Raw genomic sequence first — 57,671 nt, 5'->3', positions numbered from 1 at the left:
CGCCGGCGATCGCGGTCGCGACCTCGGCGATGTTGCGGACCTGCGCGGTCAGGTTCGACGCCATGAAGTTGACGTTGTCGGTTAGATCTTTCCAGGTGCCGGCGACGCCGGACACCTCGGCCTGGCCGCCAAGCTTGCCCTCGGTGCCGACCTCGCGCGCCACGCGCGTCACCTCGCCGGCGAAGGCGTTGAGCTGGTCGACCATCGTGTTGATGGTGTTCTTCAGCTCGAGGATTTCACCCTTCACGTCGACCGTGATCTTGCGCGACAGGTCGCCGCGCGCAACCGCCGTGGTCACTTCCGCGATGTTGCGGACCTGCGCCGTGAGGTTGCCGGCCATCGAGTTGACGCTGTCGGTCAGATCCTTCCAAGTGCCGGCCACGCCGGGCACGTTGGCCTGGCCGCCCAGGCTGCCTTCGGTGCCGACCTCGCGTGCCACGCGTGTCACCTCACCGGCGAAGCGGTTGAGCTGGTCGACCATGGTGTTCAGCGTTTCCTTCAGCTGAAGGATCTCGCCGCGCACGTCGACCGTGATCTTGCGTGACAGGTCGCCGCCGGCAATCGCGGTCGCCACCTCCGCGATATTGCGGACCTGCGCGGTGAGATTGCCCGCCATCGAGTTGACGCTGTCGGTCAGATCCTTCCAGGTGCCGGCGACGCCGGGCACCTCGGCCTGGCCGCCGAGCTTGCCGTCAGTGCCGACCTCGCGCGCCACGCGCGTCACCTCGCCCGCGAAGGCGTTGAGCTGGTCGACCATCGTGTTGAGCGTTTCCTTCAGCTGGAGGATTTCGCCCGATACGTTCACCGTGATCTTCTTCGACAGGTCGCCCTTCGCCACCGCGGTCGCGACCTCCGCGATGTTGCGAACCTGGGCGGTCAGGTTCGACGCCATCGAGTTGACGCCGTCGGTCAGATCCTTCCAGGTGCCGGCGACGCCTCGCACCTCGGCCTGGCCGCCGAGCTTGCCTTCGGTGCCGACTTCGCGCGCCACACGCGTCACCTCGCCTGCGAAGGCGTTGAGCTGGTCCACCATCGTGTTGATGGTGTCCTTCAGCTCGAGGATTTCGCCGCGTACGTCGACCGTGATCTTCTTCGACAGATCGCCGCCGGCGACCGCAGTCGTCACCGCGGCGATGTTGCGGACCTGGGCGGTCAAGTTCGACGCCATCGAGTTGACGCTCTCGGTCAGGTCCTTCCAGGTGCCGGCCACGCCCAGCACGTTGGCCTGACCGCCGAGCTTGCCTTCGGTGCCGACCTCGCGCGCCACGCGCGTCACCTCGGAGGCGAAGGCATTGAGCTGGTCCACCATCGTGTTGAGCGTTTCCTTCAGCTGAAGGATTTCGCCCGACACGTTCACCGTGATTTTCTTCGAGAGGTCGCCGCCTGCGATCGCGGTCGCGACGTCGGCGATGTTGCGAACCTGCGCGGTCAGGTTCGACGCCATGAAGTTGACGTTGTCGGTGAGGTCCTTCCACGTGCCGGCGACGCCGGGCACCTGGGCCTGACCGCCGAGCTTGCCTTCGGTGCCGACCTCGCGTGCCACGCGCGTCACTTCGGAGGCGAACGAGTTGAGCTGGTCCACCATCGTGTTGATGGTGTCCTTCAGTTCCAGAATTTCGCCGCTGACGTCGACCGTGATCTTGCGCGACAGGTCGCCGCGCGCCACCGCCGTGGTCACGTTGGCGATGTTGCGCACCTGGGCGGTCAAGTTGCCGCACATCGCGTTCACGGAGTCGGTCAAGTCCTTCCAGGTTCCGGCGACGCCGGGCACGATCGCCTGGCCGCCGAGCTTGCCGTCGGTGCCGACCTCGCGCGCCACGCGCGTCACTTCGGAAGCGAAGGAGCGGAGCTGATCGACCATCGTGTTGATGGCCTCCTTCAATTGCAGGATCTCACCGCGAACGTCGACCGTGATCTTCTTGGACAGGTCGCCATTGGCGACCGCGATCGTCACTTCGGCGATGTTACGGACCTGGCCGGTCAGGTTGTTGGCCATCGAGTTGACGCTCTCGGTCAGGTCCTTCCAGACGCCGGTCACCTCAGGGACCTGGGCCTGGCCGCCGAGCTTGCCCTCGGTGCCGACCTCACGGGCCACGCGAGTGACCTCGGAGGTAAACACCGAGAGCTGCTTGATCATCGTATTGACGATGTTCGCCGATTGCAGGAATTCGCCGCGCAGCGGCCTGCCCTCGACGTCGAGCTGCACGGTCTGCAGCAGGTCGCCCTGCGCCACTGCGGCGACCGCGCGCGTGACCTCGCGGGTTGGCCACAGGAGATCGTCAATCAGGGTGTTGACCGAGCTCTCCATGTCGGCCCAGGAGCCGCTGGGAAGCCCGAAATTGACGCGCTGGCGGGTCTGTCCCTCACGACCGACGACCTGACCGACGCGCGCCAGCTGCTGCGCCATCCGCTCGTTCGCTGCAGCGATTTCGTTGAACGCGTCGGCGATCTTGCCTTCGATACCGAGATAGTCGCCGCGCATCCGAACCGAGAAATCGCCGGCACGCATCGCCTGCAGCGACTGGAGCAGATCCTGCGAGGAGGCGATCTCGTTTGTTGATTTGGTGCGGCGACCTTCGGTACGGGGACGTGATGCGGAACCGAGATCGGTCATGGAATTTCCCCTGAGCGCTGGATGCAAATCCGAAGACTCGCACGAGCCAGCGAAACCATAAGAATGACTGCCTGTGGTCTAATCAAGCGAGAAGACTGTGATGACCGATCTTGCTAAAGAAATTGAACCAAGCCCTGTTAATCGCAATCGAAAAATAAAGTTCCTCCGACGGGGAACTTTTCCTGCTTGCGGTGACGGTTAGCAGCGGGCTGGCCACGTGCGCCGGATCAATCGAACCCGCTCGATCCTGCCGCATCTGCTGCAGCGATATTGGAGGATGTCCTTGCCCCGACTGTCGGGATAGCTAGTCTCAAGCCGCATTGTCTTGCTGCAGCTGATGCAGGAGATCAGTGTCAGGAGCGGACTCCGATCGTCATTCATCGATGCCCGCGGTGGCGCGGTCGGATCGGCGATCATTGCGCTGGACAATGCAATGGCATTTCTCGTCACCACGAGAAAATGCCTATCCCGCGCGTCGGTTCCCGGCCCGAAACCTCTTTCGGGCCGGCAGGGCCGATGCAGCCCTCTCGGTATAGTCGCGCGGATCAGGCCCGGACGTTGAGATGGCCGGGTCTGGGTTTACCCTTGTCGAGCTTCGTCCTCACCGCAGGGCGATCCCCGTGGCTCCGGCTCAAACGCTCGCGAACCGTCGGCAGATGATCGCCGCCGCCGGCGGCCTTCCAACGGACGATCAACTCAGCCACCTCGGCCCGCATCGCCATCAGCCGATATGACGCCTCGCTGCAGTCGAGGTCACGATTGACCTGCTCCCGGATCGCGGCTTCGACCAGAGTCATTTCGGTCCGCAACGCGCTGATCTTGCGACGAATTTCATTAATCTTGTTGTCCATGGCCTCTTGGAACAAAAATAGAACATATTGTCAAGTCACGAGACGGCCAGCGAGGTGAAATATGGGCATGGCAGCACTGAGATTTGGTGGGGTTGCGGAGCGCGCCGGCGGACAGATGACCCGCGCCCAGGCGGTCCGGCTGAGGAGCCTCGCGGAGGAGGCCTACCAGCCGAAGCAGTACGCACGTGACCTGACTTTCGAGGAAGCCGAGCGGCGCATCAATGCCCTGAAGGCGGAAATCGCACTGGCGGACTCCTTCTGAGCCGCCTGCCCTTGGCGGCACCGGGCGGCGCAGCTAGAGCTGTTCCCGTCGTTATCGTCTGCCTGGAGAGCCTCGCGTGCTGGAACTTGAGAAGCGATCGCCGCTCGCGTTCCCAATCGCGTTGAAAGATGGCCGGATTCTCGAGACCGTCGGTGACGCTGCGGACTACCTGTCCAAGCTGAATTTGGATCAACGTGAACGCCCGCATTGGAAAATGGTGATCATGATGTTCAACAACGCGATGCGCGAACCGCGCTACCTGCGGACCGCAACCGTGAATCTCCGGTCGGCTCTGGCGTATGACCGCCTTGTCGAGGACACTGGTCACTGACTGTGGTGTTGCTGCTACAGCCGAATCAACTGCGGTTTCGTAATGGCATTTCCGTTATGGCCGCAAACAAGGTAACGGCGGTACACACCACGGCTTGACGCTGATCGCGCTTCAGCCGCCATCTGGAGCCGCCTCGGAGGGCGGCTCATTCTTTTGGGCACCCGCAGGACTGTCAGAGCATTTTGGCGCGGACAAACAGCGCGCGCAGCGCGTTGGTTGCCTGCACCGTGAGCATCGCATTGCCGGCCGCCTTCTCCAGCGCAACGACGGCATCATCGTGCAGCGAGCGGAATTCCATCCATTCGACGGAGTTGAGATTGGTGATGAAGCGATAGGCTTGGCCGACCGTCGCAAGCGTCACCGTCTCGCCGTTCAGCCTCACCTTGAATGTTGCCTTGAGCGGCGTATCGGATTTGGACGGATCACCCATGGCGCGGTTGTGCAATCTGCCGCGCCAATGTCAATCTAATTTCTTCGCTCCAGACTGCCACATTGGCCCCAATCGTCGCGATGTCTGTTAGCGTCGGGCGGGGGGTGATTCGTGCCTGATCTTGCCAACACAACCTATCTGGATGCGCTCAATCCCGAGCAGCGCCGCGCCGTCGAGCACGGCGTCGGGACTGATGGAACCATCGGGCCGCCGCTGCTGGTGATCGCTGGCGCCGGTTCGGGCAAGACCAACACCCTCGCCCACCGCGTGGCGCATCTGATCGTTGCCGGCGCCGACCCGCGCCGAATCCTGCTGATGACGTTCTCGCGGCGCGCCGCCGCCGAGATGGCCGTCCGCGTCGAGCGCATCGCGCGCCGCGTTCTCGGCGACCGGGCCTCGGTAATGACGGATGCGCTGAGCTGGGCCGGCACATTTCACGGCATCGGCGCACGCCTCCTGCGCGAGTTCTCCGAGCGCATCTGGCTCGATCCCGCATTCACGATCCACGACCGCGAGGATTCCGCCGACCTGATGAACCTGGTCCGCCACGACCTCGGCTTTTCCAGGACAGAGAGCCGGTTTCCCACCAAGGGCACCTGCCTCGCCATCTATTCGCGCTGCGTGAACGCGGAGATGCCGATCGAGGCGGTGCTCGGCCAGTTCTTCCCCTGGTGCTCAGGCTGGGCCGACGAACTGAAGCAACTGTTCGCGGCCTATGTCGAGACCAAGCAGCAGCAGAACGTGCTCGATTACGACGACCTCCTGCTCTACTGGGCGCAGATGGTCACGGAGCCAACCCTGGCGGACGAGATCGGCAACCGCTTCGACCACGTGATGGTCGACGAATATCAGGACACCAACCGCCTGCAGTCCTCGATCCTGCTGGCGCTCAAGCCGGCCGGCCGCGGGTTGACCGTCGTTGGTGACGACGCGCAGTCGATCTATTCCTTCCGCGCCGCGACCGTGCGCAACATCCTCGATTTTCCGGGCCAGTTCAGCCCGGCAGCCGAGATCGTCACGCTCGACCGCAACTATCGCTCGACCCAGCCGATCCTCTCGGCGGCCAATGGCGTGATCTCGCTTGCGAAGGAGCGCTTCACGAAGAACCTGTGGACCGAACGGACCTCGACGCGCAAGCCGCTGCTCGTCACGATCCGCGACGAGGCCGACCAGGCCCGCTACATCGTCGAGCAGGTGCTGGCCACCCGCGAGGAAGGCGCGCTCTTGAAACAACAAGCCGTGCTGTTTCGGACCTCCTCGCATAGTGGGCCGCTCGAGGTCGAACTCACTCGCCGCAACATTCCGTTCGTGAAATTCGGCGGCCTCAAATTCCTCGACGCCGCTCATGTCAAGGACATGCTGGCGCTATTGCGCTTCGTCGCGAACCCGCGCGACCGTGTTGCGGGCTTTCGCATCCTGCACCTGTTGCCCGGCGTCGGGCCAGCCTCGGCGCAGCGTGTGCTCGACCGCATGGCGGAGGCCGCGGATCCGATTGCCGCGCTTGCCACACTGCCCTCGCCGCCACGGGCAGGCGCGGACTGGCGGCTGTTCGTCGAGGCGGTCGAGAACCTGCGCTACTCGGAATGGCCGGTCGACATCGAGCGTGCGCGCCTGTGGTACGAGCCGCATCTCGACCGCCTTCACGAAGACAGCGAGGTCCGCCGCGCCGACCTGATCCAGCTCGAGCAGATTGCGGCGGGCTATCCATCCCGCGAACGATTCCTCACCGAGCTGACGCTCGACCCGCCGGATGCGACCAGCGACCAGGCCGGTGTGCCGCTGCTGGACGAGGATTACCTGATCCTGTCGACGATCCATTCGGCCAAGGGCCAGGAGTGGAAGTCCGTTTACGTGCTCAACGTCGTCGACGGCTGCATGCCGTCCGACCTCGGCGCCGGTACATCGGCGGAACTCGAGGAAGAACGCCGGCTGCTCTACGTCGCGATGACCCGCGCCAAGGATGATCTCCACCTCCTGGTGCCACAGCGCTTCTTCGTGCACAGCCAGGCCGCCAAGGGCGATCGCCACATGTACGCCTCGCGCACCCGGTTCATCCCGGAGAAGCTGCTGCCGATGTTCGAACGGACCACCTGGCCTCGCGCAGCCGCCGCGGAACCTTCCTCGGTAAACCGTGCCCCGGCGATCGATATCCGCGCCAGGATGCGCGGAATGTGGCGCTGACGCCCCAAGAGAGTTTCAGGAGGGACGGAACGAACGCGGCAGCCATCGCATTGATGCGCTGTTCGTAATCGGCACACGACCATTCCCGATGGCTTCGACGCGTAGTCCTGAGGACGCGCCGAGGCCGTCGTTTTGTTGCTTCACGCCGGAAACAACGTCACCGGTTGATCAAAGCCCTTGAGGAGATGGTCCGAACCGTCGGCCGTGACCATCCCGCGGGTGCGGTCATGCACGGCCTTGGTGACCAGAATCTCGCCAGATCGTGCCACCGCCTGCGCACGCGCCGCGCGATTGACGACGGTACCAACGGCCGTCAGGTCGCGGTGACTCTGGCCGAACTCCCCGAAGTTGGTCTCGCCGCTGTCGATCCCGATCCCTATTCCGATCTCGACATCACCCGCACCGATGGAGCGAGCCAGTTCGGCGCGCCGGCGGCCAAAGCTTTGCTGGATCTCACGGGCGGCCTGTAGCGCCTGCACAGCGTGGTCTTCCCGCCGAACCGGAAAATTGAAGATCGCAAACACGGCGTCGCCAATGGTCTTGTTGAGGATGCCGTCATAGCGCCAGATCGCGGCGGCACAATCGTCGTAGAACGCGTCCAGCAACTGCGTCAGCCCGTTCTGCGCGATGGTTTGCGTGAGCGCAGTGTAGCCGCGCAGATCGGCGAACATGATCGTGGCGTCGATGGTGACCGCGCGTGCCTTCATGATCTTCGAGAACGCCATCTCGCAGATCGTGCAGGTGTTCGGGTTCATGCGGCTCGGCTTGATGCCGAACAGCCGGAACGGTGCCGATAACGGTCCGCGCAGCGGGATCGGCATGTGCAGGTTCTGCCAGCAGCCGAGACAGACTGATGCAGGCTCCGGAGTCATTGACGCACCTGCTCTTCCCGCCATAAGACCGGATCAGCTTAGCACCTTTATCGGCGTCCTGGCAGCCATTTGCCGATCGCCGTTCAGGCGATCGCCACGAAACTCACGCCGATCCGCGTTTTCTTGCTCCAGATCACCTGGCACTCGTAGACCACCGAGGCATCGTTGGCCAACACCAGCCGAAAGCGATGCGGGACGTAGGCCGGGTTCTCGACTTCGATGGCCGCTCCCTCAGGCGAGATGTTCACGATCACGCAATGCATGACCGAACCGCCCGACGAAACATAGGCGGGCTCGTTGACTTCCGTTCGCGGATGTTTGCGCTTTTCGTCCATCCGGCTTGGCCTCGACCATCCACTCAGAGCCTTGGCGATCGGCACAGAATTAGTCAACGGCCCGACGCCATCACATCGAGTTTCCGCACCGCCATTTGTGCGCAGCAACACGCGGAATGCGTATCGCCTGAGCGCAGACGAGCCCCGCGCCAACGCTGGCTTGTCGTTCGCGACAGCGGAAGGATAGCCTCACCGCATCGGCGGTGCGACGGCGCGACGCCCGCCCTGAACGAGAACTGGCGCCAAGGGGAGACGCCATGTTCGAGATTCTCGATCGCCGGACGACTCTGACCGGCAACCAGATCAAGATCCTTGCCGCCGCTATCATCGGCGATGCCCTGGAATTCTTCGACTACTTTCTGATCGGCTTCGTGCTCGCCTTCCTGATCGGTCCGTGGAAACTCACCTTCGGCCAGTCCGCCACGGTGCTGATGAGTTCAGGCATCGGCGCCATTATCGGCGCCTTTCTCTGGGGCTGGCTCGCCGACCGGGTCGGCCGCCGCGTCGTGTTCATCGGCACGGTGCTGAACTTCTCGATCGCGACCGGGCTGCTCTATTTCACACCAGACAATGGCTGGATCTATCTGACGATCCTGCGCTTCTTCGTCGGCACCGGCGTCGGCGGCCTCTATTGTGTCGACCTGCCGCTGGTGCAGGAGTTCATGCCCTCGCACAAGCGCGGCTGGGTCGGCGGCCTCGTCACCTGCGTGATCCCGCTCGGCGTCGGAATTGGTGCTGTGCTGGGGGCGTTCGTGGGCACCGACCAGTGGCGGCTGTTGTTCGCGATCGGTGTGCTGCCGTCGCTCCTGGTGCTGCTCGTGCGGCTCTGGGTTCCGGAATCGCCGCGCTGGCTGTGCCGGCAAGGACGCTATGACGAAGCCCGCAAGTCGCTTGCCTGGGCGTTGCAGGTACAACCATCGGAACTGCCATTGCCGACCGCGGCCGACGCCGGTCCGATCATCAAGACGGGTTGGCTCGACCTGTTCAAATATCCGCGCAGCCTGATCGTCTCCTGGCTCGGCAATGCCGGCGCGCAGACCGGCGTCTACGGTATTACGCTTTGGGCGCCCGCGCTGTTCGTGCTGCTCCTGAAGGTCACGCCGCAGGAAGCCGCCAAGATGATGGTCCTGCTCAGCATCTCCGGTTTCATCGGCCGCGTCGCGTTCTCCTATTTCTCTGAACTGTTGGGACGACGCATCGCGGGCGGCCTGCTCGGGTTCGGCGCCGGCGCGCTGACGATCATTGCCGGCTATCACTATGATGCGGCGCTGTTCGGCATGTCGGCCTTCTGGCTGCTGCTGGCCGCCGCGTTCTTCTTCGCCGACGGCGGCTTTGCGATCGTCGGACCCTACGCAGCGGAGGTCTGGCCGTCGCACCTGCGCACCACGGGCATGGGCTCGGCCTACGGCTTCGGCGGCATCGGCAAGATCATCGGGCCAGTCGGCCTCGCCCTGATCGTCGGCTCGAACAACTACCTCAAGCCGGACGTGCCGCTGACCCAGATCCCGACCGCCTTCGTCTATCTCGGCTGCTGGTTCCTGATGGCGGGCGCCGTCTATTACGTCTTCGGCCTGGAGACCAGGGGCAAGTCGATCGAGCAGATTGACAAGGAGCTGAACGCAACGGCCGACGTCGCGGCCTCGGCGACGATCCGGCAAGCCAGATGAGGGAGGCGGACATGAGCGTGATATCGGCCGATCTTGTTGGCGATCGCGACGTGATCGCCTGTGCCGAGGCAATCCGGGCGGACGTAGCGGCTGCCTCCGATAACATCGAGATGACACGCCGGCTGCCGCCCGATTTGCTCGACCGGCTGCATGAGGCACGGCTGTTCCGCCTGCTGCTGCCGCGCTCGTCGGACGGGATCGAGACCGATCCCGTCACCTTCTTTCACGTCATCGAGACCATCGCCAAGGCCGATGCCTCGACGGCATGGTGCCTGAGCCAGGCCGGCGGCTGCGCGATGTCGGCGGCCTATCTCGACCTGCCGGTCGCACAGGAGATCTTTGCCGATCCGCGCGCGGTGCTCGCCTGGGGCCCGGGGCCAAAGGTCAGAGCCGTGGAATGCGAGGGCGGCTACCGCGTCACGGGCGTCTGGTCGTTCGCCTCCGGCGGCCGGCACGCCACCTGGCTCGGCGCCCACTGCCCGATCTACGCGGCCGACGGCTCGCCCAAAAGGGACGCCAATGGCGAGCAGGTCGAGCGCACCATGCTGGTGCGGACTGAAGACGTCGAGTGGACCGACATTTGGAACACCGTCGGCCTGCGCGGCACCGCGAGCGACCAGTTCGCGCTGAATGATTTCTTCGTCCGCTCGGACCATTCGATCACCCGCGAGTTCGACCGCGAATGCCGTGAGACCGGTCCGCTCTACCGGATGAGCGCGCACACCTGCTATCAAGTCGGCTTCGCCGGCGTCGCCTGCGGCATTGCCCGCAGCGCGCTCGACAATTTCGTCGACGTCGCCCGCAACAAGGTGCCGCGCGGCATGAAGAGCCCGATCCGCGACAATGCCGTGGTGCAGTCGGGCCTGGCGCAAGCCGAGGTCAGCCTGCGCGCCGCCCGCGCGTTCCTGCTGCAATCGATGGCCGATATCTGGAAGGATCTGGTGGCCGGCCACACCATCACGGTGGCGCAACGCATGACCATCCGGATGGCGGCTACGCATGCGATCCACAAGGCGCGGGAGGCGGTCGACTTCGCCTACAACGCCGCCGGCGCCACCGCGATCTTCGAGGGCCATCCACTCGAACGGCGCTTCCGCGACATCCATACCGTGACCCAGCAATTGCAGGGGCGGCTCAGCCATTTCGAGACCGTGGGCGCTTGGATGCTGGGCGCCGATGCGGACCTCGCCTTCGTCTAACCCGATTTCTCAAGGAGGAGAACCATGCCATTGGGCGGACTGCAGCATTACACCATCGAGCCGCAGGATCTCGAGAAGACCAAGGAGTTCTATTGCGACGTGCTGGGCCTGGAAAATGGTGATCGCCCGCCACTCGATTTCCCCGGCTACTGGCTCTATTCGGGCGGCCAGGCGACCGTGCACCTAATGGGCACCCGCAAGCCGCGCGAAGGCATCGTGGTGCGCGGCACCGAGAAGAAATACGAGGACACCGGCCGCCTCGATCACATCGCCTTCGCCGCCACCGACGTCGACGGCGTCAGGAAGCGCCTGCAGGCCAGGCATGTCAAATTCCGCGAGCAGATCGTGCCGCGGACCGGCGACACCCAGATCTTCCTCTACGACCCCGACGGCATCGGCGTGGAGTTGAACTTCCCGAAGACCTGAACAGACATCGTCGGACTACCTGCGCCTGATCGGCCAGCCCCGTTGTTTGCCGGTTTCGCGTGCACCGGGAGGCCCCAGGTTCCCGACAAGACCCCAACTCGGCCACCAGTCGGGCGTGATCCGGTCCGCTTTTCTTCAAGATTGAATGACCAGGTGGCGGGGCCGCACCGCTGCGGCAGGATAGCCGGGAGTCGCGCCTTTAACCTACCCCAGGGCCTGGCGGCCCGGCTATTCGTCGCGGCCTGACCTGTTCGGCGTCAGTCGAGCCCGCGCTCGTGGCTGAGGCGCACCATTTCATTGATGAAGATTTGTTTCTGCTTCTCATCCAGGCTGGCGTAGAGCGGCTCGGCCGCATCGGCGACGTTGCGCTGATCGACGGCGCGATCGTTAAGGAACTGGGCCTCGTTGCGCATCTGCTCGATGATGTCGTCGGGCGGATCGCGTTGCGCCCGCGCGATGCGGAGATTGACGCGGTCGGCACCGTTGTGACCGAGATAGTGCATCGCGCTGCTGAATCCCGGCCAGTGCTTCTCCTGTTCCGGCGTGAGGTTCAGCTCCGTCTTGATCCGTTCGATGTTGGCGTCGCTATTGGCGACGATCTGCTCGGCGGTGAGTTGCGGCGCCCCCTCCTGGGTCAGGACGGCCGCTTGCTTCGCGCCCTTGTCTCTCGCAGTCTTGGCCGACTTCGGGCCCTTGGCGCCCTGCTTGTCTCTCGGCGCGCCCGACTGCGACTGCGCGTTCTTGCCGTTTGCCTCGTTGGGAGTGTTGGCGTTGTTGCCGGTGAATACCCCCGTGACCCCGGTCACCACCCCGACCACTCCTCCGATGGCGCCTCCCAGGACGCCGCCGACCGGTCCGGCGGCCTTTGAGCCTTCGCGCGCACCCTTTTCGACGCCCTGCACGATCTGCGCATCGACGATATGGGGGCCTGCAAACAGCGCAACGGTGGCCGCCGTGCCGACCGCGACGCACAGTTTCCACCACAGGCGCGGCTTCGCTACCGGGATGGGCATGATCGGGTCTCCGTGCTCGAGGGTGGGATTGAAGGCTTCCAGTTAAGGCTTCCAGTTCATGCAGGGGGACAATGCGGGTCGTCGACTGATCCCGACCTTATCGTTTCCAGCTTCGCCAAGTCTATTGGCGGCGACGCGCACGACGATGACGACATGCGGCGCCCGAACCCCCTTGCCGCTTGGCGAGGAACCTGCGGCTCAACGGCGCACCGCGCAAAGATGCGCGTGCCCTGGCTTCCGCGTGCGGCGCAGCATGATCGCAAAGGCCGCTGCAATCGAGCTATAATCGCAATCATGTGCGCTGCACTGCCTGCGATTTGACCACAACGTTAGTTCTATGCGTGCAACTCTGTGATTTCTCGACAGACGCCAGCAATTCTGTTCTGATCGGCAGCAACGAAATCTCTCGACGTCGCGCGAACGCGACGCACAATAACTAGCAATGAGATTTCCAAGTCTTTTTGTCCGTCGGCTCGCCAGGGAGGGAATGCCATGTCACGGAAGAAGCTTTCACGACGACAATTCGTTACTGCGACAGCGCTGTCATCGGCGGCGCTAATTGCGGCCCCCTATGTCCGTGGCGCCTATGCTGCCGGAAAGCTCTCGATGGGTTTCTGGGACCACTGGGTACCGGGTGCCAACAAGGCCTCTACTGAGTTGGTCAACGAGTGGGCCGCGAAGGAGAAGGTCGAGGTCCAGCTCGACTACATCACGAGCCAGGGCAACAAGAACATCGTGACCATCGCCGCCGAGGCCCAGGCGAAATCCGGCCACGACATTTTCCAGATGCCGACATGGTGGCCGCAGTCCAACGCCGAGCTGCTCGAGCCCGTCAATGACATCATGGAGCCGCTGATCAAGCTGAACGGCGAGGTCAACGGCACGGTCAAGTATCTCGGTCAGGCCAACGGCAAGTGGCTTGGAGTTCCCGCCAGCGTCGGGAGCCAGATCAAAGGCCCCTGCTCGCGCATCGACCTGATGAAGAAGCTGGCCAACATTGACGTGCAGGCGATGTATCCGGCCGGAAGCCCGCCAAAGGCCGACAACTGGACCCTGGACACATTCCTGAAGGCAGCGGAAGCTTGCCACAAGGGCGGTTTCCCGTTCGGCATCGGCCTCGGCGAGACCAGCGATAGCGTCGACACCGCAGGCGCGATCTTCCAGTCATTCGGCGCCCAGCTCGTCGACGCCAAGGGCAATCTGACGGTCAAGACCGATGCGGTGCGCCAGGCCCTCGACTTCTACAAGAAGCTGATCGCCTTCCTGCCGCCCGACGTCTCGGCCTGGGACGACGCTTCCAACAACAAATGGCTGGTGTCCGGCAAGGGTGCGATGATCATGAACCCGCCAAGCGCATGGGCGGTCGCCAAACGCGATGCGCCGCAGGTCGCTGCGCAATGCTGGACCCACGGCTTCCCAGCCGGCCCCAAGGGTCGCTTCGCCCCCTACCTGCCGTTCTTCTGGTCGATCTGGTCGTTCTCCAAGAACAAGGAGGCAGCCAAGAGCTTGCTGTCGTTCCTGTCGCAGCCGGCATCGATCGAGAAGATGGTGGTCGCAAGCGGTGGCTATGATCTGCCGGCCTACGAGAAGCTCACGACCTTGAAGGTCTGGGCGGAGGAAGAGCCGCCGAAGGGCACGCTCTACCACTACCCGAACCCCTACCACCATCAGACGCTGTCGATTGCGGCCTCGCCCGCACCGCCCAAGGTCGCACAGCAAATCTACTTCCAGGCCACGCTGACCAAGATGTGCCTGAGATATTATCAGGGTGAGAGCATGGAGAGCACGCTCGCCTGGGCCGAAGGCGAGTGCGAAGGCTTCATGCGAAGCTGACGACAACCCGAGTCCTCGCGACGGCCTGCGACGTCGGCCGTACGAGGGCTCACTTTCGCATTCCGGCCGCCGCATCGGCGGCCGGTCCTACAACCAACCGCGCAAGGGACCTGCGTCATGGTTGATATCACTTTGCGATCGAACCGCGTTGCGACAGCTGCGCGCAGGCGCACCGGCTTACGCAACGCGCTGCGGCGCAAGTCGATGGTCGCGTTCCTGATGACGCTGCCTTTGATCCTCCTGGTTGGCGTACTGGTGCTTTATCCAGCCCTCTATTCCCTGCACCTGGCGACGCTGAACAAGGCGATGACGAAATTCGTCGGCTTTGGGAATTTCGAGTTCCTGTTCAAGCGCGACACCTTCTGGCTGGTGGTCAAGCAATCCTGCATTTTCGCCATCTCGGCGGTGATCTTCAAAGCGCTGATCGGCTTCATCGTCGCGCATTTCGTGCACAACGTGCCGGCCAAGAAGCAGCGGAAATGGCGCGGCATGCTGCTGGTGCCGTGGGTGATCCCGCCGGCGATGAGCACGCTGGCCTGGCTCTGGCTGTTCGATCCCTCTTACAGCGCGTTCAACTACACGCTCTCCCTCTTCGGCATCGGGCCGATCCCGTGGACCGGTGATGCCATGTGGGCGCGCTTCTCCGTCATCCTGGTCAACGTCTGGTACGGCGCGCCGTTCTTCATGATCATGTATCTGGCGGCGCTGAAATCGGTGCCTGAGCAGCTCTATGAGGCGGCTGCCATCGACGGTGCCAATTGGTGGCAGCGTATCTGGTACGTAACGCTGCCGATGATGCGCAATATCATCGCGATCACGACTCTGTTCTCGCTGATCGTCACCTTCGCCAATTTCGACATCGTGCGCATCCTGACTGCCGGCGGTCCGCTCGACCACACCCACATCTTCGCGACCTGGGCGTTCCGCGTCGGCATCGAGGGCAGCGATATTCCGCTCGGCGCCAGCGTTTCGCTGTTCATGGTGCCGATCCTGGCGATCGCGGCGATCTTCATCCTGCGCGACGTCACCAAACGCGGGAATGAAGCCTGATGAGCACGGTCACGATCGACAAGTCCGGTCCCCGACGGAAGGTCAAATACGGCAGCATGAGCCGCGATCGCGCCTGGGCGCTGCGCTGGTCCTATTTTTTCCTGGTGCTGTTTGCGATCTTCTCGCTGACGCCGCCGCTCTACATGCTGATCACCTCGCTGAAGAGCAGCGCCGAGATCTCGGCGGCGACCAATCCGTGGTGGGTCTTTCATCCGACGCTCTCGAACTATATCGAGCTCCTGAGCTCGAACCAGTTCCTGCGCTTCTTCTGGAATTCGGCATGGGTCTCGATCATCGTGGTGACCATCACCATGCTGATCAGCGTGCCGGCAGCCTTCGCGCTGGCGCGAATGAAGTTCTGGGGGTCGGCCACGCTCGCGACCGGCGTCTTCCTCACGTATCTCATTCCGGACAGCCTGTTGTTCATTCCGCTGTTCAAGATGTTCGCGCAATTCGGCGACTGGACCGGCATCCAGCTCGTCAACCGCTGGTATGTTCTGCTGTTCATCTATCCGACGCTGACGGTGCCGTTCTGCACCTGGATCATGATTGGCTATTTCGCCTCGATCCCGAAGGAGCTCGATGAGGCTGCTATCATCGACGGCGCGAGCTGGTTCCAGACGCTGACGCGGATCTTCATCCCGGTCGCGCTGCCCGGCTTGATCGCGGCGACGATCTTCGCCTTCACCGTGTCCTGGGCGCAGTTCCTCTATCCGCTGGTGTTCACGACCTCGACCGACCAGCTCGTGCTGCCGGTGGGCATCATCACGACCCTGATCAAGGGCGACGTGTTCAACTGGGGTCAGATCATGACCGGTGCCCTGCTCGGCGCCGCGCCGCCACTGATCATCTACGCCTTCCTGATGGACTACTACATTGCCGGCCTGACCGCCGGTGCGACAAAGGGTTGAACTCATGGCTGACGTGACGTTGCGCAAGGTGGTGAAGCGTTATGACGACGTCGAGGCGGTGCGCGGCATCGATCTCGACATCGCCGACCATGAGTTCGTGGTGCTGGTCGGGCCCTCCGGCTGCGGCAAGTCGACCACGTTGAGGATGATCGCCGGCCTCGAGGACATTTCCGACGGCGACATCATGATCGGCGGCGACGTCGTCAACGACGTGCCGCCGAAGGACCGCGACATCGCGATGGTGTTCCAGAACTACGCGCTCTACCCGCACATGACGGTGGCCGAGAACATGTCGTTCGGGCTGCGGCTGAAGCACTATCCGAAGGCAGAGATCAAGACCCGGGTCGCCGAAGCCGCGCGCATGCTCGACATCACCGACCTGATCGACCGCAAGCCGAAGCAGCTCTCCGGCGGCCAGCGCCAGCGCGTCGCGATGGGGCGCGCGATCGTGCGCAATCCGAAGGTGTTCCTGTTCGACGAGCCGCTGTCCAACCTCGACGCCAAGCTGCGCGTGCAGATGCGGATCGAGATCAAGAAGGTGCACCAGAAGGTTCGCACCACGACCGTCTATGTCACCCACGACCAGGTCGAGGCGATGACGCTGGCCGACCGCGTCGTGGTGATGAACCACGGCCGGATCGAGCAGATCGGCACGCCCAACGAGCTTTATCACAAGCCGGCGACCCGGTTCGTTGCGAGCTTCATCGGCTCGCCGGCGATGAACTTCGTGCCGTGCCGACTCGAAGACGACGCAGGCAGGTTGCAGGTACGGCTGACCGACCGCCTCGCCTTCCCGCTGCCACCGCAACGTGCGGCCCGCTACCAGGCCGTGCCGCGAACCGACAAGTTGCTGCTGGGCATCCGGCCCGAGCATCTCGCCGAGTCCAGGCCGCATGCCGAGCCCGGCGTCGAGCCGTTCGACGCGATGCTCGACGTCACCGAGCCGATGGGTATGGAGACCCTGGTCTACTTCACGCTCGACGGCACCCAGATCTGCGGCCGGGTCAGCCCCAATGCCGGCGCGCAGGATGGCAGCCCGCTCCGATTGGCTGTGGACCTCAACAATATGCATTTGCTAAACGAGGTGACCGGCGCCGTCCTTTGACGGCGCACAAGAAACCTCAAGGGCAGGAAATGGCCACCAACAAGAACAAGATTTTCGTCACCCAGACATTGTCGCCGGGGGCACGCGCTCTCCTCAACGAGCGGGACGACATCGAACTCGTCGAATTTCCGAACCTGATCTCCGCCAAGGATTTCCAGGCCATGCTGGAGCAGCACGCGCCCGTCCACGGCGTGGCGCTCGGCGCGACCCGCTTCGGCGAAGCTGAGCTCGAAGCATCCAAGGACATGAAGGTGGTGACGCGGATCGGCGTCGGTTATGATGCCGTCGACGTGCCCGCGCTGTCGCGCCGCAAGGTGCCGCTGATGGTCGCGGGCACCGCGAACTCCCCGTCGGTCGCCGAACACGCGCTGTTCATGATGCTGACGCTGGCCAAGCGCGCGCAGGAAATGCACGCCATGGTGAAGGAAGGCACTTGGGCGAGCCGCCTCGGCGTGCTGCCGTTCGATCTCTACGGCAAGACGGTCCTGATCGTGGGCTTCGGCCGCATCGGCACGCGCACCGCCAAGCGCTGCTTGGCAATGGAAATGCAGGTGCTGGTGTACGACCCCTACAAGTCCGCCGCAGAGATTACGGCGGCCGGCTGCGAAGCAGTGCTGGACCTCGACGCGGCGCTGCCGCGCGCGGATTTCGTCACCATCCACTGCCCGAAGGCGCCGGAGACGGTCGGCATGTTCAACGCGGCCCGGCTCAGGCGCATGAAGCCGACAGCCTACCTCATCAACACCGCGCGTGGCGGCATCGTCGATGAAAAGGCGCTGCACGACGCGCTGGTGTCGGGCAAGCTCGCCGGCGCCGGCCTCGACGTGTTCGAGGTCGAGCCGCCGCCGGTTGGCCAGCCCCTGCACAGCCTGCCGAACGTGATCATGGCACCGCACGTCGCCGGCGTCACCGTCGAGGCGGTCGATCGGATGAGCGAGCAGACGGCGCGCAATATCCTGAGCGTTCTCGACGGCAATCCGCTGCGCCAGAACGTGATCAATCAGGACGTCCTCGGCTGAGCTTTCAGCCTCCCTCGTTCGCGCTGCGGCCGATCCGCTAGGTCGGCCCGGCGATGCGGAGCATCCATATGGGTTTCAAGGAATTCGGCAACTACGACGCGGTCGGGCTCGCAGAGCTCGTCCGCAGAAAAGAAGTGACGCCAAAGGAGCTGCTCGACGAGGCGATCGCCCGCACGGCGAAGGTCGACCCGCAGATCAACGCGGTCGTTGTCAAGCATTACGACTATGCCGAGCGCCAGATCGCCAAGGGTCTGCCGGACGGCCCCTTCACCGGCGTGCCGTTCCTCCTGAAGGATCTCGATCCGCTCGAGGGCACGCGCACCACGTCGGGCGCCAGCGTGCTGACAGACTTCGTCGCCGATCACAACAGCACGCTGGCCCAGCGCTTCCTGGAGGCCGGCGTCACGATGTTCGGCAAGAGCTCGAGTCCGGAATTCGGGCTGATGCCGACGACGGAAACCCGCCTGTTCGGGCCGACCCGTAACCCATGGAATCTCGAACACTCCTCGGGCGGCTCGTCCGGCGGCGCCGGCGCGGCGGTCGCGGCGCGCATCCTGCCCGTGGCGCATGCCAGCGACGGCGGCGGCTCGATCCGGATTCCGGCCTCCGCCTCCGGCGTGTTCGGCATGAAGCCGACCCGGGCGCGCAACCCGGTCGGCCCCGACCGCGGCGAAGGCTGGGGCGGCTTCTCCGTCGGCCATGTGCTCAGCATCAGCGTCCGCGACAGCGCGGTGATGATGGACGCGGTGCATGGTCCCGAACCGTCGAGCCCCTATGTCGCACCGCCGCCGGAGCGGCCGTTCTCGCAGGAGGTTGGCCGCGACCCCGGCCAGCTCCGCATCAGCTTCACCGACAAGTCGCCCTACGGCGATGCGATCGATCCCGAGATTGCCGCCGCAGTCCGCGATGTCGCCAAGCTCCTGGCGAGCCTCGGCCATCATGTCGAAGAGCGCGCGCCGGTGCTTGCCGCCGATCCGGCTCAGGTGATGACGGCGATCGTCGGCGGCAACACGGCGTTGACGGTGCGGCTGCTCGAGCAACGATTCGGCCGTGCTCTGACCTCCGACGATGTCGAGCACCTCACGCTCGCCAGCGCGCAGAATTCACTCAAGCTGACACCGGCAGACTATGTCGCCGCGCAGCTTGCCGCGTTCCAGATTTCACGCGGGCTTGCGACCTTCTTCGAGGGTTGCGACGTCTTCCTCAGCCCGACGCTGTGCGCGCCGCCGCTTCGGCTCGGCGAGTTGAACACGATGTCCGAGGACTTGAGCCACATCGCGCCGATCCTGCGCCGCTACATGCCGGGCACCTCGATGTTCAACATGTCCGGTCAGCCTGCAATGTCCGTGCCGTTGGCCTGGAACAAGGCCGGGCTCCCTCTCGGCATGATGTTCGCGGCCAGGCTCGGCGAGGAAGGACGGCTGTTCCGTCTGGCCGGCCAGCTCGAGCAAGTCCGCCCGTGGCGGGACAAGCGTCCGCCGGTTTGTGCGTAGGCTGACAAAGGGCAGCCAAGTCAGGTAGATAGAAGTCGCGCCGGCAAACCCGGCCGACGCCTTGCCTGGAGACCGAACCGTGCCTCACGACGACCCGACCGACAATGCGCTTGCGGCGATCGCGAGCATTCTCGATCAGACGACGACGCCTCCCGGACCGGCCAAGGCGGCGGACAATCCACCGGCCACAGTCGAGGAGCCACCGCCCCCAGTCGACGAGGAAGCGCCGGCGGCCGTAACGCTGCCCCCGCCTCTGCCACAGGCGGACGAGCCCACGCAGAGCGAGCCGGAGCCGAGCGAAGCAGAGCAGATCCAACCGATCGAGGCCAAGGTCCAGCCGATTGAGGCCAATGGCTATTCCAAAACCGGCCCTGGCCCGATGGCTGCGCTTCGCTTCCGCTGGACGGTGCGCGAGGACGGCGGCCGCTACTATGTCGACGAGACCTTTGGTGAGGGATCGACCCCGCTGGTCAACGGTCCGATGGACGGCAATGCCGCGATCAAGTTCGTCGACGATCGCGAGGCCGCGGCACGGCAGCGCTTCGAGCATTTCAAGCAGGACATGATCAGCCGCACCGCCCCCGCCGGCCTCGTGCCCAGGGACGACAGCGAGGCCTAGGCTTATCGAGATCGGTGCCGGCCGTTGACCGCTAGCGATGCTGGCGCGAGCGGGGCGCTGCAGTGATCGGAATTGACGGAGAAGTTGATGTTTCGTGCATTGGTCGGCCTCGCCATGGCTATGCTGCTGTCGGTGGCTCACGCGCAGCAAGCGCCGTCCCGCCTCGACGACATTCTCAAACGCGGTACCCTGCGCGTCGGCATGACCGGCGACTACCTGCCCTTCACCTATCTCGACAAGGAAACGAAGACGTTCCGCGGCTTCGACGTCGACATGGCGCAAGCGCTCGGCAAGGCGCTCGGCGTCAAGGTCGAGTTCGTGCCGACGTCCTGGCCGCAGATGATGAAGGATTTCGAGGCCGACAATTTCGATGTTGCGATGGGCGGCGTCTCCATCACCTTCGACCGGCAGAAGAAAGGCCTGTTCTCGACCCCGATCATGCGCGAGGGCAAGACGCCGATTGCGCGCTGCGCCGACAGGGGCAAGTACGATACGCTCGCCGAGATCGACAAGCCGGGCACCCGCGTCATCGTCAACCCCGGCGGCACCAACGAGCGCTTCGCGCGCGCCAATGTGAAGAGCGCCGATATCCGCGTGTTCAACGACAACACGAAGATCTTCGACGAGATCGCCAGGGGCGACGCCGACCTGATGATGACCGACGCATCCGAGACGCGCTATCAGCAGAAGCTGCATCCGGGCGTGCTCTGCGCGGTGCATCCCGACAAGCCGTTCGACTTCGCGGAGAAGGCCTATTGGCTGCAGCGCGACGCGGCGCTGAAGGATTTCGTGGATCAGTGGCTGCACATCTCGAAGGAAGACGGCACCTACAAGAAGATCTACGCCGCATGGTTTGAATAGCGCAGCCGAAGCACGCGGCTTCCGGCGGCCAGATCTGGACCTGATCGAGTGTCGTAGCCCGGATCGAGCATCGCGCAATCCGGGCTACTGGTCGGCGGCTCAGCCGACCTTGCCGTTGTATTCCTCGTCGGTGACGTGCTCCATCCAGGTCGAGTAGACGCCGTCGAGCGCCTCCTGCATGGCGATATGGGTCATGCTGTTGCCAGGCGACGCGCCATGCCAGTGCTTCTCGTTCGGCGGAATCCAGACGACGTCGCCGGGGCGGATCTCCCTGATAGGCCCGCCCTTGGCCTGCACGCGGCCGATGCCTGATATCACGTAGAGCGTCTGGCCGAGCGGATGGGAATGCCAGGCGGTCCGCGCTCCAGGCTCGAACGACACGCGCGAGGCGTTGAGCCGCGCCGGCGCAGGCGCCATGTTGATGGGATCCTGCAGCACGGTGCCGGTGAAATTCTCCTTCGGCGCGCGGCGGGTCGGCCGCGAGCCGGCAACGTGGATATCCATGGGCTTACCTCGCTCTCCTGAAGTTATTTCTTGCTTGCGGCGTAGCGCGCCTTGGTCTCGGCGTTCATCGGATAGAGCCCGGGCAACTGGGCGCCGTTGTTCACCTCATTGACGATCCACGCCTCCATCCGTTCCTGCTCCGGCCCTTCGGCCAGCACGTGGTCGAGGAACGCCTGCGGGATCAGCACCGCGCCATCCTGGTCGGCGACCACGATGTCGTTCGGGAACACGGCAACGCCCCCGCAACCGATCGGTTCACCCCAGCCGACGAAGGTCAGGCCCGCCACCGACGGCGGCGCCGCATAGCCGTCGCACCACACCGGAAGGCCCGTGCCGAGCACGCCCTCGACATCGCGCACAACGCCGTCGGTGATCAACGCGGTCACGCCGCGCTTGACCATGCGGGCACACAGAATGTCGCCGAAGATGCCGGCATCGGTGATGCCCATGGCGTCGACCACGGCGATGCAGCCTTCCGGCATGGCTTCGATCGCGGTCCGGGTCGAGATCGGCGACGACCAGGATTCCGGCGTTGCCAGATCCTCGCGAGCCGGTACGAAGCGCAGCGTGAAGGCGGGTCCGACCAACCGCTTTGCGCCCGGCCGCAGCGGCTTGGTGCCGCGCATCCAGACGTTACGCAGGCCCTTCTTCAGTAGGACCGTGGTGATGGTGGCGGTGGAGACGTGCGACAGGGTCGCAATCGCTTCGGCAGACAGGGACATCGGGACTTGAGGCTCCGGTGGGAGGAAAACAGTGGCCGCATCTTGCGGGGCAAAGTCCTTGCGTCAAGGGCCGTGCGGAAATCCTGCGATCATCCAAATTTATCGCCAGCATGCCGATTAATTTATTGAAGTTGCTGCATCATTTTGCACCCGGCGAATTCCGTTTCGCCCTAAAACACGCTAGCTTGATGCGCGACGAGTTTGCTTGACCTATGGCCGAACCTTTAAGCCCTCCCCGCCTTTTGCCGAGTGGCGACAGTGCCATCACGGTGGAATTCAGCCGCACCATCGACGATGCCGCCAACCGGCGGGTGCTGGCGCTCGACCGCATCATCGCCGCGGAGCCGATCGCGGGCATTACCGAGACCGTGCCGACCTATCGCTCGCTGCTGGTGCATTACGATCCGGTGCAGATCGGCTTCGACGCGCTTGGCGAGCACCTGCTCGCGCGGGCGGCCAAGGCGCTGCCGACCGCGGCCGGGAAGCGGCGCTGGCGCATCCCCGTCGCCTATGGCGGCGAGAACGGCATCGACCTCGAGGACGTGGCGAAGGCGCTCGACACCACGCCCGAAGACATCGTCGCGCGTCACACAGCCGGCGACTATCGCGTCGCGATGATCGGCTTTACACCCGGCTGGTCCTATCTGAGCGGCCTGGAAAAGTTCCTGCATATGCCGCGCCGGAAGGACCCGCGGCTGCTGACCCCGGCGGGCACGATCTCGATCGGCGGCATCCAGACCGGCGTGCAGTGCCTTGCCGGCCCCAGCGGCTGGCACCTGCTCGGCCGCACGGCGGTGAGAACCTACCAGCTGCATCGCGATCCGATCTTCCTGCTGGAGCCCGGGGACGCCATCACCTTCACGGCAGTGGACGCCAAGACATTCGTGGAACAGGACCGCGCCGCCGAGGCCGGCGAGTTCATCGCCGAACTGGTGACGCCATGAGCAAGCTCGTCGTCACCACGATCGGCCCCGCGAGCTCGGTGCAGGACGGTGGGCGCCCGGGATCGCAGCGCTACGGCCTGACGCCCAGCGGCGCGATCGACCGGCTGGCGCTGGCTGCCGCCAACGCGCTGGTCGGCAACGAGCCGTTCGCGGCTGCGGTCGAGATCGGGCCGTTCGGCGCCGCCTTCACCGCACGCGGCGGCGCGGTGCGGGTGGGACTTGCGGGTGCGCCACGCAGTGCCGAGATCGGCGGCCGCGCGATCGCCTTCAACAGTTCGGCGACGCTGGCGGACGGCGAAACCCTCACGCTTGGCTTTGCCCGCGGCGGATCGTTCAGCTATCTCGCGATCGAGCACGGCATCGAAGGTGAGCCGATGTTCGGCAGCCTCGCGGTCAATGCCCGTGCCGGGCTCGGCAGCCCCTACCCGCGGCCGCTGCAGAATGGCGACGAGCTGACGACGGAAGCCGCGAGCGGCGCCGCCGAGCGCCGGATCGAGCTGCCGGCGATCAATGACGCGCCGATCCGCATCGTGTTCGGACCGCAGGACGACGAGTTCTCCGGGGAGAGCAAGAAGCTGTTCCTCGACAGCGAATGGAAGATATCGGCCACCAGCGACCGCATGGGCTATCGCCTCGAAGGTCCCGTCATCAAGCATCTCGACGGCCACAACATCGTGTCCGACGGCACGGTGAACGGCAGCATCCAGATCCCGGGCAATGGCCAACCGATCGTGCTGATGCCGGACCGCGGCACCAGCGGCGGCTATCCGAAGATCGCGACCGTAATATCGGCGGATTTCTGCCGCTTCGCGCAGGTCTCCGCCGGCCGCCCGTTCCGCTTCAAGGCCGTGACGATGGCGGAGGCGCAGGCGGAAGCAAGAAAGTTCCACGAGCTGCTGCGCTCCCTGCCCGACCGGCTGCGCGGCAGCGAGGATTTCGGCCTCAACATCGAGGCGCTGAGAGATGCTAACGTCGCAGGTCAGGCGGTCAGCGCCGTCGACGCAACGACCTGGCAGGCTGCCGAACCCGCGTCCGGCTAGATCAACACCAACAACAACGGATCGATCGTCATGACCTCAACCATCGACCTCAATTGCGATCTCGGCGAAAGCTTCGGCCCGTGGGAAATGGGCAATGATGCCGCGATGATCGAGCTTGCGACCTCGGTCAACGTCGCCTGCGGCTACCATGCCGGCGACGCCGACATCATGCGCCACACGGTCGAGCTGGCGAAGGCGCGCGGCGTCAGCGTCGGCGCGCATCCCGGTTATCGCGACCTGCACGGCTTTGGCCGCCGCCCGGTGCCTGGGCTGAAGTCATCCGAGATCGAGAACCTCGTCGCCTATCAGATCGGCGCGCTGCAGGCGATCGCGACCGCCGCCGGCCACAAGGTCACCCACGTGAAGGCGCATGGCGCGCTCTCCAACGTCGCCTGCGAGGACGACATGACGGCGAACGCGATCGCCAGCGCGATCAAGGCGGTCGACCCCAGCCTGGTCTTCGTGGTGCTCGCGAATTCGAAGCTGGTGCGCGCCGGAGAAGCCGCCAATCTGCGGATGGCGCATGAAGTGTTCGCCGATCGCGCCTATGAGGACGACGGCAACCTGGTCTCGCGCAAGAAGCCCGGCGCGGTGCTGCACGATCCCAAGGCGATCGCCGACCGCGTGGTGCGGATGGTGCAGGACGGCGCTGTGGTGTCGGTCACCGGCAAGGTGATCAAGATGCAGACCGATACCGTCTGCATTCATGGCGACACGCGTGGGGCCGTCGACATCGCGCGCGGCGTCCGCGAGGCGTTGAAGAATGCCGGCATCACGGTCGCGCCGTTCAAGACGGCGCACTGAGTTGCCAGCAAGCAAAAGGGGCCGGCTACCGCCGCCCCCTTTTTGGATTTCGTTGAGAATGTTCTGCCCGAAGCTTCAGGACGGATGAACGGACAGCGTGCCGAACACGATCGCCGCGATCACCGCAAAGGCACTGTAGAGCGCCACGGTGTGAATGCTGGTCCTGGTCTTCCGTGAAATGTTCCGCGCGTGAAGATGCAGACGGGCTTCCGTCGATAGCTCGCGCATGGTCGATCTCCAACGCCCCATTCCCGATGATATGGAATAGCGTTCGCGCCCAGATTCAAGCGGGCGGCAAAAATAGCGATGCTGCCGCCTTCTGGAACCCGGTTCCGGGAGGAAAATTCCTTCGCGCGAGTTCGACCGAGAATCTTATTCGTTGCAATTCGAGACGTCCGGAACCCACACCAGTCCCGCTATAACCAAAAATCTCAAAAACAACCCCATGCAAAGTAGCCGGGAGCTGGATAGCTGAGGCACGGCCGTTGCCCCGCCCGCGCTCAGGGCCTCCAGCGCCCGATCTTGAACGCGGCCAGATGACCGGGAACGTCATTGGGATCGAACGGCGGACCGGCAAAGGCGCCGATCGGATTGGCGGCCCCCGCGGGGCGCCCCGATGCGGCATCGTAAAGGTCCGGCCTGAACACGGCCATCGCGGCCTTGAGCGCATCCGGCTTGAAGGGCGCCTGTCCCCAGCGGACCATCTGCGCATAGAGCCAGGCTGCCTGCGCCGGATCGGGCCGCGCCGCGGCCTCGCGGCCGACCAGCAGGTAGCGGCGGCTTTCGCGCATCGTGCCGTCGGGCGCGATCTTCAACCTGCCGTCAAGCGTGCGCTGGACGACGCTGGCGTCGACGCCGATCCGTTCCGGCTGCGCGAGGATGTGCGCCACCTCGGACCGGTTCTGCGGATCCTCAATGAATTCGGCGGCACGCAGATGCGCACGCAGCAGCGCCGCCACCACGTCGGGATGCTTTTCCGACCAGTTCTGGCGCACCGCCAGCACCTTCTCCGCCGCGCTGAGCAGGATGTCGGCGGCGAAATGCAGGATGTGGCCGATGCCACGATCAACCGCGATCGAATTCCAGGGAGCGCCGACGCAGAACGCATCGACGTGTCCATTGGCAAGGCTGTCCACCATATAGGGTGGTGGCAGCACCACGAGTTGGACGTCTTCGTCGGGATCGACGCCTCCGGCCGCCATCCAGAACCGCAATTGATAATTGTGGGTCGAGAACGGAAAGGTCATGCCGAAGGTCAACGGCTCGGCCCCACTCTTCCGCCGCTTCGCCACCACGCGGGCGAGCGCGCACGATGTGGCCATCGGATCGAAGCGATCGCCGTCGATCTCGTCCATCAAGGCGGCGTGCAGCGCCGGCGATACCGTGATCGCATTGCCGTTGAGCCCGAGATTGAACGGAGCAGCGATCGGAACCTTGACGTGACCGAGCCCGAGGCTCGAGGCGATCGCAACCGGCGCCAGCAGATGCGCGGCGTCGAACAGCCCGATATTGAGCTTGTCGCGGACATTCGACCAAGAGACTTCCCGCACCAGGGTCACGTCCAGCCCTTCGGCAGCCGTGAACCCTTTGTCGGCGGCAACGATCAGCGCGGCGGCGTCGACCAGCGGAATGAACCCGATGCGCAATGGTGTGGTCATTTCAGCAGCTCCGACGCCGTCAGGATCGATTGCGCAATCTCCCCGATCTTCTTTTTCTCGCGCATGGCGGTCGACCGCATCAGCACGTAGGCCTCCTCCTCGGTCAGCCCCTTCATCTTCATCAGGATGCCCTTGGCGCGGTCGATCACCTTGCGCTCCTCCAGCGCGTGCTTGGTGCGGTCGAGCTCGTCCTGCAGCTTGGCAAAGGCATTGAAGCGGGAGACGCAGAGATCGAGGATCGGCTTGATGCGCTCCTTCTTCAGGCCGTCCACGATGTAGGCGGAAACCCCCGCATCCACCGATGCCTGGATCGAGGCGGAGTCGCTCTGGTCGACGAACATCGCGATCGGGCGGCGCACCGCGCGGCTGACCTGGAACATCTGTTCCAGCACGTCGCGGCTCGGGTTCTCGAGGTCGATAACGATGATCTCAGGGTCGAGCGCATAGATCCGCGCCAGCAGGCTCTGCATCTCGCTGATATGGACGACCTCCGAATAGCCCGCCTCCCGCAGCCCCTCCTCCAGGATGGCCGCACGGATCGGGCTTTCGTCGACGATGACGATCTTGGGAGACGTCTCAACGTTCATCGACCACCGAGCATGATGCGATCCGATTGGATCGTATCATGCTCTCATCCTCCTGTTTGGACGCGCTTTCTTCACGTGAACCGGTACCCACTTCGCTCGAAAACACCATCGCAAATCCCGGCAAGCCGCATCCATAACACGCCGATCGCGCCCGGAAAGGGTTGTAATTCTCGGCAATTGGGACTAGCTCCTGCCCATCAATCAGGCAGATTCAACCGATGCAGCAGGCCGCCGCGCCGAAAGTGAGCTTTGTTTCCTTGGGATGCCCCAAGGCCTTGGTCGATTCCGAGCGCATCATCACGAGATTGCGCGCGGAAGGCTATGAGCTCGCGCGCAAGCATGACGGCGCCGACATCGTGATCGTCAATACCTGCGGCTTCCTCGACAGCGCCAAGCAGGAATCGCTCTCGGCGATCGGTGAGGCCATGGCTGAGAACGGCAAGGTGATCGTCACCGGCTGCATGGGCGCCGAGCCCGAGCAGATCGAGACCGCCTACCCGGGCGTGCTCTCAATCACCGGCCCGCAGCAATATGAGAGCGTGCTGGAGGCCGTGCACCGTGCGCTGCCGCCGGTCCACAATCCGCATCTCGACCTGGTGCCGCCGCAGGGCGTGAAGCTCACGCCGCGGCACTACGCGTACTTGAAGATTTCCGAAGGCTGCAACAACCGCTGCAGCTTCTGCATCATCCCGAAGCTGCGCGGCGACCTGGTCTCGCGGCCGGCCAATGACGTACTGCGCGAGGCCGAACGGCTGGTGAAGTCCGGCGTCAAGGAGCTGCTGGTCATCTCGCAGGACACCTCCGCCTATGGCGTCGACCTGAAATATGCCGGGAGCCCGTGGCAGGACCGCAGCGTCCGCGCCAAGTTCTTCGATCTCGCGAAAGAACTCGGCGAACTCGGCGCCTGGGTGCGGTTGCAATATGTCTATCCCTATCCGCATGTCGACGAGGTCATCGGCCTGATGACCGAGGGCAAGGTGCTGCCCTATCTCGACATCCCCTTCCAGCATGCGAGTCCGGATGTGCTGCGTGCGATGAAGCGGCCGGCCGCGCAGGAGAAGACGCTGGCGCGGATTCAGAAATGGCGCGAGCATTGCCCGGACCTGACGCTGCGTTCGACCTTCATCGTCGGCTTCCCCGGCGAGACCGAGTCCGATTTCGCCTATCTGCTCGACTGGCTCGAGGAAGCCCAGATCGACCGTCTCGGCTGCTTCAAATACGAACCGGTCGCCGGCGCCGCCTCGAACGCGATTGCCAATGCCGTGCCCGACGAGGTCAAGCAGGAGCGCTGGAACGCGTTGATGGCGCGCCAGCAGAAAATTTCGGCGAAGCGCCTGAAGCGCAAGCTCGGCACCCGCCAGCAGGTGATCGTCGACGAGGTCGGTCCGACCGTGGCAAAGGGCCGGTCAAAGGCCGACGCGCCGGAGATCGATGGCGCCGTCTATCTCTCCAGCCGCCGGCCGCTCAAGGTCGGCGAGATCGTCACCGCAAAGATCGAACGCTCCGACGAATACGATCTGCACGGCAGCGTCGCCGGATTCTGACGCTTGACATCTGCCGGCGTTCGGCTGTATGGGCCTGCGCCATGAAGCTGAACCGGACCAACCGCCGCGCCATCTGCCGTCGTCGTACCAACGACGATGATGGGTCGCGCCGTGTCCGACGCCAGCGCTGATTAGCTAGACGATCAGCCAAGGTTTTCGAGAAGGCCGCGCCCCAAAGCGCGGCCTTCTCGCTTTTCGGCCTGCCCTTTCCCCACACTGACCCCAGAGGAGATCGACATGACCAACGCTGCCCATCCGTTCGACGCGCTGATGGACATCACCGCTCGCCCCGAGGTCGTGTTCGTGCGCGGCGCGGGCTCCTACCTCTGGGACGACAACCGCAACCGCTATCTCGATTTCGTGCAGGGCTGGGCCGTCAATCCGCTCGGTCACGCGCCGACCGCGGTTGCCGAGGCACTGGCCGCGCAGGCCAAGCGGCTGCTGACGCCGAGTCCCGCCTTCTACAATGGCCCCAGCTTGCAGTTGGCAAAGGCGCTGGTCGAACGAAGCTGCTTTGACCAGGTGTTCTTTGCCAATTCCGGAGCAGAAGCCAATGAGGGCGCGATCAAGCTCGCGCGCAAATACGGCGCCAAGTACAAGAATGGCGCCCACGAGATCATCACCTTCGAGGGCGGCTTCCACGGCCGGACGCTCGCGACCATGTCGGCCTCGGGCAAGAAGGCGTTCGAGCCGCTGTTCGAGCCCAAGGTCCCGGGCTTCCGGAAGGCAAAGCTGAACGACATCGAATCGGTCCGCCGATTGATTTCGCCATCAACGGTCGCCGTGATGCTGGAGCCGATCCAGGGTGAAGCCGGCGTGTGGCCCGCGACCGATCAATTCCTGCAAGAGTTGCGCGCGCTGACCCAGCAGCGCGGCCTGCTGCTGATCGTCGACGAGATCCAGACCGGCATGGGCCGGACCGGAAAGCTGTTCGCCTATGAGCATGCCGGGATCGAGCCCGACATCATGACGCTCGGCAAGGGCATCGGCGGCGGCGTGCCGCTCGCGGCGCTGCTCGCAACCGAACACGCGTCATGTTTCGATCACGGCGACCAGGGCGGCACGTTCAACGGCAATCCGTTGATGTGCACCGCGGGCCTCGCGGTGCTCGCGCAAGTCGGCCAACCCGATTTCCTCAAATCCGTGACCGATACCGGCCTGTTCCTCGAGAGCGAATTGCAGCGGCTGTCGTCGCGGCATGGACTCGGTAACATCAGAGGCTGCGGCCTTCTGCTCGCACTCGACCTCAAGATGCCGATCGGTGCCGCCGTCGTCGCACAGGCCTTCGCGGCCGGCGTGCTGATCAACTCGCCGCAGCCGGATACGCTGCGCTTCATGCCAGCACTCAACGTCACGCGCGAGGAAATCTCGGCGATGATCGATTGCCTGGATGTGGTGCTGACGAAGGTCGGCGCGGCACGAAGAGTGGCGTAGCAATGATCGCAGTCATTCCGGGGCACGCGGAGCGTGAACCCGGAATCTCGAAGTTCCGGGTTCGATGCTGCGCATCGCCCCGGAACGACGTGGAACTACGGCCTTAAGATCGCCGCGCCCGTGGTCGCCCGGCTCTCCAGATCGATATGCGCCTTCGCTACGTCCTTCAGCGCATAGGCATGGTTGATCGGCACGTGCAGCTTGCCGTTGATCACGGCCGCGAACAGCGTGTCGGCGCCCTCCAGCAGCTCCTTGCGGGTGCCGACATAGTCGTTGAGCTTCGGCCGGGTCGCAAACAGCGAGCCGTGGATGTTGAGTTCGGCGAGCGGAAATGGCGGCACCGGACCGGAGGCGTTGCCGAACGAGACGAACAGGCCGCGCGGCCGCAGGCATGACAGCGATCCCGGAAAGGTGGTCTTGCCGACGCCGTCATAGACGACGTCGCACAGCTCGCCGCGGCTGATCTGCTTGACGCGTTCGACGAAGTTCTCCTCGTTGTAGAGGATGACATGGTCGCAGCCGTTGGCGAGCGCGAGATCGGCCTTCGCCTTCGAGCCGACGGTGCCGATGACATGCGCGCCGAGCGCCCGCGCCCATTGGCAGGCGAGCAGCCCGATGCCGCCGGCCGCGGCGTGTATCAGCACGCGATGGCCGGGCTCGACCTTGAAGGTCTTGTGCAGGAGGTACCAGACCGTCAGGCCCTTGAGCATCAGCACGGCGCCCTGCTCATAGGTGATGTGATCGGGCAGCTTGACCAGCTTGTCGGCCTGGATGACACGCTCGGAGGCGTAGCCGCCGAGGTTGTGGTAATAGGCGACGCGATCGCCGGGATGGAAGTTGGTCACTCCGGAACCGACGGCCAGGACCTCGCCGGACGCCTCATTGCCGGCGATGAAGGGCAGGCCGGGCGCTTTGTAGAGGCCGGTGCGGAAATAGACGTCGATGAAGTTCAGGCCGACCGCGTGCTGCCGGATGCGCACCTCGCCAACCCCGGGCGCCGGCACCTCGACATCCTCATAGGTCAGGACTTCCGGGCCCCCTACTTTGTGCACCCGCACAGCCTTGGTCATGTCGATCGCTCCCTTGATCTCAAGTAACGCGAGCGAATGCCATCAGAGCCGTCTTGTCAACCGAGCCGGCCTATCCCGCCACCCTCTTGCGGTTGCGTCGCGCCAGCACGTTGAACATCTCGACCGCGGCCGAGAACGCGATTGCGAAATAGATGTAGCCACGCGGGATGTGGAATTTGAATCCGTCGGCCACCAGCGCGACGCCGATCAGCACCAGGAATGCGAGCGCCAGCATCTTGGTGGTGGGATGCTCTGCGATAAATCGCGCCACCGGTCCCGACGAGACGTACATGATGACACAGGCGATCACGACCGCAGCGATCATGATCTCGAGATCCTGCGCCATGCCGATCGCGGTGATGATCGAATCCAGTGAGAACACCAGGTCGACGATGATGATCTGCACGATCACCCAGAAGAATGCGCTGGCAGTCGGCTGGGTCTGCTCGCCCGTGTCGCGCGCCTCGACCTCGCCGTGGATCTCGTGGGTCGCCTTGGCGATCAGGAACAGGCCGCCGCCGATCAGGATGAGGTCGCGCCAGGACAGCGCGACGCTCTTGATGGTGATCACCGGCTGCGTCAAGCCGATCAGCCACACCAGGAGGCTGAGCAGGATGATGCGGAACACCAGCGCCAGCAGCAGGCCGATCTGCCGCGCGCGCTTGGCCTGCGGCTGCGGAATCCTTGAGACGAGCACCGAGAGGAAGATCACGTTGTCGATGCCGAGGACGATCTCCAGGGCAGTCAATGTCAACAGCGCAGCCCAGGCCTCCGGGCTCGCGATCAATTCCATCATTCTCTGAATGCCCTCACGCGGCGGATCAGGGTATCGCTGCCGACGATGTAGGCGGCGATGGCGCAGAGTGCGACGGTGACTGACGTCCCGACCATGAAGTCTTTCGCCACGGTGTAGAGGGCGAGCAGCGCCCAGGCGGCGAGCAGCCCGAGGGTCAGCCAGCGCAGCCGCACCACGCGCAACGGATGCAGCACATGAAACGGCGCGAAGGTCAGCGCGATCAGGATCGCCACCACGAGCGTCGACAGCATCGGCGGCAGATGCAGCAGGAACAGATAGAACGCCGCCGCATTCCACAGCGCCGGGAAGCCGCGGAAATGGTTGTCCTCGGCCTTCATGCGGCGATCGGCAAAATAGAGCGCGCTCGAGACCACGATCCCGATGCCGAGAATCGGCCCGGCCAGCGGCAGCAGCATGCCGCTCGCGGTGATCGCATAGGCCGGCACGAACACATAGGTGACGAAATCGACCACCAGGTCGAGCACCTCGCCCGACCAGTTCGGCTGCAAGCGCACCACGTCAAACTTGCGCGCCAGCGGACCGTCGAGGCCGTCGATGATCAGCGCCACCCCGAGCCAGCCGAACATGCTGGCCCAGTGCTCGCGCACCGCCTCCAGCATCGCCAGCAGCGCGACACCCGCTCCCAGCGCCGTGAAAATATGAACGGAAAATGCGGCGGTCCGCATCCGCTCCGGCAACGCACCCGGCTGGCTGGTCTGGTCCATATTGCTGCAGTGCTATCAGGAATCGACCCGCTTTGCATATGCGCTCTTGCGGCCTTCGGCCGCGCAAATTGTCGGAAACTTTTGCGGTTGCTGGCTGCTTGAAAATGGCGCGAACCGTGTCAATTGTTCCGGCATGACCGACAATACTCAGGTTTATGACGTTATCGTAATCGGCGGTGGTCCGGCCGGGTTGACCGCGGCCGTCGCCCTGGCCGACGCCGGCGCGCGGACCGCGCTGTTGGCGCGCCGGGCGCCCTATGCCGACAACCGCACCACCGCCCTGCTGGGGGCTTCGACCGATCTCCTGGAGCGGCTGGACGTCTGGCGCCGCTGCCGCGACAGGGCCGCCGCCCTCAAGACCATGCGCCTCGTCGACGACACCCGCCGCCTGATCCGCGCGCCCGAGGTACGCTTCTCCGCCGAGGAGATCGGCCGCGAGCAATTCGGGTTCAACATCGACAACCGCTCGCTGGTCGCAGCGCTCGAGGAGCGCGCCGGCGAGTTGCTGGCGCTGACGCGGTTCGACGACGAGGCGGCTGCGATCCATCCTGACGATGCGGCGGTCTCCGTGCAGACGCAGCGGGGCCAGTCCTTGTCGGCGCGGCTTGCGGTCGGCGCCGACGGGCGCAATTCGCTGTCCCGCGAGGCCGCCGGCATCGAGGTCGTCAGACGCGATCTCGGCCAGTGCGCCCTCACCTTCAACATCAGCCATTCCCGGCCGCACCGGAACATCTCGACCGAGTTCCACACCGAGCACGGCCCTTGCGTGTTCGTGCCGCTCTCCGGCAACCGGAGCAGTGTAGTCTGGGTCTGCGCACCCAAGGAGGCCGAGCGGCTCAAAGCGCTCGGCGACGATGAACTGTCCGCGGCCGCGGAGCGGCAATCCCATTCCATCCTCGGCCGCGTCCAGGTCGAACCCGGACGCAATGTGTTTCCGCTCGCCATTGAGCGGCCCCGGCAATTCGCCAAGCACCGCATCGCGCTGGTCGGCGAATCCGCGCATGTGCTGCCGCCGATCGGCGCGCAGGGTCTGAACATGGGGCTGCGCGACGCCGCCGACATCGCCGAGATCGCAGGCCAAGCGATCGCGCACGGCGAGGACCCTGGCGCGCCGCGGGTGCTGTCGCGCTACCAAGCGGCGCGGCCACCCGACGTCGCCAGCCGGACCTGGGCGATCGACCTCGCCAACCGATCCCTGCTCAGCGACTTCCTGCCGATGCAGACCGCGCGTGCCGCCGGCCTGCATCTGATCGGCGCGATCGGCCCGCTGCGCCGGCTCGCGATGCGCGAGGGCCTGGCACCGTCGTGGCGGCGGTGACTGGGGCGATCAAGGAAACGCGAGCCGCCCGGTCTGAATGAACCACATCACGCTGGTCAGCGTGACCACGGAGGCGAAGGTCCCGATCAGCACGGCGACCGAGGCTGGCTTGATCCAGGTATCGTTCTGCCTCGCGATCACGAACACATTCAGCGCCGGCGGCAGTGAGGCCATCAACACAGCGGTGGCGGCCCAGGGCTGCGCGAACGGGCCGAACAGCAGCATCAGGCAGAACGCCACGAACGGGTGGATCAAGAGCTTGATCGCGATCACGCCGGGGACTTCCCACGGCACCCGGTCGAACGGCCGCAGCGCGACCGTTACGCCGAGCACGAACAGCGCCGTCGGCGCGGCGGCGTTCTGCAGAAACTGGATGGTCCGGTCGAGCGCAACCGGCAGCGGAATGTGAAGCGCGCCCACCAGCGCGCCGAGCACCGCCGACATGATCAGCGGGTTCTGCAGGATCTGCCGCATCACCACACCGAGCGCATGCAGCAGCGAGGGATGGTCACGATCGGTGAGTTCGATCAGGAGCGGCACGATCGAGAACAGGAAGATGCTGTCACAACAGAAGATCAGCGCGGTCGGCGCCGCTGCCTTGCTGCCGAGCACCGCCAGCGCCAGTCCCGGCCCCATATAGCCGATATTGCCGTAGGCGCCTGACAGGCCGGCGAGCGTCGCTTCGCGCAGCGAGAGCCCGCCGATCGCCCTGCCCGAGACCATCGCCAGGAAGAAGGCAATCATGGTTCCAAGCGTGGTCGCGATCAGAAACGGTGGGTTGTTCAGGTCGGAAAACGGGGTCCTGGACATGATCCCGAACAGCAACGCCGGCAGCGAAACATAGAGTAGGAAGAAATTCATCCAGGCGAGCCCGCTTTCGGGCAGCCGCTTGGCCTTGCCGCACGCGTAACCGATGAAGATCAGGCCGAAATACGGCAACGCCAGATTGAGGATATCGATCATTCTAAAAGTGGATTCTCGGCCGTTTTCCGGGTCGGTTGCCCCCGGCCAGAATCGGTAAACCAAGGGTCCAAATCACTCCCTTGCCCCTAGCATCAGCCACAATGATGGTCTATCGACGAGGCATGATCAAAGCGCGCACCGCCAAGTTTCAGATCGGGCAAATCGTCCGTCACCGGGTGTTCTCCTTCCGGGGCGTGATCTTCGACATCGACCCGGAGTTCAACAACACCGAGGAATGGTGGCTGTCGATCCCCGAGGACGTCCGTCCTCACAAGGATCAGCCCTTCTACCACCTGCTCGCCGAGAATTCGGAGACCGAGTATGTGGCCTATGTCTCCGAGCAGAACCTGTTGCCCGACGACTCCGGCGAGCCGATCCGGCATTCGCAGGTGGCCGAGATCTTCATCAAGGACAAGTCCGGCGGCTATCGCCCGCGCAACCCGTCGCTGAACTGACGATCTTCCGTTTTCGCGCCAGTCGCGTGGCACCAGAGCGCCATCATGGCGGCAGCTTAGACCCGTTCACGCGCGGCCAGCGCCGCTTGCCCCAACGGGCGGTTGAGCGGTTCTTTCCGCCGCTGGCTTACTCGCTGGGACATTGACCGGATTTCCATGACTGCGTAGGCGGACTGGCTTGCGATCCGGGCGGCTCCAATCGCATCGAGCCATCACTTTTCCGCGCAGCGCGGCCAGTGTTCGCAGAACACACGCGTGCCTGCGGATCGAAGGCGCGTGTTGCGCGCTTTCGTCTGGCCTCCCGGGGTTGGTTCTGTGATTTTGCGTCGATGCCGGGGTCACCCGGGCTGGCAGCGCACGACTCTCACACGGATCGGAACGTGCCTTTGAACCATCGCACTTGAATGAAGCGAGTCTCAGCCTATGCAAACTAAAAAGGCGCCCGTTCGGGCGCCTTTTGTTATGCGACTGCTTGCGCGCTTACTTCGGCGGGGTGGCCGCAGCCGGCGCTCCGGGCTGGGCGGCAGCGCCTGCGCCCTCGAGCTTCTTGCGCTGCTCTTCGGCGCGCTTCTGCAGCTCTTCCTGCAGCTTCTTCTGGTTTTCCTCGAACTGCTTCGGATCGGTCGGCGGACCGTCATAGGCCTTGGCGAACTCGCCGTTCAGCGGCAGCGGCAGGGTCAGCGGCGCGCCGTTGGAGTTGATCGCCTGAACCACGAGGTTCTGGCCCTTCTTCAGGTTGTTGATCATCTCCGGCGTCGCTTCATAGTCCGACATACAGCCGTTCTGGAAGCAGATCACATAGGGCGCCTGCTGCGGCGGGTTGTTGTCGATGATGATGCGGGTGCCGTGAACGAGCTGCATGCCGAGCGGCAGCGTCACGCGCAGGATCTTCTTCGGCTCGCCTTCCGGCTCGATCACCACGGCGGCGATAACGGGCTGACCAGACTCGATGCGGCCGTCCTTGCCGGTGAAGCAGACCTGCTTGGCGTTGGCTTCCTGGCCCTTCAGGCAGAACTTGGTCCAGGGGGCGTAGATGAGCTGAATTTGCTGATCCTGCGGCGGCTGCGCGGCCGGCGGGGCGGCCTGCTGCGGGGTCGCGGGTGCCGGCGCGCCCCTCGGGGCCGCCTTGGGTGCCGCCTTGGGCGCAGCCTTCGGTGCCTGCGGCTGCTGGGCCTGAGCGGCAGGAACCAGGAGCGCTGCGGACAGTGCCGTTGCCGCCATCAGAGCGACAATTCGCCCCCGCGGCCGGACCGGAGCGGCCAAGATACGGAAATTCATTGCGGAAAACCCTTTCTGAACGGCAGCGCCCGAAACCGCTGCAGGCGCCGACAGTTAGCCGTTTGAGCGGCTGTCTCCTAGTCAATTGAGGCGGATACGTGACAGGCGTTGCTGCCCGGATCGATTGCACGCCTTCAATACAGCGGCGCGCGGAAAGATCAATGCCGACAAACGGATTTGCGCCGACGTCGCGCCGAGTTGCGGCGGCGTGTGGTAATGCTCCCGCGTGACGTTTTGCGAATCAAATTCGGCGCCTCACCCACCTGTTCCCGGGCGGTTCGGGCACCGCATACTCGCCGGCCTGTTCCTTGCCTTGGCCGTCCTGGCAACCGGACCGGCTCCCGCGGCGGCGGCCGAGAGCTACGCGATCGCCATGCATGGCACTCCGGCCCTGCCGCCTGACTTTACGCACCTGCCCTATGCCAATCCTGACGCCCCCAAGGGCGGCCGGCTAGTGCAGGGCCTGATCGGCACCTTCGACAGCCTCAATCCATTGATCGTCCGGGGCGTTCCCGTGCAACAGCTCAGGGGCTACGCGTATGAGCGCGGCTATGTTTATGAAAGCCTGATGGCGCGGGGCAATGACGAGCCCTTCACGCTGTACGGCCTGCTCGCCCGCAGCGTCGAAACCGACGACGCAAGGAGCTACGTCACCTTCCACATCGATCCGCGCGCGCGCTTCTCGGACGGACAGCCGGTGCTCGCCGATGACGTGCTGTTCTCGTTGGCACTGCTGCGCGACCACGGCCGCCCGCTGCATCACCAGTACTATTCCAAAGTCGCAAAGGCCGCGGCGCTCGACCCGCTCACGGTGCGGTTCGATTTCGGCGGCGTCGCCGATCGCGAGTTGCCACTGATCCTCGGTCTGATGCCGATCCTGCCGCGGCACGCGATCGACGTCTCGAAGTTCGAGCAGACCACATTGGCCGCGCCGATCGGCTCCGGCCCCTACCGGGTCACGGCGGTCAATCCCGGAACCAGCGTCACCTTCACCCGCAATCCCGATTACTGGGGGCGCGACTTGCCGATCAACCGCGGCCTCTGGAACTTCGACGAGATCAGGCTCGATTTCTACCGCGAGGCCAACGGCCTGTTCGAGGCCTTCAAGCGCGGTCTCTACGACTTCCGGGTCGAGAACGAGCCGCTGCGCTGGCATGAGGGCTATGACTTCCCCGCCGTGCGGAACGGCGAGGTGATCCGCGACACGAACAAGATCGGCATTCCGCACCCGTCCGAGTTCCTGGTGTTCAACAGCCGGCGTCCGCTGTTCGCCGATGTCAGGGTGCGTCAGGCGCTGACGATGCTGTTCGACTTCGAGTGGATCAACCGGAACTACTATTTCGGGCTGTATTCGCGCTCCGGCGGCTACTTCGCCGGATCGGAATTGTCGGCCTACGGCCGGCCCGCCGACGATCGCGAGCGCGCTCTGCTGAAACCGTACCTCGCGCACATCCCGCCGGATATTCTCGAGGGCCGCTACCGCCTCCCGGTCACCGACGGTTCGGGACGCGACCGCACGGTGCTGCGCAACGCGCTCGCACTGTTGTCCGAGGCCGGCTACGCGATCGACGGCACGATGTTGAAGCAGCGCTCGACGCACACGCCACTCAGCTTCGAGATCCTGGTGACGACGCGCGAGCATGAGCGCATTGCGCTCGCCTATCAGCGCGACCTGAAGCGCGCAGGCATCAACGCCACGGTGCGGGTGGTCGACGCGGTGCAGTTCGAGCAGCGCAGGCTCGCCTACGACTTCGACATGATTCCCAATCGCTGGGACCAGTCGCTGTCACCCGGCAACGAGCAGGCGTTCTATTGGGGCAGCCAGGCCGCCGATATCCCGGGAACCAGGAACTATATGGGCGCCAAGGATCCGGCCATCGACGCCATGATCGCGGCGCTGCTGGCGGCGCGGGAGCGGCCGGCCTTCGTCTCGGCGGTGCGGGCGCTGGACCGGGCCCTAATGTCGGGCTTCTACGCTATCCCCCTCTTTGACGTCGGAGAGCAATGGATCGCACGCTGGAATCGGATAGAACGACCTTCGACCACGGCCTTGTCGGGCTATTTGCCGGAGACCTGGTGGCGGAGGGCCGACCCGCAGTCCAGGTGACGACCTGAAGCGATACGACCTTGATGCGATCCAGACCTGATGCGATCCAAGTGCGGCAACCGACGTTGAACCCGTGAACCAGCAGATCACCTCGCCAACGCTCGATACCCTGTTCAAGCGGCTCCTGGCACGGCAGCCCAAGGCGCTGGCGCTGGTCGACCCCCTCAACAAGCAACGCATCACCGGCCAGACCCGCAAGCGCCTGACTTACGCCCAGGCCGATCGCGCGATCTCGGCGATCGCGGCCCACTTCATCGAGAGCGGATTGCCGGCCAACACGGTCATCGCGGTCCAGCTCCCCTGCACGGTCGAGTTCGCCCTGACAGTGCTCGCCGCCCATCGCGTCGGACTGGTGGTGGTGCCGCTGCCGCTGTTGTGGCGGCATGCCGAGCTGACGGCCGCACTCAATCGCACCGCGGCGCGGGCGATCGTCACTTCGAGCAGGATCGACGGCGTCTCCCACGCCGACCTCGCCATGAACGCCGCGGCGGAGGCGTTCTCGATCCGCCATGTCTGCGGCTTCGGCGACGATCTGCCCGAAGGCATGGCCTCGCTCGACCGGGCGATCCTGGAGGGCTCCCAGACTTCGCGCGCGGTGATCCAGGACGGCCGCAAGGCCGCGCTGATTTCCTTCGACGTCACCAGCCAAGGGCTGCGTCCGGTGCCGCGCGCGCATTACAGCCTGATCGCGGGCGGGCTCGCGATGTCGCTGGAGAGCGACCTGGCGCAGGGCGCGACCGTCATGTCGGCCTTCGCGCCGATGTCATTTGCCGGCCTCTGCGCGTCGCTGGTGGCCTGGCTGCTGTCGGGTGGAACGCTGGTGCTGCATCACCCCTTCGATGAAGAGGTGCTCGAGACGCAGTTCAATGACCACGCCTGCGACACGCTGATCGCCCCCGCCCAGCTCGCCCTCCGGCTCGACGAGCGGGGGGTGTCCGAGCGCTTCCCGAGCCTGCGCAACGTTATCGGCCTGTGGCGCGCGCCCGAGCAGGTCGCCTCCAGCGCCTGCTGGACGTCGCAGCGCGCGACCTTGACCGATGTCTATTTGTTCGGCGAGGCCGGGCTGTTCGGCGCCCGTCGCACGGCCGAAGATGGATCGCCGGCCCCGATCAAACCGGGCCCGCATGGCGCGCCGCGCGAAGCGCCGGGTGCGTCGATCGCCGGCGAGATCTTGCTGACACCGAAGGGCACGCTGGCGCTCCGCGGCCCCATGGTGCCGGCCGCCGCTTACGCGCCGCCGCCTCCCCCCGGTGACCTCATGATCGCGCAGCCGTCGCGCGATTTCGTCGACACCGAATATGCCGCGCGGGTCGACCGCGCGACCGGCGCTATCAACATCACCGCGCCGCCGTCGGGTGTGATGACAGTTGGCGGCTACCGGTTTCTGGCGCAGGAGCTCCAGGAATGGTCACGCCGCCTCGGCCAGGGCGGACTCCTGACGGCACTGCCGGACCGGCTCAGCGGCCACAAGCTGGCCGGACGGGCGCAGGACAACGCGCGGGCCCGCGACGCATTGACCGAGCTCGGGCTTAACCCATTGATGGTCGAGGCATTTCGCGACCGCACGCCCGCCGCATAGATCGAACTCTCATGGTTGTGTTGACGCCACATTAAGCGTGGCGATTTAGCATGCCGGCCATTGCGCATCCGCGCATCGGTCCAGAGTTTTCTGATGTCCCAACAAGGTCCGGTTCTCATCGTGTCGGCGACGGCAAAGCCGTCATTCGCCACCCTTCTCGATGAGACGAAACTGTTTCCGGTCGTGGTGACCGACTGGAACGAAGCCGGGCGCGCCATCGAACAGGTGAAGCCGGCGGCCATCATCGCCGCGACGCAGGGCATCGATTACCCGGTCCTTGCAGCGCTCGCCAAGCGCGCCGCCGCCCGTGCGCCCTATCTGCCGCTGATCGCGGTCGATCCCGCGACCGCCCTGCCCGATACCGCGATCGCGTTCTTCCAGAAGCGCGGCCTGCCCGACCGGCTGATCGCGCGGCTCAACGCCTGCCTGCGCGTGCGTGCCCTGCATGCGACCGTGATGCGGCGCCTTGTGCCGCCGACGCCGATTGCGATGACGGATATCGATCCCGTCGGCGAAGCCACCACACTGCTGATCGGCCGCGGTGGTGCCTACCCGGCGCTGTCGGTTGCGCTCGGCGAACGCGCCGGCGTGGTCGGCGCACTGAGCATCGAGGCCGCGGCCAAGCATCTCTCGAGCCGCGACATCGACGGCATCGTGTTGGCCGAGGGATTTACGCCACGCGTGATGGATGCATTCCTGACGGTGCTGACCGAGGACGTCCGCTTCCGTCCGCTGCCCGCGATCGTCGTCTCGAGCGAGCTCACGCCGCGCTACGATCTGCCCAATCTCGAGATCGTCGCGGCAGGTCCGGCGCGCATCGCCGATGTCGCCCTGCCGCTGATCCGGCAGCATGCCTTCGAGGCACGGCTCGGCCGCACGCTGCGCGCCATCGATGCCAAGGGTCTGATCGATGCCCGCACCGGCCTGCTCACCAAGGCGGCGTTCGATCGCGACTTTGCCACCACGGTCTACCAGACCGCCGAGCGTGGCGGCACGCTGTCGGTGGCACGATTCAGCTTCGACGACGCGCACCCCCGCGCGCAATTCGACGGCGCCCGGATCATCAGCAAGCTGATGCGCCAGGCCGATTTTGGCGCCGTGCAGGATGACAAATCGATCATCGTGGTGTTCACCGGGACCGACCTGCGCAACGCCCATGCGATCACGCGCCGGCTGGCGAGCGTGATGCGCCATACCCACCATGGACGCCGCGACACGCGCGCCGAACCCGTCATCAACGTCGCGACGCTGCTGCCGGGCGACAGTGCGGGATCGCTGCTGGCACGTCTCAATCAGATGCCGGAGCGCGCGGCGTCGTAACGCGACGCTGCACCAGGTTGTCGCACATCGTCATTGCGAGGGGCGAAGCGACGAAGCAATCCATAGCTCCACTTGCGCGGAGGAATGAATTGCTTCGCGCATTCGCGCGGCCCGTTTGCTCGCAATGACGTGCTTTAGAGAAACCTCACGCCGCCTTCTTGCTCTCGGCGAGGTTGGCGAGCTGGCGCAGGATATCGGTGGTGCCGGCGAGCCGCTCCTCGGGCGTCTCCCAATCCTGGAAGAACACGACCTTCATGTCCGGCCGCACCTTCGCGGCCTGGCCGTGCTGCCGGATGAACGCGACCAGCCGCTCGGGATGGGCGAAGGCGTTGTCGCGGAAGGTGATCACGGCGCCCTTCGGACCGGCGTCGACCTTCTCGACATTGGCTCTGCGGCAATAAGCCTTGATCGCCGCGACCTTGAACAGATAGCGCACCTCGTCCGGCAGCACGCCGAAGCGGTCGCGCATCTCGGCGGCGAAATTGTCGATCTCCTCGTCGGTCTCGAGATCGGCGAGCCGCCGATAGAGCGACAGCCGCACGCTGAGATCGTTGACATAGTCCTCGGGGATCAGCACGGGCATGCCGATCGTGATCTGCGGCGACCAGCGGTCGGCGGCGGGCTCGGCGACGCCGGCCTTGAGGTTGACGATCGCCTCCTCCAGCATCGACTGGTACAGCTCGAAGCCGACTTCCTTGATATGGCCGGACTGCTCCTCGCCCAAGAGATTGCCCGCACCACGGATGTCGAGGTCATGGGAGGCGAGCTGGAAGCCTGCGCCCAGCGTCTCCAGCGACTGCAGCACCTTAAGCCGCCGCTCCGCCTGTGCCGTGATCTTCTGTTGCGCCGGCAGCGTGAACAGCGCATAGGCGCGCAGCTTGGACCGGCCGACGCGGCCGCGGAGCTGGTAGAGCTGCGCCAGGCCGAACATGTCGGCGCGGTGCACGATCAGCGTATTGGCGTTCGGGATGTCGAGACCGGATTCCACGATCGTGGTCGACAGCAAGATGTCGTATTTGCCATCGTAGAATGCGGACATGATGTCCTCGATCACGGTCGGCGGCATCTGGCCGTGGGCGACCGCGACCTTCATCTCCGGCACGTTTTTGTCGAGGAAGTCCTTGACGCTGGCGAGGTCCTCGATCCGCGGCACCACGTAGAACGCCTGCCCGCCGCGATAGCGTTCGCGCAGCAGCGCCTCGCGGATCATCAAGGGATCATGCGGCGCCACGAAGGTGCGGACCGCGAGGCGATCGACCGGGGGCGAGGCAATGATCGAGAGCTCGCGGACGCCGGTCAGCGCCAATTGCAGCGTGCGCGGGATCGGGGTCGCCGACAGTGTCAGCACGTGCACCTGGGCGCGAAGCTGCTTCAGCCGCTCCTTGTGGCTGACGCCGAAATGCTGCTCCTCGTCGACGATCAGCAGGCCGAGGTCCCTGAACTTGATGGTCTTGCCGAGCAGCGCATGGGTGCCGACCACGATGTCGACGCTGCCGTCGGCGATCCCCTTCTTGACCTGGTTCAATTCCTTGGTCGACACCAGCCGCGACGCCTGTGCGACATTGACCGGGAAGCCGCGGAACCGTTCCGCGAAGGTGCGCGAGTGCTGCCGCGCGAGCAGCGTGGTCGGCACCACGACGGCGACCTGTCTGCCCTCCAGCGCCACGGCAAAGGCCGCGCGCAGCGCCACCTCGGTCTTGCCAAAGCCGACGTCGCCGCAGATCAACCGGTCCATCGGGCGGCCGATTTCGAGATCCTTCAACGTCGAGGTGATGGCCCCCAACTGGTCCTCGGTCTCCTCGTAGGGGAAGCGCGCGCAGAACTCGTCATAGACATGCGGCTGCAACGGGAATTTCGGCGCCTCGTGGAGTTGGCGTTCCGCCGCGATCTTGATCAGTTCGCCCGCGATCTCGCGGATGCGGTTCTTCAGCTTGGCCTTGCGGGCCTGCCAGCCGCCGCCACCGAGCCGGTCGAGCTCGACATTGGCGCTGTCGGAGCCGTAGCGCGACAGCAGCTCGATGTTTTCGACCGGCAGGAACAGCTTGGTGTCGGCGGCATAATGCAGCTCGAGGCAGTCATGCGGCGCGCCGGAGACTTCCAGCGTCTGCAGGCCGACGAAGCGGCCGATGCCGTGCTCGACATGCACGACGAGATCGCCGGTCGAGAGGCTCGTCACCTCCGAGATGAAATTGTCGAGCTTGCGGCTCGCCTTGCGCGGCCGCACCAGGCGGTCGCCGAGGATGTCCTGCTCGCTGATGACGGCGAATTCATCGGTCTCGAAACCGGATTCCATGCCGAGCACAGCCAACATGGTCTCGTTGCGCGGCGTCGCCTGCACGATGCGCCAGGTGTTGACGTTGGTGAGCTTCAACAGCTTGTGGTCGCGCAGCATCGCGCCCATGCGGTCACGCGAGCCCTCGCTCCACAGCGCGATCACCACCTTCTTGCGCTGCGATTGCAGCGCCCCGACATGGCCGACCACGGCCTCGAACACGTTGACGTTAGTATCGGCCCGCTCAGGTGCAAAGTTGCGGCCCAGCCGCGCGCCGGCATCGAACACCTCGCCCGCGCCTTCGGGCACGGCGAACGGCGTCAGCCGGGCCAGCGGCGCGTCGCCGAGCAGCTTGGTCCATTCGTCTTCGGTCAGATAGAGCTTGTCCGGCGGCAGCGGCTTGTAGATCGCCCCGCCGCCCGGATGCTCCAGCGCCTCGCGGCGCGCCTCGTAATAGTCGACGATCTGCTTGAAGCGTTCGCGGGCGGCGTCCTCACCCTGCGGCTCGATCGCGACCACGGCGCCGTCGAGATAGTCGAACAGCGTGTCCATCCGCTCCTGGAACAGCGGCAACCAGTGCTCCATGCCGGGATGGCGGCGGCCTTCGGACACGGCTTCGTAGAGCTGGTCGTCGCGTTCCGGCGCGCCGAAGGCGGCGACATAGCCCATGCGGAAGCGGCGGATGGTTTCGGTGGTGAGCTGGAATTCCGAGACCGGCACGAGGTCGAGCCCGCGCATGTCGAGCAGCGTGCGCTGGGTCTCGGCATCGAAGGTACGGATGGACTCCAGGGAGTCGCCGAAGAAGTCGAAGCGAACCGGCTGATCGAGGCCGGCAGGATACAGATCGAGGATGCCGCCGCGCACCGCATATTCGCCGGGCTCGCGCACCGTGGACGAGCGGGTGTAGCCGTTATGCTCGAGCCAGGCGACGATCGAATCCATCGGCACGACGTTGCCGGGCGCGACTGACAGCGCCTGCGCCGCGACCTGCTCGCGGGCCGGCACCCGCTGCACGGCCGCGTTCACCGTGGTCAGCACGATCAGCGGCTTGTCGCTCCCCACCAGCCGCGACAGCTTGGCGAGCGTGGTCAGGCGCTGCGCCAGGATGCCGGCATGCGGCGAGACGCGATCATACGGCTGGCAGTCCCAGGCCGGAACCTGCATCACACTGATGTCTGGCGCGAAGAACTCTAGCGCACGGGCGAGCTGCTGGACGCGCGCGCCGTCGCGGCACACCACGGCAAGGCTCACGGCCGATCGCTTCGGCTTCGCCGCGATCGCGCGCGCCAGATCCGAGATGACGAGCCCTTCGGCGCCCTCCGCGACATTGGCGATCGTCAGCACGCGGCCAGGCGCCAGCATCACGGCCGGTGATTTGGCCGACGGCTTCATGCGTTGGGATCCGCGACGCGAAACGACTTGACGCGATCGAACAGCGCCGTCGCATGTTCGGCCGGCAGCACCCTGTCGCCGGTCAACGCGGCATAGAGGTCGGGATCGGGCACCTCGATCAGGCGCTCGAGATCGCCGAGTTCCTGATCGGTGAGATCGCCAATCGTCGCGTCGGCGAAACGGCCAAGGATAAGGTCCATCTCCCTGATACCGCGATGCCAGCAGCGAAACAAAAGCCGCTTGCGGCGGTCATCAAGCCCGCCGCTCGATCGTGTCGATCCCGTCATGAGCCAAAATCCATCCAACGCCAAAAGCCCGGACGTGCCGGGCGGAGCTTGATATAGCGACCGAGATCGCCGATGTCAGCCCTCGTTCTCGTCATGGCGGGGCCGCAGCCGTCCGAAGGACGGCGTCGCTTTCGCTCGCCTATGGTCCGGCCATCCACCTCTTCTCGCTGCACTTGGCAAAAAAGACGTGGATGCCCAGCATAAAGCCGGGCATGACGAGCTGGAACGGTCTTGGATTCTCTGATGCGCCCCAGCCTGCTCAATCCGCTGTTTGCCCCGGTCACGACCCTGCAAGGCGTCGGCCCGAAGCAGGACAAGCTGTTGCGCTATCTGCTCGACCGCAACGAGACCCCGCGGCTGGTCGATCTGCTGCTGCATCTGCCCGCCAGCGTGATCGACCGCCGCGCGCGGCCGAAAATCCGCGACGCCGCGCCGGGAACCGTGGTGACGCTCGAGGTCACCGTCGACCGCCACCGGCCCCCGCCGCCGCGCAACGCGCGCGCGCCCTATCTCGTCTATGCCAGCGACGACACCGGCGATGTCGTGTTGACCTTTTTCCGTGCCCAGCCCGGCTATGTCGAGAAGCTGCTGCCGGTCGGCGCCAAGCGCTACGTCTCCGGCACGCTGCAGATGTATGACGGCACCCCGCAGATCGTGCATCCCGACCGCGTGGTCGACGAGGCCGGATTTGCCAAACTCTCAGGGATCGATCCGGTCTATCCGCTGACCGAGGGGCTTGCACTCGGCTCGCTCCGCCGTGCGATCGCGCAAGCGCTCACGAAGCTGCCGGATCTGCCGGAATGGATCAGCCCCGAAGTGCTGCGCCGCTGCAACTTCCCGCAGCTCCGCGAGGCGCTGACCCGCGTGCATGTGCCGATCGAGCTGACCGACATTTTGCCCGACGGCCCGTTCTGGTCGCGGCTGGCCTTCGATGAGCTGCTCGCCGGGCAGCTCGCGCTGGCCTTGATCCGTGCGCAGTTGCGCCGGCCGGCCGGCGACCGCAACGCCGGCGACGGTCACCTGCGCAACAAGATCATCGCCGCCCTGCCCTATGCGCTGACCAAGTCGCAGCGCGATGCGATCGCGGCCATCACCGAGGACCTCCGCCAGCCGGTGCGAATGCTGCGCCTGGTACAGGGCGACGTCGGCTCCGGCAAGACCGTGGTGGCGCTGCTCGCGGCCGCCGCGGTAGCGGAGGCCGGCAAGCAGGCGGCGCTGATGGCGCCGACCGAAATCCTGGCGCGCCAGCACATCAAGACCATCGCGCCGCTCGCCGAGCGCGCCGGCCTTGGTGTCGCGATCCTCACCGGTCGCGAGAAGGGCAAGGAGCGCCGCGAGCTGCTGACGCGGCTCGAAGCCGGCGAGATCGATCTTTTGGTCGGCACGCATGCGCTGATCCAGGACGACGTCGTCTATCGTGCCCTCGCGCTCGCCGTGGTCGACGAGCAGCATCGCTTCGGCGTGCGCGAGCGCCTCGCCCTGACCTCCAAGGGCGAGGCGGTCGACGTGCTGGTGCTCAGCGCGACCCCGATCCCGCGCACGCTGGTGCTCACTTACTTCGGCGACATGGATGTCTCGGAGCTCCGCGAAAAACCCGCCGGCCGCCAGCCGATCGACACCCGCGCGGTGCCGATGAGCCGGATCGAGGACGTGATGGACGGCGTCGGCCGCGCGCTCGCCGCAGGCAAGCTGGTCTACTGGATCTGCCCGCTGGTCGATGAATCCGAGGCCGAGGGCACCGAGCATCTCACCAACGCAACCGAACGTTTCGAATCCTTGCAGAAGCGCTTCGGCGATCGCGTCGGACTCGTCCACGGCCAGATGAAGGGCGCCGAGAAGGATCGCGTGATGGCGCAGTTCGCCGCGCATGAGATCGGCCTTCTGGTGGCCACCACCGTGGTCGAGGTCGGCGTCGACGTGCCGGCCGCGACCATCATGGTGATCGAGAACGCCGAACGCTTTGGGCTGGCGCAACTGCATCAGCTGCGCGGTCGCATCGGCCGCGGCTCGGAGGCCTCGACCTGCCTCTTGCTCTACAAGGAGCCGCTCGGCGAGATGTCGAAGGCGCGGCTCAAGGTGATCCGCGAAACCACCGATGGTTTCAGGATCGCCGAGGAGGACCTCAAGCTGCGCGGCGAAGGCGACGTGCTCGGCGTCAGGCAGAGCGGCCTGCCCGGCTACCGCATCGCGCGCTCCGACGTGCACGGCCAGCTCATCACGCAGGCGCGCGACGAGGCACTGCGCATCATGAAGGACAATCCGAAGCTGAAAGGCGAGCGCGGCGAAGCGCTGCGCTGCCTGCTCTATCTCTACGAACGCGACGAAGCCGTGCCGCTGATCGGCGCAGGCTAGCACCCTCCACCGTCATTGCTCCGTCGCTTTCGCTCCTCGCAATGACGGCGTGGACGGCGACAGGGAATGACCGCAGCCGGCCTACTCGACCTTGGCCGGCGCCACCGGCTGCAGCGAGGCCTGGTTGGCGATGCGCGCGGCATTGGCCATGCCGGCGAGCGCGGCGGCCCGCTTCTGATCGTTGGTGCCGGGCTGCACCACGCCGGCCGACATGATCAGCGTCGCGGCATCCTCGGCGCTCATCTCGACCTCGATGATCTTGCTCTTCGGCACGTAGAAGAAGAAGCCGGTGGTCGGGTTCGGCGAGCACGGCAGGAACACCGAGATGTGCTCCTCATTGCCCGGTAGGCTTGCCGAGACGTCGGCACTCGGCGCCTGCGAGATGAGCACGATCGACCACATGCCGGGTGACGGAAACTCGACCAGCCCGACGCGGCGGAAGCTCGATCCGTTACTGGAGAACAGCGTCTCGAACACCTGCTTCAGGCCGCGATAGATCGCGCGCACGGCGGGAATCCGCCCGAGCAGCCTTTCGCCGAGATCGACCAGTGAGCGGCCGACCAGGTTGGCGGTCAGGAAGCCCAACAGCGTCAGCGCGACTACGGCAACGACCAGGCCCGCCCCGGGCAGCCCGAACGGCAGATAGGTCTCCGGGCGGTAGGCGATCGGCACGAACGGACGCACCAGGCCGTCGACCCAGGTGACGAACCACCAGGTCAGATACAGGGTGATCGCAACCGGCCCGGCCACGACCAGGCCGGTCAGGAAATAGTTGCGGAAGCGCGCCATCACTCCCCGAGGGGCGTCCGGCGGCGGGAGTTCACCCGGGGTAACAGGAGGCACTTGTTTGGACGTCATTGCGGTTCCAGGTGGTCGAAGCGGCCGTAGCCCACCATCCAGCTAAGCCATCCCGGCAGGTTTTTGAAGAGGTTCGTGACGGCGCCGCTTGCGACTATTCGACCGTGACCGATTTGGCCAGATTCCGCGGCTGGTCGACGTCGGTGCCCATCACCACGGCGGTATGATAGGCGAGCAGCTGCACCGGCACGGCATAGACGATCGGCGCGAAAGCCGCCCCCATGTCGGGCATCACGATCGTCAGCAGCGACTGGATCGTCGCCTCGGCCGCGCCCTTGGCGTCGGTCATCAGGATGATCTTGCCGCCGCGCGCGGCGACCTCCTGCATGTTGGAGACGGTCTTCTCGAACACCTTGTCGTAGGGCGCGATCACCACCACCGGCATGTGCTCGTCGATCAGCGCGATCGGCCCATGCTTGAGCTCACCGGCGGCATAGCCCTCGGCATGGATGTAGGAGATCTCCTTCAGCTTCAGCGCGCCTTCCATCGCCAGCGGATAGCTGGTGCCGCGGCCGAGATAGAGCACGTCGCGCGATTTCGAGATCTCACGCGCCAGCTTCTCGATCTGCGGCTCGATCGTGAGCGCCTCCGACATCAGACGCGGGATCTCGACGAGCCCGTGCACCAGCTTGGCCTCGTCGGCGTCGGAGAGTTCGCCGCGCGCCTTGCCGGCGGCGACGGCCAGCGAGGCCAGCACCATGAGCTGGCAGGTGAAGGCCTTGGTCGAAGCGACCCCGATCTCGGGACCGGCGACCGTTTGCAGCACGGTCTCGCTTTCGCGCGCGATCGTCGAGGTCGGCACGTTGACGACCGACAGCGTGTGCGCGCCCTGCGCCTTGGCGTAGCGCAACGCCGCGAGCGTGTCGGCGGTCTCGCCGGACTGCGAGATGAAGATCGCGAGATCGCCCTTGCGCAGCGGCGCCTCGCGGTAGCGGAACTCGGAGGCGACATCGAGCTCGACCGGCAGCCGCGCCAGCCGCTCCAGCCAGTACTTTCCGATGAAGCCGGCATAGCTCGCGGTCCCGCAGGCGGTGATCGAGACACGCTGGATGTCGTTGAAGTCGAACGGCAGCTTCACCGGCAGCGTCACGCGCTCGGTCGCCATGTCGACGTAGCGGGCAAGCGTGTGCCCGACCACTTCCGGTTGCTCGTGGATCTCCTTTGCCATGAAGTGGCGGTAATTGGCCTTGTCGACCAGCGCGGTCGCGGTCGTGTGCTTGATCGCCTCACGCTGGACGATCGCGTTGTCCTTGTCGAAGATGGTCGCGCCCTTGCGCGTCAGCACCACCCAGTCGCCGTCCTCGAGATAGCTCACCGTGTCGGTGAACGGGCCGAGCGCGATCGCATCCGATCCCAGATACATCTCGCCGTCGCCATGGCCGATCGCGAGCGGCGGGCCGTTGCGGGCGCCGATCATCAGGTCGTCCTCGCCGGCGAAGATGAAGCCGAGCGCGAAGGCTCCGCGGAGCAGCGACAGCACCGCCCTCACCGCCTCGATCGGCTTGACGCCGCCCTTGAGCAGGTCGTCGACCAGATGCACCACGACCTCGGTGTCGGTCTCAGTCGTGAACACGGTGCCCTTGGCCTCGAGCTCCTCGCGCAGCTCGCGGAAGTTCTCGATGATGCCGTTGTGGACAACGGCGACGCGCTCGGTCGCGTGCGGATGCGCATTGTTCTCGGTCGGTCTGCCGTGGGTCGCCCAGCGGGTGTGGCCGATGCCGGTATGGCCGCCGAGCGGCTTCGCCTCGAGCCGGCCCTCGAGATTCTTCAGCTTGCCTTCGGCGCGGCGGCGCGCCAGCCCGCCGTTCTCCAGCGTGGCCACGCCGGCCGAATCATAGCCGCGATACTCCAGCCGCTTGAGCGAATCCACCAATTGCTCCGCGACCGGAGCGCGTCCAAGAATGCCGACGATGCCGCACATGCGGTTCAATGTCCTCAAAAATCGCCGAAAATTTGCCAAGGCGGCGACACGGTCCCTTAACGGGAATCGCCGGCTGCAAGATACTCAATAATTATTGCGGATTGCGACAGTCTTAAACAGCAAGATTGGCGCGAAAGGCCGGTTAATGCGGATTAACCCACCCAGGGCGAGCAGTCCAATACGCCGGCGAAGAGCTATCCTCACTCAGGCCTCCGACTGTCGCCGCAGCGCACGTCCGACGTGGTCAGCCGGCTCGGCGGCGAGGAGTTCGGAATCAACTTCTGCGCATACCGTGCGTAGTGCTTTACCCCAGAGGTACGCCGGATGATCTCATCGATCGCGGCGGCGCAATATCCTGGATAAAATCCCTGAGTGCCTCGGTATCGAACGGCTTACGCAGTATTCTTAGGTTTGGGGGAGCTGCTTTTGCCGCATCGCTGTAACCGGTTGTGAGAGCTACCGGCAAATGGGGATACCGCGACCGAATTTCTCTCGCCAGCCCGACGCCATCGATGGTCCCTGGCATGACGATATCGCTGAAAACGAGATCTATCTTTGTGCCGGCTTCGAGCAGCTTTAATGCCGCTTCGGCCGAATCTCGGTAAATGGTGTCATAGCCCAGATGCTCGAACAGCGAGGATGTCACATCCGCCACATCGGCGCTGTCGTCGACCACGAGAACCGTCTGGCGCTGCGGATGCCGTGCTCTTGTTCTCGCAGCGGCGAGCCCTTTGCTGGCGATTTGCTCGTCTGCACAAGACGGCAGAAAGATTGTAATCGTCGTTCCTTGTCCGACCTTGCTGTCGGCGGTCACCGTTCCGCCGGCCTGGTGCGCAAACCCATAAACCTGGGACAATCCGAGCCCGGTCCCTTTTCCGACCTCTTTGGTCGTGAAAAATGGATCGAACATCTTGGACAGAAGATTTGGCGGAATACCGGTGCCCGTATCGCTAAGCGCAATCGCAAAGAAGGCCTTCCCACGGCGATCGCCGCCGGTTTCCTGGTCTACGGTCACGGCATGAAGGGATAGCGTGAACGTGCCGCCGTTCGTCATTGCGTCGCGCGCATTGACGGCAATGTTGACAATCGCAAGTTCCAGCTCGGCGAGATCCACCTTAACCGGCGAGACACCCTCGCCGATGTTTTCGTTGTACACAATGTTGCCGCGCAGTGAGCTCTCGATCATGGTCCGCATGTTCTTGATCGACGCATTCAGATCAACAACCGTCGGGCTGAGATGCTGATGACGAGAGAATGTCAGCAATTGGCGTGTGAGACTTTCCCCGCGCTTGGCCGCGGTCTGTATGGCTTCGATCGCTCGTGGCAGTTTTGGATCAAGCAGGCGTGTAAAGATCTGCGCGCTACCACCGATGATCATCAATAGATTGTTGAAGTCGTGTGCAATCCCACCGGTCAGCTTGCCGATTGCCTCCATTTTCTGGGACATTGCGAGTTGTTCGCGCGCCTGGACCAGTTTCTCCTCCGCATCGCGTCGTTCGGTTGCGTCCCGGAGTATACTGATAAAACCGATCAGATTTCCTGAGGCATCACGGCTCGAAGAGACGGAGCCGGTGATGAAGAACGGCGTACCATTTTTTCTGATGCGCCAACCCTCGACCTCGTGCTTGCCTTCTTGGATTGCCGACTCCAATGCATGGCTCGGTGAACCCGCGCGGCGTTCATCCGGCCGATAGAATATCCCAAAATGCTTGCCTATGATTTCTTCCGGAGTGTAGCCGATGATCTTTTGAGCGGTACTGTTCCAGCTCGTTACGTGTCCTTCTTTATCAAGGGCAAAGATTGCATAGTCGACAACACCTTCGATAAGAGATTGGAAGTGGCGTCTGACGCTGTCGAGCGCCAAAGCCTTCCGTTCGACCTGACGGTACAGTTGGTCCTGAACCGAGCGCAAATGGGCTTCGGTGGCCTGGTGCGTTGCAATTGCCGCAGCCAAGGCAAGCGGCGGCACCGATACGCTGATCGAAAGCACCAGCAACGATAACAGCGCTCCATTCAGGTCCGTTTTCGGAAATGGATCGTCGCCCGCCGAGAAGCCCCACACAGCCGTTCCGACGAAAACGAGCGCGGCCGTAGCGACGTTGCATCGATTGCCGCGCAGACCAGCCCACATCAACGGCAGCAAAACCAGAAAGCCCAGAAGGCTCCGATACGGCAGCAGCACGTTAAGATCGTTGCCGATGAGGTCACTGCCGATGAGCGGGCTGTAAGCAACGATCCCGATGATGCTCACCACGGCAGAGACTGCGATCAATTCCAATAGATTCCGTTCGAAAGAACTGCGTGAGGGCATCGTTGCCCAAAGCACGACGATCGGAGCAATCACCAAAGTCCCAGCCGCGTCTGCAAGCCACCAGGTCAACCAGGTCACGACGGAGTCGGAAAGGCCTGGTTCGTTGGCGAAAATGAATCCGGCCAGGGCAATGGATGAACTGATGATCGTGGTCGGCGCAAAGGAGATAATTGCAAACTTCGCGATACCCGAGGGAGTAGAAAACGTCTGTTGACCGTTCGACCAGCGACCAATCAGCCATGTCCCGGCCAATGCGGCAAGGACAGTGCCGATCCCCACGCAGCCAAACTCCAGGATCGATCGGTCGGCCATGAGATGGGGAGAAGCGGCCCCCGCCAAGATCGCGGGCCAAATCCTGTAACCGCGCAGCATGACCAGCGCGAGCGCAAGCCCGGTTGGCGGCCACAACGGCGTCGCGGCCGGATTTATTGCGGGCAGGAAGCTCGCGCACGCGGCAAGGGCACCGTAAATCGCGGCGACTATGAGGAGCTCGACCAAGTAGGTCGCAGCACTCCGAGCGCTGCCAAGAGCGAAAATATCTGCTTTATCAAGAGTTGCGCTTTCCATCACAGGCCTTTGCGGTCGGCGCGTCAAAGATGCGGTGGGGAACCGCCCCGCTGTCCAATGTTAGCCCAAAGCGGGCAGTTGCATTTCCAGCACGTTGCCCCCGCCAAATACTGCAGTTTTGACCAAAGCATGGCCGCACGATGGTCGCTTGAGGGACGCCTGGCAAGTTCGAAACCAGGGGCGCTCCGGCAGGACCATTGACCTAACGGCGGAGGCACAACAGGAGACGAAAGGGTGCACGTTGGCGCCAGGAACACAAGCAGGTCCGATTGCGATCCGTGCAGGACGTCGGCTCTCCCTCGAAGGCCAACGTTCATGAGGACACGCCCTGGCGAGCAGCGCCGTCGTTCCCGTGCTCGCCAACGGGTCCGCGCAAGGCGCGGCCAGTTGCGCCGACTAGGATGGCATTCGGGCCAGACGATAAACCGACATGGCCCTGCTGACGCCCTTGAGTTCCGCCTGGCTCTTTGCCACCGGGTATGGCGCAATAATCTCCGCCACAGCCGGCGCGCCATAAACCTCCTCGGTGATGCAAATCTCGTCGCCATCGGCAAGGTTCTGCACCCGTGCTGCGATATTCACCGTCTGGCCAAAATAATCGAGCCGCTCGTTGAGCGTGACCGCGATCGAGGCCCCCCGATGCACGCCGATTTTCAGGATGAAATCACGCTGCGGGCGGTCCCGATTGAGCTGATCCACGGCCTCGCGCATATCAAGCGCCGCCTGGACCGCATCGGCCGAAGTCAAAAACGCCGCCATCACGGCGTCACCGATCGTCTTGGTGACGGCGCCATCGTGCCGAACAGTGGCGTCGAGAAGATGCTGGAAGTGCCGCTGCACCTGAATGTAGGCGTTCAGGTCGCCGATCCGCTCGTAGAGCGCCGTCGAGCCCTTGAGATCGGTGAATACGAGGGTCACGTCGAGAACCGCAATGCCCTCCGTCGCGCTGATCACCTCTGAGCGGAAGAAGTCGCGAAAGGTTTGTGTCATCAGCAGTCGCTTGCCGGATAAGGATGGCGTGAAGCGAAGCTTCGGGCGCTGAAACGTCGCCGTTGGAAGCTGCAGGATGCCGAATACCACTGGCAGCTCACCAGCGTTGTGAACTTCGAACACGACCTTGCCGGGCGCGATGCTCGCTGTGGCGGCCACGCATTTGCCGCCGTCGAGCATGACCGACACATGCGGTGGCGCTACACCCGCCCCCCTTGCGACCGGGACAAGAAACTGGGCGTCGCTTTCGAAATCCTGGCCCAGAAGCGCGCCTTCGGTGGCATCGACCTCGAGATTGGCTGCAGAACCTGGCTCTATGCGGGTGAGCGCCCTCACCAGCGCTTTGGCAGTCTCGTTCCATGGCACGCCGTCCGGCATGACGCCGCCTGGCGTCATTTTGTAGTGGAAGACGTAATCCCAGGCCGAAAGCGCATCGGGTTTATGGAAGCGGATGCTGCGTACCGCGGGCGAAACCGTAAACGTCACCGTGATGTAATCGTCGAGCGCGGCGTCGTAATCGCTTTGACACAGGTGGCAGTGGAAATGCGTGTGCAGCTTGCGCAGGCTTCGGAAGCTCTCGACAACGTCGGAGCACATCGGACAGACGAGCAGCCAGTCCATATCGAACAGCCCAGCCACACAGGCATGGAGGAAAAGGTCGATCGCTTCAGCTTCGGCAATCGATTTCTCAGTGGCGAACTGGATCGGATTGATGCGGTAGAGTGCCTCGTCCGTGCCCGAGCGCAGCAGCATCTCCAGCCGCGAGATGACGCGCGGACTCCAGGATTTGGCCGCTTCGAGCGCGACCAGGCGCTCTTCGAGCTTTTTCTCGTCGATCATCACATCATGATACCGCGATTAAACCTCGATCGGCCTCGGCGTTCCACTCAACCTAAATACACAATTCATGAGCTCGGGGCGAGCCCAACACCCTCTGCGAGAGTCCGGAGTAGCGATCGCCCATGGCACTGAGTTGCCCGACGGCGCAAGGCCCCGCATCCAAAATATTTCTGTTTTACAGAAATGCAACTCGGTGTATGAATGGCCCGTCTCACCCGCTTGAGGGGCGCTTCGCGATCGTCATGAGTGTTGGGTTGGGATGCGGTGGACGCCGAGTGCGCAACTGACGAGTGCGCATGGGGCGGACGGCGAAATCGTGCAGGCCTGACGCCCCCAGTGGCAGGTGTCTCGCCGCAAGAGGCTGGCGTCTCTTGCGGACGACGGTGACAACAAAGCCCGGTCTCGCCGGGGAGAGCACGTATAAGCCGTAAAACCATCGCGCAGGGAAAGCCGGAGTGTTTTCCGGTTTCACCTGTGGTCCTACCTCCCGTGCTTTCTATTTGCACGGGACCCATGGGTGCGATCGGCACCCGGCTTTCCCTGCGCCCTCTGATCACGAGAGGGCGGAAACGAAAGATAAACCTCGGACGATTCATGTCGCGAGAACGAGGATGTATGGCTTACGTCATTGCGAGCGAAGCGAAGCAATCCATGCCTCCGCTTGCTGCAATATGGATTGCTTCGTCGCTGCGCTCCTCGCAATGACGCCAGCAAAACTCAGCCGCACCTCATACTCTTCACTTCCCCTTCGCCGCCTTCTCCTTCAGCTTGATCTCGCGGTAGCGCGCGGCGCCGCCTTCGCGGATGGTCTGCTGGCTGCGCTCCACGGCCAGCGCGTCGTCCGGCACGTCCTTGGTGATGACCGAGCCCGAGCCGATATAGGCGCCCTTGCCGATCTTGACCGGCGCCACCAGCGACGAGTTGGTGCCGACGAAGGCGCCCTCGCCGATCAACGTCTTGTGCTTGAGGAAGCCGTCATAGTTGCAGGTGATGGTGCCGGCGCCGAGGTTGGAATTGGCGCCGACATGGGCATCGCCGACATACGAGAGATGGTTGACCTTGACGCCGGCCTCGAGCGTCGCCGCCTTGGTCTCGACGAAATTGCCGATCCGCACGCCATCGCCGAGCGAGGTGCCGGGCCGGATCCGAGCATAGGGACCGACCGAGACCTTCTTGCCGATGCTCGCCTCGACGATGTGGGAGAAGGAATGGATCACCGCGCCGTCGGCGATCGACACGCCGGGGCCGATCACCACGAACGGCTCGATCGTGACGTCCTTGCCGAACGTGGTGTCGGCAGCGAGATAGACGGTCTCGGGCGCGATCATCGTCACGCCGGCGTCGAGCGCCTGCTTGCGCAGCCGCGCCTGCATCACGGCCTCGGCCTCGGCGAGCTGCGCCTTGGTGTTGATGCCGCGCACTTCGTTTTCGCTGGTTTCGATCACGACGGCCTCCAGTCCCAGTTCCCTGACGATGCCGACGGCATCGGTCAGATAAAATTCGCCCTTGGCGTTAGCATTGCCGATCTTCTCGATGATCGCGAGCGCGCGGCTGCCGTCGAACGCCATCACGCCGGCATTGCACAGCGTGATCTTGCGTTCCTCGGCGCTGGCGTCGGCCTGCTCGCGGATCGCAACCAGCTTGCCGTTCTCGACCACGAGCCGGCCATAGCCGGTCGGATCGGCGGCACGGAAGCCGAGCACCGCAAGCGCCGCGCCCCGCTGCAGCGGCGCGCGCATGCGCGCAAATGTCTCGGCCGAGATCAATGGCGTGTCGCCGAATGCGACCAGGAGGTCGTCGGCGCCGCGGACCAGCGCGTCGCGCGCGGCAAGCACCGCATGCGCGGTACCGAGCCGCTCGCGCTGGATGAAGGTCTGTGCGTCGGGCCGCACGCGGTGCACCTCGTCGGCGACGGCCTGGTGGTCCGGCCCGATCACGACGGCGAGCGAGGCCCCCTCGCC

The 57,671-nt window shown here is 64.6% G+C and carries 49 protein-coding genes (2 of these 49 running past the window's edge); 26 read left to right on the top strand and 23 right to left on the bottom strand.

Going from position 1 to position 57,671, the window contains the following annotated elements; translation table 11 throughout:
• Positions 1 to 2,614, bottom strand: the start of a protein-coding gene (locus MTX23_RS18000; RefSeq protein WP_280971562.1) for a HAMP domain-containing protein. The gene continues 3,674 nt to the left of window position 1, outside the view; only the first 2,614 of its 6,288 coding nucleotides appear in the window; it begins with the start codon at positions 2,612 to 2,614; its stop codon lies off the left edge, out of view.
• 545 nt (positions 2,615 to 3,159) lie between these two features.
• A complete protein-coding gene (locus MTX23_RS17995; protein ID WP_280971561.1) occupies positions 3,160 to 3,480 on the bottom strand; it encodes a hypothetical protein in 321 nt (106 codons plus the stop codon).
• Positions 3,481 to 3,532: 52 nt separating this feature from the next.
• Here MTX23_RS17995 and MTX23_RS17990 point away from each other — a divergent pair, with 52 nt between their 5' ends.
• Positions 3,533 to 3,727 carry a DUF3072 domain-containing protein gene (locus tag MTX23_RS17990; RefSeq protein ID WP_280971560.1) on the top strand — a complete coding sequence of 65 codons (195 nt, stop codon included), beginning with the start codon at positions 3,533 to 3,535 and terminating at the stop codon, positions 3,725 to 3,727.
• 76 nt (positions 3,728 to 3,803) lie between these two features.
• Positions 3,804 to 4,058, top strand: a complete 255-nt coding sequence (locus MTX23_RS17985) for a hypothetical protein (RefSeq protein ID WP_280971559.1) — start codon at positions 3,804 to 3,806, stop codon at positions 4,056 to 4,058.
• 172 nt (positions 4,059 to 4,230) lie between these two features.
• Here the strand turns inward: MTX23_RS17985 and MTX23_RS17980 are convergent, their stop codons facing one another.
• Positions 4,231 to 4,488 (bottom strand): hypothetical protein, encoded by a 258-nt coding sequence (locus tag MTX23_RS17980; protein WP_280971558.1) that lies wholly within the window; start codon positions 4,486 to 4,488, stop codon positions 4,231 to 4,233.
• A gap of 111 nt (positions 4,489 to 4,599) precedes the next feature.
• On the opposite strand from MTX23_RS17980, the gene MTX23_RS17975 reads away from it, so the two are divergent.
• The gene (locus MTX23_RS17975) at positions 4,600 to 6,669 is read left to right on the top strand and encodes an ATP-dependent helicase (RefSeq protein ID WP_280971557.1); all 2,070 of its coding nucleotides are present in this window, start codon (positions 4,600 to 4,602) and stop codon (positions 6,667 to 6,669) included.
• 140 nt (positions 6,670 to 6,809) lie between these two features.
• On the opposite strand, the gene MTX23_RS17970 is transcribed toward MTX23_RS17975, so the two are convergent.
• Both MTX23_RS17970 and MTX23_RS17965 read right to left on the bottom strand, forming a co-directional pair.
• Positions 6,810 to 7,541, bottom strand: a complete 732-nt coding sequence (locus MTX23_RS17970) for an adenylate/guanylate cyclase domain-containing protein (RefSeq protein WP_280971556.1) — start codon at positions 7,539 to 7,541, stop codon at positions 6,810 to 6,812.
• A gap of 83 nt (positions 7,542 to 7,624) precedes the next feature.
• Positions 7,625 to 7,876 carry a PilZ domain-containing protein gene (locus MTX23_RS17965; protein WP_280971555.1) on the bottom strand — a complete coding sequence of 84 codons (252 nt, stop codon included), beginning with the start codon at positions 7,874 to 7,876 and terminating at the stop codon, positions 7,625 to 7,627.
• 257 nt (positions 7,877 to 8,133) lie between these two features.
• On the opposite strand from MTX23_RS17965, the gene MTX23_RS17960 reads away from it, so the two are divergent.
• The 3 genes from MTX23_RS17960 to MTX23_RS17950 are packed head-to-tail and all read left to right on the top strand — an operon-like array spanning position 8,134 to position 11,168.
• Positions 8,134 to 9,543 (top strand): MFS transporter, encoded by a 1,410-nt coding sequence (locus MTX23_RS17960; RefSeq protein ID WP_280971554.1) that lies wholly within the window; start codon positions 8,134 to 8,136, stop codon positions 9,541 to 9,543.
• An 11-nt stretch (positions 9,544 to 9,554) separates the two neighbouring features.
• Entirely contained in the window at positions 9,555 to 10,742 is a 1,188-nt protein-coding gene (locus MTX23_RS17955) for an acyl-CoA dehydrogenase family protein (RefSeq protein WP_280971553.1), read from the top strand.
• A gap of 24 nt (positions 10,743 to 10,766) precedes the next feature.
• Entirely contained in the window at positions 10,767 to 11,168 is a 402-nt protein-coding gene (locus MTX23_RS17950) for a VOC family protein (RefSeq protein WP_280971552.1), read from the top strand.
• A gap of 257 nt (positions 11,169 to 11,425) precedes the next feature.
• Here the strand turns inward: MTX23_RS17950 and MTX23_RS17945 are convergent, their stop codons facing one another.
• A complete protein-coding gene (locus MTX23_RS17945; protein ID WP_280971551.1) occupies positions 11,426 to 12,181 on the bottom strand; it encodes a Spy/CpxP family protein refolding chaperone in 756 nt (251 codons plus the stop codon).
• Positions 12,182 to 12,673: 492 nt separating this feature from the next.
• Between MTX23_RS17945 and MTX23_RS17940 the strand changes: the two genes are divergently transcribed.
• The 8 genes from MTX23_RS17940 to MTX23_RS17905 all read left to right on the top strand — a co-directional run bounded on the left by MTX23_RS17940 (position 12,674) and on the right by MTX23_RS17905 (position 21,072).
• Positions 12,674 to 14,014, top strand: a complete 1,341-nt coding sequence (locus MTX23_RS17940) for an extracellular solute-binding protein (protein ID WP_280971550.1) — start codon at positions 12,674 to 12,676, stop codon at positions 14,012 to 14,014.
• 117 nt (positions 14,015 to 14,131) lie between these two features.
• Positions 14,132 to 15,064, top strand: a complete 933-nt coding sequence (locus MTX23_RS17935) for a sugar ABC transporter permease (RefSeq protein ID WP_280971549.1) — start codon at positions 14,132 to 14,134, stop codon at positions 15,062 to 15,064.
• A complete protein-coding gene (locus MTX23_RS17930) occupies positions 15,064 to 15,975 on the top strand; it encodes a carbohydrate ABC transporter permease (protein WP_280971548.1) in 912 nt (303 codons plus the stop codon). Before MTX23_RS17935 ends, MTX23_RS17930 begins: the two co-directional genes overlap by 1 nt.
• 4 nt (positions 15,976 to 15,979) lie before the next feature.
• The gene (gene ugpC / locus MTX23_RS17925; RefSeq protein ID WP_280971547.1) at positions 15,980 to 17,080 is read left to right on the top strand and encodes a sn-glycerol-3-phosphate ABC transporter ATP-binding protein UgpC; all 1,101 of its coding nucleotides are present in this window, start codon (positions 15,980 to 15,982) and stop codon (positions 17,078 to 17,080) included.
• A gap of 29 nt (positions 17,081 to 17,109) precedes the next feature.
• Positions 17,110 to 18,099 (top strand): hydroxyacid dehydrogenase, encoded by a 990-nt coding sequence (locus MTX23_RS17920; RefSeq protein ID WP_280971546.1) that lies wholly within the window; start codon positions 17,110 to 17,112, stop codon positions 18,097 to 18,099.
• A gap of 68 nt (positions 18,100 to 18,167) precedes the next feature.
• On the top strand, positions 18,168 to 19,592 hold the full coding sequence (locus MTX23_RS17915) for an amidase (protein ID WP_280971545.1): 1,425 nt from the start codon (positions 18,168 to 18,170) through the stop codon (positions 19,590 to 19,592).
• Between the two features lie 79 nt (positions 19,593 to 19,671).
• Complete coding sequence (locus tag MTX23_RS17910; RefSeq protein ID WP_280971544.1) at positions 19,672 to 20,211, top strand: hypothetical protein; 540 nt, start codon at positions 19,672 to 19,674, stop codon at positions 20,209 to 20,211.
• Between the two features lie 87 nt (positions 20,212 to 20,298).
• Positions 20,299 to 21,072 (top strand): transporter substrate-binding domain-containing protein, encoded by a 774-nt coding sequence (locus MTX23_RS17905; RefSeq protein ID WP_280971543.1) that lies wholly within the window; start codon positions 20,299 to 20,301, stop codon positions 21,070 to 21,072.
• Positions 21,073 to 21,171: 99 nt separating this feature from the next.
• Here MTX23_RS17905 and MTX23_RS17900 read toward each other — a convergent pair whose 3' ends face one another.
• On the bottom strand, positions 21,172 to 21,576 hold the full coding sequence (locus MTX23_RS17900; protein WP_280971542.1) for a cupin domain-containing protein: 405 nt from the start codon (positions 21,574 to 21,576) through the stop codon (positions 21,172 to 21,174).
• A 23-nt stretch (positions 21,577 to 21,599) separates the two neighbouring features.
• The gene (locus MTX23_RS17895) at positions 21,600 to 22,298 is read right to left on the bottom strand and encodes a ribonuclease activity regulator RraA (protein WP_280971541.1); all 699 of its coding nucleotides are present in this window, start codon (positions 22,296 to 22,298) and stop codon (positions 21,600 to 21,602) included.
• 17 nt (positions 22,299 to 22,315) lie between these two features.
• Between MTX23_RS17895 and MTX23_RS17890 the strand changes: the two genes are divergently transcribed.
• From MTX23_RS17890 to MTX23_RS17875, 4 genes are read left to right on the top strand one after another with little or no spacing between them, the layout of a single operon-like run.
• Positions 22,316 to 22,507 carry a hypothetical protein gene (locus MTX23_RS17890; RefSeq protein ID WP_280971540.1) on the top strand — a complete coding sequence of 64 codons (192 nt, stop codon included), beginning with the start codon at positions 22,316 to 22,318 and terminating at the stop codon, positions 22,505 to 22,507.
• Positions 22,508 to 22,510: 3 nt separating this feature from the next.
• Entirely contained in the window at positions 22,511 to 23,242 is a 732-nt protein-coding gene (pxpB, locus tag MTX23_RS17885; protein ID WP_280971539.1) for a 5-oxoprolinase subunit PxpB, read from the top strand.
• Complete coding sequence (locus tag MTX23_RS17880) at positions 23,239 to 24,282, top strand: biotin-dependent carboxyltransferase family protein (RefSeq protein WP_280971538.1); 1,044 nt, start codon at positions 23,239 to 23,241, stop codon at positions 24,280 to 24,282. Before pxpB ends, MTX23_RS17880 begins: the two co-directional genes overlap by 4 nt.
• A gap of 30 nt (positions 24,283 to 24,312) precedes the next feature.
• Complete coding sequence (locus MTX23_RS17875) at positions 24,313 to 25,086, top strand: 5-oxoprolinase subunit PxpA (RefSeq protein WP_280971537.1); 774 nt, start codon at positions 24,313 to 24,315, stop codon at positions 25,084 to 25,086.
• Between the two features lie 75 nt (positions 25,087 to 25,161).
• Here the strand turns inward: MTX23_RS17875 and MTX23_RS17870 are convergent, their stop codons facing one another.
• The 3 genes from MTX23_RS17870 to MTX23_RS17860 form a co-directional block, all read right to left on the bottom strand.
• Positions 25,162 to 25,314: a hypothetical protein gene (locus MTX23_RS17870; protein ID WP_280971536.1), complete on the bottom strand. Its 153-nt coding sequence runs from the start codon at positions 25,312 to 25,314 to the stop codon at positions 25,162 to 25,164.
• A 272-nt stretch (positions 25,315 to 25,586) separates the two neighbouring features.
• Positions 25,587 to 26,744 carry a CmpA/NrtA family ABC transporter substrate-binding protein gene (locus MTX23_RS17865; RefSeq protein WP_280971535.1) on the bottom strand — a complete coding sequence of 386 codons (1,158 nt, stop codon included), beginning with the start codon at positions 26,742 to 26,744 and terminating at the stop codon, positions 25,587 to 25,589.
• Positions 26,741 to 27,331, bottom strand: a complete 591-nt coding sequence (locus MTX23_RS17860; RefSeq protein ID WP_280971534.1) for an ANTAR domain-containing protein — start codon at positions 27,329 to 27,331, stop codon at positions 26,741 to 26,743. The genes MTX23_RS17865 and MTX23_RS17860 overlap by 4 nt, the downstream gene beginning before the upstream one ends.
• 218 nt (positions 27,332 to 27,549) lie before the next feature.
• Here MTX23_RS17860 and rimO point away from each other — a divergent pair, with 218 nt between their 5' ends.
• On the top strand, positions 27,550 to 28,875 hold the full coding sequence (gene rimO, locus MTX23_RS17855; RefSeq protein ID WP_280971533.1) for a 30S ribosomal protein S12 methylthiotransferase RimO: 1,326 nt from the start codon (positions 27,550 to 27,552) through the stop codon (positions 28,873 to 28,875).
• A 237-nt stretch (positions 28,876 to 29,112) separates the two neighbouring features.
• A complete protein-coding gene (locus MTX23_RS17850; RefSeq protein WP_280971532.1) occupies positions 29,113 to 30,309 on the top strand; it encodes an acetylornithine transaminase in 1,197 nt (398 codons plus the stop codon).
• Between the two features lie 95 nt (positions 30,310 to 30,404).
• Here MTX23_RS17850 and MTX23_RS17845 read toward each other — a convergent pair whose 3' ends face one another.
• The 3 genes from MTX23_RS17845 to pcsA form a co-directional block, all read right to left on the bottom strand.
• Complete coding sequence (locus tag MTX23_RS17845) at positions 30,405 to 31,379, bottom strand: quinone oxidoreductase (protein ID WP_280971531.1); 975 nt, start codon at positions 31,377 to 31,379, stop codon at positions 30,405 to 30,407.
• 70 nt (positions 31,380 to 31,449) lie between these two features.
• Positions 31,450 to 32,175, bottom strand: coding sequence for a TerC family protein (locus MTX23_RS17840; RefSeq protein WP_280971530.1), 726 nt, complete (start codon positions 32,173 to 32,175; stop codon positions 31,450 to 31,452).
• A complete protein-coding gene (pcsA, locus tag MTX23_RS17835) occupies positions 32,172 to 32,900 on the bottom strand; it encodes a phosphatidylcholine synthase (protein WP_280971529.1) in 729 nt (242 codons plus the stop codon). The genes MTX23_RS17840 and pcsA overlap by 4 nt, the downstream gene beginning before the upstream one ends.
• 133 nt (positions 32,901 to 33,033) lie before the next feature.
• On the opposite strand from pcsA, the gene MTX23_RS17830 reads away from it, so the two are divergent.
• Positions 33,034 to 34,218 (top strand): UbiH/UbiF family hydroxylase, encoded by a 1,185-nt coding sequence (locus tag MTX23_RS17830; RefSeq protein ID WP_280971528.1) that lies wholly within the window; start codon positions 33,034 to 33,036, stop codon positions 34,216 to 34,218.
• A 9-nt stretch (positions 34,219 to 34,227) separates the two neighbouring features.
• On the opposite strand, the gene MTX23_RS17825 is transcribed toward MTX23_RS17830, so the two are convergent.
• Positions 34,228 to 35,181 carry an AEC family transporter gene (locus tag MTX23_RS17825; protein WP_280971527.1) on the bottom strand — a complete coding sequence of 318 codons (954 nt, stop codon included), beginning with the start codon at positions 35,179 to 35,181 and terminating at the stop codon, positions 34,228 to 34,230.
• A 122-nt stretch (positions 35,182 to 35,303) separates the two neighbouring features.
• Between MTX23_RS17825 and hspQ the strand changes: the two genes are divergently transcribed.
• Positions 35,304 to 35,636, top strand: coding sequence for a heat shock protein HspQ (gene hspQ, locus MTX23_RS17820; RefSeq protein WP_280971526.1), 333 nt, complete (start codon positions 35,304 to 35,306; stop codon positions 35,634 to 35,636).
• A gap of 480 nt (positions 35,637 to 36,116) precedes the next feature.
• Here the strand turns inward: hspQ and MTX23_RS17815 are convergent, their stop codons facing one another.
• On the bottom strand, positions 36,117 to 36,914 hold the full coding sequence (locus tag MTX23_RS17815) for an invasion associated locus B family protein (RefSeq protein ID WP_280971525.1): 798 nt from the start codon (positions 36,912 to 36,914) through the stop codon (positions 36,117 to 36,119).
• Between the two features lie 373 nt (positions 36,915 to 37,287).
• Between MTX23_RS17815 and MTX23_RS17810 the strand changes: the two genes are divergently transcribed.
• From MTX23_RS17810 to MTX23_RS17800, 3 genes are all read left to right on the top strand, one after another.
• On the top strand, positions 37,288 to 39,021 hold the full coding sequence (locus tag MTX23_RS17810) for an extracellular solute-binding protein (protein ID WP_280978105.1): 1,734 nt from the start codon (positions 37,288 to 37,290) through the stop codon (positions 39,019 to 39,021).
• Positions 39,022 to 39,094: 73 nt separating this feature from the next.
• Entirely contained in the window at positions 39,095 to 40,600 is a 1,506-nt protein-coding gene (locus MTX23_RS17805) for a class I adenylate-forming enzyme family protein (RefSeq protein WP_280971524.1), read from the top strand.
• A gap of 93 nt (positions 40,601 to 40,693) precedes the next feature.
• Entirely contained in the window at positions 40,694 to 41,920 is a 1,227-nt protein-coding gene (locus MTX23_RS17800) for a GGDEF domain-containing protein (protein ID WP_280977961.1), read from the top strand.
• Between the two features lie 145 nt (positions 41,921 to 42,065).
• Here MTX23_RS17800 and mfd read toward each other — a convergent pair whose 3' ends face one another.
• Positions 42,066 to 45,584 (bottom strand): transcription-repair coupling factor, encoded by a 3,519-nt coding sequence (mfd, locus tag MTX23_RS17795; protein WP_280977960.1) that lies wholly within the window; start codon positions 45,582 to 45,584, stop codon positions 42,066 to 42,068.
• Positions 45,581 to 45,871 (bottom strand): succinate dehydrogenase assembly factor 2, encoded by a 291-nt coding sequence (locus tag MTX23_RS17790; protein ID WP_280977959.1) that lies wholly within the window; start codon positions 45,869 to 45,871, stop codon positions 45,581 to 45,583. Before MTX23_RS17790 ends, mfd begins: the two co-directional genes overlap by 4 nt.
• 243 nt (positions 45,872 to 46,114) lie before the next feature.
• Here MTX23_RS17790 and recG point away from each other — a divergent pair, with 243 nt between their 5' ends.
• Positions 46,115 to 48,223 carry an ATP-dependent DNA helicase RecG gene (gene recG / locus MTX23_RS17785; protein WP_280977958.1) on the top strand — a complete coding sequence of 703 codons (2,109 nt, stop codon included), beginning with the start codon at positions 46,115 to 46,117 and terminating at the stop codon, positions 48,221 to 48,223.
• A gap of 81 nt (positions 48,224 to 48,304) precedes the next feature.
• Here recG and MTX23_RS17780 read toward each other — a convergent pair whose 3' ends face one another.
• The 5 genes from MTX23_RS17780 to glmU all read right to left on the bottom strand — a co-directional run.
• Positions 48,305 to 49,081: a DUF502 domain-containing protein gene (locus MTX23_RS17780; protein ID WP_280977957.1), complete on the bottom strand. Its 777-nt coding sequence runs from the start codon at positions 49,079 to 49,081 to the stop codon at positions 48,305 to 48,307.
• Between the two features lie 94 nt (positions 49,082 to 49,175).
• The gene (gene glmS / locus MTX23_RS17775; RefSeq protein ID WP_280977956.1) at positions 49,176 to 51,002 is read right to left on the bottom strand and encodes a glutamine--fructose-6-phosphate transaminase (isomerizing); all 1,827 of its coding nucleotides are present in this window, start codon (positions 51,000 to 51,002) and stop codon (positions 49,176 to 49,178) included.
• Positions 51,003 to 51,306: 304 nt separating this feature from the next.
• Positions 51,307 to 53,880: an MASE1 domain-containing protein gene (locus tag MTX23_RS17770; RefSeq protein WP_280977955.1), complete on the bottom strand. Its 2,574-nt coding sequence runs from the start codon at positions 53,878 to 53,880 to the stop codon at positions 51,307 to 51,309.
• Between the two features lie 396 nt (positions 53,881 to 54,276).
• Positions 54,277 to 55,710, bottom strand: a complete 1,434-nt coding sequence (locus MTX23_RS17765; RefSeq protein ID WP_280977954.1) for an adenylate/guanylate cyclase domain-containing protein — start codon at positions 55,708 to 55,710, stop codon at positions 54,277 to 54,279.
• A 737-nt stretch (positions 55,711 to 56,447) separates the two neighbouring features.
• Positions 56,448 to 57,671, bottom strand: the 3' portion of a protein-coding gene (gene glmU / locus MTX23_RS17760; RefSeq protein WP_280977953.1) for a bifunctional UDP-N-acetylglucosamine diphosphorylase/glucosamine-1-phosphate N-acetyltransferase GlmU. Its footprint extends 135 nt past the window's final position; the window shows 1,224 of its 1,359 coding nt (coding positions 136-1,359); the start codon falls outside the window, past its right edge; its stop codon occupies positions 56,448 to 56,450.

This window comes from Bradyrhizobium sp. ISRA436, from assembly GCF_029910015.1.
GTDB lineage: Bacteria > Pseudomonadota > Alphaproteobacteria > Rhizobiales > Xanthobacteraceae > Bradyrhizobium.
Note: the sequence above shows the minus strand (reverse complement) of the source record. Positions and strands in the feature narration are given on the sequence as shown.

Bases quoted from the DNA above. Each gene is read 5' to 3' on its own strand.
- MTX23_RS17990 (WP_280971560.1), top strand. From the start codon at position 3,533: ATGGCAGCACTGAGATTTGGTGGGGTTGCGGAGCGCGCCGGCGGACAG.
- MTX23_RS17980 (WP_280971558.1), bottom strand. From the start codon at position 4,488: ATGGGTGATCCGTCCAAATCCGATACGCCGCTCAAGGCAACATTCAAG.
- MTX23_RS17970 (WP_280971556.1), bottom strand. From the start codon at position 7,541: ATGACTCCGGAGCCTGCATCAGTCTGTCTCGGCTGCTGGCAGAACCTG.
- MTX23_RS17965 (WP_280971555.1), bottom strand. From the start codon at position 7,876: ATGGACGAAAAGCGCAAACATCCGCGAACGGAAGTCAACGAGCCCGCC.
- MTX23_RS17960 (WP_280971554.1), top strand. From the start codon at position 8,134: ATGTTCGAGATTCTCGATCGCCGGACGACTCTGACCGGCAACCAGATC.
- MTX23_RS17955 (WP_280971553.1), top strand. From the start codon at position 9,555: ATGAGCGTGATATCGGCCGATCTTGTTGGCGATCGCGACGTGATCGCC.
- MTX23_RS17950 (WP_280971552.1), top strand. From the start codon at position 10,767: ATGCCATTGGGCGGACTGCAGCATTACACCATCGAGCCGCAGGATCTC.
- MTX23_RS17945 (WP_280971551.1), bottom strand. From the start codon at position 12,181: ATGCCCATCCCGGTAGCGAAGCCGCGCCTGTGGTGGAAACTGTGCGTC.
- MTX23_RS17940 (WP_280971550.1), top strand. From the start codon at position 12,674: ATGTCACGGAAGAAGCTTTCACGACGACAATTCGTTACTGCGACAGCG.
- MTX23_RS17935 (WP_280971549.1), top strand. From the start codon at position 14,132: ATGGTTGATATCACTTTGCGATCGAACCGCGTTGCGACAGCTGCGCGC.
- MTX23_RS17930 (WP_280971548.1), top strand. From the start codon at position 15,064: ATGAGCACGGTCACGATCGACAAGTCCGGTCCCCGACGGAAGGTCAAA.
- ugpC (WP_280971547.1), top strand. From the start codon at position 15,980: ATGGCTGACGTGACGTTGCGCAAGGTGGTGAAGCGTTATGACGACGTC.
- MTX23_RS17920 (WP_280971546.1), top strand. From the start codon at position 17,110: ATGGCCACCAACAAGAACAAGATTTTCGTCACCCAGACATTGTCGCCG.
- MTX23_RS17915 (WP_280971545.1), top strand. From the start codon at position 18,168: ATGGGTTTCAAGGAATTCGGCAACTACGACGCGGTCGGGCTCGCAGAG.
- MTX23_RS17905 (WP_280971543.1), top strand. From the start codon at position 20,299: ATGTTTCGTGCATTGGTCGGCCTCGCCATGGCTATGCTGCTGTCGGTG.
- MTX23_RS17900 (WP_280971542.1), bottom strand. From the start codon at position 21,576: ATGGATATCCACGTTGCCGGCTCGCGGCCGACCCGCCGCGCGCCGAAG.
- MTX23_RS17895 (WP_280971541.1), bottom strand. From the start codon at position 22,298: ATGTCCCTGTCTGCCGAAGCGATTGCGACCCTGTCGCACGTCTCCACC.
- pxpB (WP_280971539.1), top strand. From the start codon at position 22,511: ATGGCCGAACCTTTAAGCCCTCCCCGCCTTTTGCCGAGTGGCGACAGT.
- MTX23_RS17880 (WP_280971538.1), top strand. From the start codon at position 23,239: ATGAGCAAGCTCGTCGTCACCACGATCGGCCCCGCGAGCTCGGTGCAG.
- MTX23_RS17875 (WP_280971537.1), top strand. From the start codon at position 24,313: ATGACCTCAACCATCGACCTCAATTGCGATCTCGGCGAAAGCTTCGGC.
- MTX23_RS17870 (WP_280971536.1), bottom strand. From the start codon at position 25,314: ATGCGCGAGCTATCGACGGAAGCCCGTCTGCATCTTCACGCGCGGAAC.
- MTX23_RS17865 (WP_280971535.1), bottom strand. From the start codon at position 26,744: ATGACCACACCATTGCGCATCGGGTTCATTCCGCTGGTCGACGCCGCC.
- MTX23_RS17860 (WP_280971534.1), bottom strand. From the start codon at position 27,331: ATGAACGTTGAGACGTCTCCCAAGATCGTCATCGTCGACGAAAGCCCG.
- rimO (WP_280971533.1), top strand. From the start codon at position 27,550: ATGCAGCAGGCCGCCGCGCCGAAAGTGAGCTTTGTTTCCTTGGGATGC.
- MTX23_RS17850 (WP_280971532.1), top strand. From the start codon at position 29,113: ATGACCAACGCTGCCCATCCGTTCGACGCGCTGATGGACATCACCGCT.
- MTX23_RS17845 (WP_280971531.1), bottom strand. From the start codon at position 31,379: ATGACCAAGGCTGTGCGGGTGCACAAAGTAGGGGGCCCGGAAGTCCTG.
- MTX23_RS17840 (WP_280971530.1), bottom strand. From the start codon at position 32,175: ATGATGGAATTGATCGCGAGCCCGGAGGCCTGGGCTGCGCTGTTGACA.
- pcsA (WP_280971529.1), bottom strand. From the start codon at position 32,900: ATGGACCAGACCAGCCAGCCGGGTGCGTTGCCGGAGCGGATGCGGACC.
- MTX23_RS17830 (WP_280971528.1), top strand. From the start codon at position 33,034: ATGACCGACAATACTCAGGTTTATGACGTTATCGTAATCGGCGGTGGT.
- MTX23_RS17825 (WP_280971527.1), bottom strand. From the start codon at position 35,181: ATGATCGATATCCTCAATCTGGCGTTGCCGTATTTCGGCCTGATCTTC.
- hspQ (WP_280971526.1), top strand. From the start codon at position 35,304: ATGATCAAAGCGCGCACCGCCAAGTTTCAGATCGGGCAAATCGTCCGT.
- MTX23_RS17815 (WP_280971525.1), bottom strand. From the start codon at position 36,914: ATGAATTTCCGTATCTTGGCCGCTCCGGTCCGGCCGCGGGGGCGAATT.
- MTX23_RS17810 (WP_280978105.1), top strand. From the start codon at position 37,288: ATGCATGGCACTCCGGCCCTGCCGCCTGACTTTACGCACCTGCCCTAT.
- MTX23_RS17800 (WP_280977961.1), top strand. From the start codon at position 40,694: ATGTCCCAACAAGGTCCGGTTCTCATCGTGTCGGCGACGGCAAAGCCG.
- mfd (WP_280977960.1), bottom strand. From the start codon at position 45,584: ATGAAGCCGTCGGCCAAATCACCGGCCGTGATGCTGGCGCCTGGCCGC.
- MTX23_RS17790 (WP_280977959.1), bottom strand. From the start codon at position 45,871: ATGACGGGATCGACACGATCGAGCGGCGGGCTTGATGACCGCCGCAAG.
- recG (WP_280977958.1), top strand. From the start codon at position 46,115: ATGCGCCCCAGCCTGCTCAATCCGCTGTTTGCCCCGGTCACGACCCTG.
- MTX23_RS17780 (WP_280977957.1), bottom strand. From the start codon at position 49,081: ATGACGTCCAAACAAGTGCCTCCTGTTACCCCGGGTGAACTCCCGCCG.
- glmS (WP_280977956.1), bottom strand. From the start codon at position 51,002: ATGTGCGGCATCGTCGGCATTCTTGGACGCGCTCCGGTCGCGGAGCAA.
- MTX23_RS17770 (WP_280977955.1), bottom strand. From the start codon at position 53,880: ATGGAAAGCGCAACTCTTGATAAAGCAGATATTTTCGCTCTTGGCAGC.
- MTX23_RS17765 (WP_280977954.1), bottom strand. From the start codon at position 55,710: ATGATCGACGAGAAAAAGCTCGAAGAGCGCCTGGTCGCGCTCGAAGCG.